The organism is Microbacterium sp. NRRL B-14842 (assembly GCF_050470785.1).
Genome location: NZ_JBFLUM010000001.1, coordinates 1 through 56,569, shown reverse-complemented (window position 1 = coordinate 56,569; position 56,569 = coordinate 1). Strand labels below are relative to the sequence as shown.

Here is a 56,569-nt window from a genome sequence, read left to right as displayed (position 1 = left end):
GTGACGACGGCGGCGGGGTGATCGACGAGGGCGTCCTCGAGCTGCTCCACGAGCTCGGGGTCGAGATGGTTCGTCGGCTCATCGAGCAGCAGCAGGTCGAACCGCGACGCCAGGGCGACCGCGAGATCCAGCCGGCGACGCTGCCCGACCGAGAGTGTCCGCACGTCGCGGTCCGCCTCCGGCCTGCGGAAGAGTCCATGAGCCAGGAGAGCGTCGTGCGCATCCGCCGGCGGCGTCCCCGTCCGCGCCGCGAAGACCTCGATGGCCGTGCCTCGCAAACGGGTATCGACCTCCTGCCGGAGGAACGCGATCCGCAGCCCGTCCGCGTGGCGGATCGTCCCGGACGCGGGGATCAGCTCGCCGACGAGGAGGCGGAGGAGCGTCGTCTTCCCGGCGCCGTTCGGCCCGGTCACGAGCCACCGCGAACCGGCCTCGATCGTCCACTGCGACACGTCGAGCCGTCGTCCCGGTTCACGGAGGGAGACGGCATCGAGGGTCAGGAGCGGGTCGTCGAGCGGTGCCCGATCCTCTGCTGCGACCACGAACCGCAGCCGCTCCGGTGGAGGTGGGCACGGGTCCGCCCGGAGCCGCGCCAGCCTCTCCTTCGCCATGCGGATGCGTCCGACGGCACCGTGGTCGCGGCTCCGCGCCCGGAACGCGCCATGACCGAAGCCGTCGAGCTCGAGCTTCCGCGGGATCGCCTGCAGCCGGAACGCGTTGGCGGCGAGCAGCGACTCGGCCCGGGCGACCTCGGCCTTCCACTCCTCGTGGCGCGCGACCGCCGCACGTCTCTCGGCCTCGCGCGCTCGCAGGAACCCGGCGTAACCATCGCCGTAGTGGCGGATCCGACCGTCCTCCACCTGCACGACAGCCGTCGCGAAACGGTCCAGGAAGTCGCGGTCGTGGGTCACGACCACCAGCGCTCCGCGGTGCGCCGCGAGACGGTCCTCGAGCCAGGTCAGCGCCCGATCGTCGAGGTCGTTCGTGGGCTCGTCGAGGAGCAGCAGCTCGGCTCCGGAAGAGAGGGCGACCGCGAGAGCGAGCCGCGCCCGCTCTCCGCCCGACAGCGCGGCCACCGGTCGCGCGCGGTCCACTCCGCCCAGCCCGAGCTGTTCCAGGGCGGTGTCGATGCGACGGTCGACGTCGTATCCCTCGCGGGACTCGAAACGGTCCTGCAACAGGGCCACAGCGGCCATCTGCTGCGCACGCTCGGCGGAGCCCCCGGCGGCGAGGAGCTCGTACGCGTGGCCGAGGTCGCGCTCCAGCACGCGGAGGTCGCCGAGGAGATCGTCGATGGCATCGGCCATCGACGCTCCATCCGCGAACACGGGGTTCTGCCGGGCATGAGCGATCCCGCCGGGGAGGTCGAGCCGCACCTCCCCGGATGTCGGCGCGAGAGCACCGGCGAGCAGATCGAGCAGCGTCGACTTCCCGGCGCCGTTGTCGCCGATGACGGCGAGGCGGTCGGCGGGTCCGACGGCGAGATCGATGCGGTTCAGCACGAGACGGTCGGCGAACCGGACGGAGGCGGCCTGCAGCGCGCACTCGCGATGAACGCGGGCCGGAGTGTCGGAAGGGGGCGAGGGTACAGGGAACATGAGGGGTCCTCTCCGGCGGCGCACGCGCACCGCCGGGATCTGCGTCGATGACGCGGGGAACAGGAACCTCGACCGCACCCTGCTCGGGTGCGGGTCGCTCAGGACCCACCGCGGAGAAGAGCTCTCGACGCGGCGTCCCGATCTAGCGAATCAGAGTACCCACGAGGAGCGACCATAGCAGGGTCACTCCGCGCCCGCCAGACCCCGCTTTCTCGGCGAGACCCCGACCTACCCCCACACGCGGCCCGGGGTCTCGGCGGGAACCCGGGGGCTCAGCGGGAGCGGAGGCGGGAGGAGAGGCGGGAGGAGAGGCGGGCGTGGGCGGCGGGGACGGCGAAGAGGAGGATGATCGCGAGGACGATGCCGCGGACGATCCAGAGGCCGGGCTCCCAGATCACCTCGTAGTTCCCGGGGAGACCGAGGAACGCGGCGATGATCGATCCCCACGACGCGCGGCCGCTGCTGTCCGTGTCGATCGAGAGTCCGCCCACGATGCTCAGCACGCCGAGACTCAGCAGCACGATCGGCATGATGAGGGCGCCGGCCTTCGCCTCCCCGCGCGCGATCAAGCGGATCACGGTCACGAGCGACACGAGGGGGAACACGAAGAAGAACCAGACGAGGGCGCCGAGCAGCAGCCCCACGACGATGAAGACCGGCACCCAGAGGAGCATCCAGGGGCCCTCGTCCGCGATGAAGTAGTCCGGGTCGCGGAGGATCGCCACGACGAAGCCCGCCAGGGTCCCGAGCGGCAGCACCGCGAGCACCCACCAGAACACGGCCTTCGGCACCCGCGTGCGCTCCCCCAGCCGCGCCATCACGATCTGGATGATGACCGCCGCCGCGAGCGCCGGGATGCCGAACATCGCGATGGTGGGCCCCGCGCCGTCGTTCTCGCGCAGGTCGAGCACCGTGAGGATCATCCACGACACGGCGAGCGCGCCGAGCACGATGGCCGCGACCGGACGCACGGGCGAGGACTCCCCCCGTGCGCCGGCTCCCCCCGGTGCCGTCACGTCACGCGCCGCGGAGGCGCTCCGCCAGGTAGGCGTGCAGCTCGTCGATCGGGACGCGCTCCTGCGCCATGGTGTCCCGGTCGCGCACGGTCACCGCGCGGTCGTCGAGCGAGTCGAAGTCGACCGTGACGCAGAACGGCGTGCCGATCTCGTCCTGGCGGCGGTAGCGGCGACCGATCGCACCGGCGTCGTCGAAGTCCACGGCCCACGAGCCGCGGAGCGTGTCGGCGACCTCGCGGGCGAGCGGCGACAGCTTCTCGTTGCGCGACAGCGGGAGCACCGCCGCCTTGACCGGAGCCAGGCGCGGGTCGAGCTTGAGGACGGTGCGGGTGTCGGTCCCGCCCTTGGCGTTGGGCACCTGCTCCTCGACGTACGCGTCGACGAGGAAGGCCATCATCGCGCGGGTGAGGCCGAAGGACGGCTCGATCACATACGGCGTGTAGCGCTCGCCCGTGGCCTGATCGAAGTACGTCAGGCTCTGGCCGGAGGCCTCGCTGTGGCTGGAGAGGTCGTAGTCGGTGCGGTTGGCGACGCCCATGAGCTCGCCCCACTCCTTGCCCGCGAAGCCGAAGCGGTACTCGACATCGATGGTGCCGGCCGAGTAGTGCGCGCGGTCGTCTTCCGGCACGTCGAACTGGCGCATGTTCTCGGGGTCGATCCCGAGGTCGATGAACCAGTTCCAGCACGCCTCCACCCAGTGGTCGAACCACTGCGGCGCCTCGGCGGGCGGCGTGAAGAACTCGATCTCCATCTGCTCGAACTCGCGGGTGCGGAAGATGAAGTTGCCGGGGGTGATCTCGTTGCGGAACGCCTTGCCGACCTGGCCGATGCCGAACGGCGGCTTCTTGCGGCTCGCGGTGAGCACGTTCGCGAAGTTCACGAAGATGCCCTGCGCGGTCTCCGGACGCAGGTAGTAGAGGCCGGACTCGTCGTCGACCACACCGAGGTACGTCTTCACCAGACCGGAGAAGGCCTTCGGCTCGGTGTACTGCCCCTTGGTGCCGCAGTTCGGGCAGGGGATGTCGGCGAGACCGTTCTCGGCCTTCCGCCCCTTGCGCGCCTCGAAGTCCTCGATGAGGTTGTCGGCACGGAAGCGCTTGTGGCACTGCAGGCACTCGACGAGCGGGTCGGTGAAGGTCGCGACGTGGCCGGAGGCCTCCCACACGCGCTTCGGCAGGATGATGCTGGAGTCGAGGCCGACCATGTCGCCGCGACCGCGCACGAAGGTCTGCCACCACTGCCGCCGGATGTTCTCCTTCAGCTCCGTGCCGAGGGGGCCGTAGTCCCAGGCCGACCGGGAACCGCCGTAGATCTCACCCGCCTGGAACACGAACCCGCGGTGGCGGGCGAGGGCGATGACCTTGTCAAGACGGGACTGTTCGGCCACGGTGGCTCCAATGGTCGGATGCGGAGAATGCCCGTGAGCACGGGCACCCCCAGTCTATCCGGGGCCGGAGCGCAACCCCTGGCCGCGGGACCCGCGGGAGGAGTACCGTCCCACGCATGAGCACCACCGCGCACCCGCCCGCCTCCCGCGACGAGGACACCCGCTTCTTCGGGCAGCCGTGGTCGCTCGTGCACATCTTCGGCGTGGAGATGTGGGAGCGGTTCAGCTTCTACGGCATGCAGGGCATCCTGCTCATCTACCTGTACTTCTCGGTGACCGACGGCGGCCTCGGGCTTCCGGAGGCGGTGGCGGGCGGGATCGTCGGCGCGTACGGCGGCTCCGTGTACCTGTCCACCATCCTCGGGGCCTGGCTCGCCGATCGGCTGTTCGGCTCCGAGCGGGTGCTGTTCGTCAGCGCCATCGTCATCGTCTCGGGCCACCTCGCCCTCGCGCTCCTGCCGGGGTTCGTCGGCGTCGGGGTCGGACTCGTGCTCGTGGCCCTGGGCTCGGGAGGCCTGAAGGCGAACGCCACGTCGGTCGTCGGGACGCTGTACCGTCCGGACGACGAACGACGCGACGCCGGGTTCTCGCTGTTCTACCTCGGCATCAACCTCGGCGCCTTCCTCGGACCGATCCTCACCGGGCTGCTCCAGTCGACCCTCGGCTTCCACTGGGGGTTCGGCCTCGCCGCCCTCGGCATGACGCTGGGTCTCGTGCAGTACTCGTTCGGCCGCCGCGGCCTGCCCGCCTCCTCGCGCGAGGTGCCGAACCCGCTCCCCCGCACGCGCTACCCGCTGGTCGCCGGCATCGCGGTCGGTGCGGTCGTCGTGATCGCGGTGCTCGTGCTGACCGGAGTCATCCAGGCCGACAACCTCGCCACGATCGTGATCGGGGTCACCGTGGTCGCCGCGGTCGCCTACTTCGCGGTGATCCTCGGCAGTCGCCGCATCGACGCCACCGAGCGCTCGCGGGTCTGGGGGTTCCTGCCGCTGTTCCTCACGAGCGTCGCGTTCTGGTCGCTGTACCAGCAGCAGTTCACGGTGCTGACGATCTACTCCGACAAGCGGCTCGACCGCGACCTGTTCGGGTGGGAGATGCCGGTGTCGTGGGTGCAGTCCATCAACCCGGTGTTCATCATCATCCTGTCCGGGGTCTTCGCGGCGATCTGGACGAAGCTGGGGAAGCGTCAGCCGTCGACCCCGGTCAAGTTCGGACTGGCCGCCATCATCATGGGCTCCGCGTTCCTGCTGTTCCTGCCGTTCTCCGGCGGCGGTGCGAACTCGACGCCGCTGCTCGCGATCGTCGGCATCCTGTTCGTGTTCACCGTCGCCGAGCTGCTGCTCTCGCCGGTCGGGCTGTCGGTGACGACGAAGCTCGCCCCGGCCGTCTTCCGCACGCAGATGGTCGCGCTGTTCTTCCTGTCCATCGCCCTCGGCACCGCCATCTCGGGCGAGCTCGTGAAGTTCTACGATCCGGGGAACGAGGTGCCGTACTTCTCGATCCTCGGCGGCATCGCGATCCTCGTCGGCATCGGACTGCTGCTGAGCGTGAAGCCGGTGCTGCGGCTCATGCGCGGCGTGCGGTGACGGCCGCGCCGCCGATCACGCGGTGAAGAGGTAGCCCCGACCGGCCTCGAAGCCGCCGATCGTGAGACCGCTGCCGAGCAGGCCCTCCATCTGCGCGCGCAGGCGCAGCCGCCACTCGTGCGCGGCCGCGGGGTCGGACTCCCGCATGCCCTCGATGTCGTCCGGGATCTCCAGCGTCTCGACGACCGCATCGTCCGCCGGGGGCTTGGCGATGTCCGCGAGGGCCCACTCGACGTCGAGGCGGTCGCTCTCGTCGCCCGCATCGCCGCCGCCGAAGATGCCGTAGCGGTTCACCGAGTAGCCCGTGGCGCGGGCGCCGAGGACGGTGAGGAAGAAGTGCGCGTTGCGGGCGACCAGCGGGTCGAAGGTCCACGTGATGCGGCCGACCTCGCGGGAGAAGGCCCACTGCCGCTGGTGCTCCTTGAGCTCCCGCCCCCATCCGCGCCCTCGGTACTCGGGCAGCAGGGCCGTGATGTGCGAGTGCATGGCACGGCGGGCCGGTTCGCCGAAGAAGGCGATCGAGGCGCCGACCATGCGCTCCTCGTCGCCCTCGCCGTCGAAGAAGCCGACGACGTAGTTGCCCGACTGCTGCAGGGCGCGCAGGGTCCCGGCGTCCACCACGCGCTGCGGACCCCGGATGGAGTCGAGCAGGCTCTGGGCGTCGAGGATGAGTTCAACGGTGTCGAGATCGCGGATGGTTCGCACGATCCCAGTCTGCCCCTCCTCCGCCCGTTCGCGGAAACCGACCCCGGGTCACCGGTGCGGAAAGGCCTGTCCCCCGCCCGCGGCGAGCGCCTCCGCGACGATGCGGAGGTGGTCCTCGGCCATCTCCGCCGGCAGCGGCGGCAGGATCCCGTCCCAGAACGCGAGCACCGCGCCGCGTCCCTGCATCATGCCGGCCGGACGGCCCAGCGCCCACATGTGCATGTGCGCGGAGCCGTCATTCCAGCGGCCGAAGTGACAGCGGGCGACGCCGGGGATGCTCTTGACCGCCTCCGACACGCGCTGCATCAGCGGTCCGAGAGCGGCGAGCACCTCCTGCGGGGCGTTCTCGAGGAGCCAGTGCTCACGCGGCGCGACCCCGCCGATGAACGGCAGGCCGCCGACATCCCACCCGGCACGCACCTGCCAGAGGTCGTCGTGCCAGATGGTGTGCACGCTCGGACCGCAGTGGCCGCACTCGGCCGGGTCCTGCTCGCCGGCTCGGGGTTCCTCCGGCACGAGCATCGGCTCCAGCGGTCGCATCGTGATGCTCTCGAACGCCCAGGGCAGGCCTTCCGCGAGCGCCGAGGCGTCGAGCACCTCCCCGATCGGGAGCCGGCGGTGGTACGCGGAGTCGGCGGGGCGCTGCACGGGCGCGGAGTCGTCGGTCATCCGGCCATGCAACCACATCGGCCCCTCCACTCCGGGAACGCCTATAGCCTGAGCCGGTGGGTGCGAACGACGACAGAGCCAGGAAACGCCTCTCCCGTACCCCTCCGCGGTGGGCGGTCATCGCCGTGCTCGCGTTCGCGGGCCTGTGCTCGTCGTTCATGTTCACCCTCGTCGTGCCGCTGCAGGCCGAGCTGCCGCAGCTGCTGAACTCCTCCCGCGAGGACACCACCTGGGTGGTCACGATCACCCTGCTCGTGGCCGCCGTCGCGACCCCCATCTCCGGCCGTCTCGGCGACATGTACGGCAAGCGCCGCGTCGTCATCGTGCTCCTCGCGATCCTCATCGTGGGCTCGGTCATCGCCGCGCTCTCCGGATCGATCGTCGGCGTGATCATCGGCCGCGCCCTCCAGGGGGCCGTGACCGGCGTCGTCCCCCTCGGCATCGCCATCATGCGCGACGTGCTGCCGCCTGAGCGCCTCGGCACCGCGGTGGCCCTGATGAGCGCGACCATGGGCGTCGGCGGGGCGATCGGCATGCCCGTCGCCGCACTGCTCGCCGAGAACGCCGACTGGCACATGCTGTTCTGGCTCGCCGCCGCCCTCGGAGTCCTCGGGCTGCTCCTCGTGCTCGCCGTGGTGCCGGAGGACGTGCTCCGCTCCCCCGGCCGCCTCGACGTGCTCGGGGCCATCGGACTCGCGATCGGCCTCACGGGCCTGCTGCTGTTCGTGTCGCGCGGCGCCGAGTGGGGCTGGACGGCACCGCTCACCCTCGTCTGCGTGATCGGCGGCGTCGCGGTCCTGCTGCTGTGGGGCTGGTATCAGCTCCGCGCGAAGGATCCGCTGCTCGACCTGCGGGTCGCCGCTCGGCCCGCCGTCCTCTTCACGAACATCGCCGCGATCGGCATGGGCTTCGCCCTGTTCGCCTCCAACGTCACCTTCCCGCAGATGCTGGAGATGCCGGCGGTGGGCGGCGCCGGGTTCGGGCTCGACATGGTGGCCGCCTCGCTCGTCATCATGCCGGCGGGTCTGGTCATGATGGTGATCTCGCCGCTGTCCGGATGGCTGGAGCGCACCGTGGGGCCGCGTCCGCTCTTCACCGTCGGCGCCATCGCGATCGTGCTCGCCTACGTCTTCGTGCTGCTGTGGTCGACCGAGGTGTGGCACATCTTCGTCGCCAACATCTTCATCGGCGTCGGCATCGGGTTCACCTTCGCCGCGATGCCCATGATCATCATGCGCTCCGTGCCCGCGAACGAGACCGGGGCGTCGAACGGGCTCAACGCGCTGTTCCGCTCCGTGGGCACCTCGACGGCCTCGGCCGTGATGGGCGGGGTGCTCGCGGCGATGAGCGTCGACGTCGGAGGCGTGGCCGTGCCGACGCGGACGGCGTTCGAGGTGTGCTTCTGGCTCGCGATCGCCGCCGGCATCGTGGCCGTGATCCTCTCGCTGTTCATTCCGCGGCGCCGTGCCACGGAGCAGCACCCCTCGCTCCCCGGCTGACTCGGCCCGTCGCAGATTCGCGTCGGGGTCGCAGGGATTGCCGCAGAACGTGCGACGTGCGGCGGATCTGCGACGCGGCGCCGGGTCTCAGCGGGAGATCGTTCGCGGATCCGGGTCGTCGGCACGCGGTGGCCGGAGGCGGGCGGGCAGCGGCCACGGCAGGGTGAACCGTGCGGTCGCGGGTCGGGTCATGTCTCCGAAGTCGTCGACCTTCACGACGATGCGCCCCGGAACCCCTTCTTCGTCTGGTGTCACTTCGAGGATGCGCACCCGGAGCGGGCGGTCCCCCTCGCCCTCGAGCATCCACGGATCGGCGAGCCACGCGATGCCGTGCTCCTCCAGCGCGGCCTCCGCGTCCAGCCACTCGCCGGGGGTGGAGACCCTGCGTCCGAGCACGTCGACGGCGACCCAGTCCGCGCCCTCCGGATGGATCCAGCCGAGCAGCTCCCCGTCGTCGCGGCGGTGCGGAGTCCAGGCGTGAGGCATCCCCCGATGCTAGCCGCCCCTGCCCTCGATCAGGCGCTCGCGCGAGACCAGGCTCATTGCTGTTCCAGAAGCCTGATTCTGCGCGGATGCCTGCGTTGACGCGCGGGGACAGGCGTGCGAAGTCAGTGCGTGTACTCCATGAGCTCGACCCCGAGCACGCGGAAGGCGTCGTGCGCACGGAGGCGGTGGCTGATCGAGAGGTCATCGAAGCACACGATCATCGAGTAGGCGACACCGGCCCGCGGCCCCGCGAGCACACCGGCCTCGGCGCGCACCCCCCGATCGCGGCCGGTCTTGTTCACGAACAGCAGGCCGTGGGCATCGTGCTCGTGCGCGAAGGGGTCGAGCCCCGTCGAGGCGGCCACGAGACTGAGGTCCTGGTTGAGGCTGAGCCACTCCGACACCTGGGCGCTGACCGCGGCATCCACCACCTGGGAGTTGACGAGCGCGGAGAACAAACCCGCGAGCTCGCGCGCCGACCCCACGGCGACCTGCGGGGCGTCGTCCGGACCGCGGCGGTCGCGGAACCGGTCGAGCAGGGCGGTGCGCCGCAGACCCAGTTCCTCGATGCGCTCCCGCACCCGGTCATGCCCCACCTTCTGCAGCAGGATGTTCACGGCGATCGGATCTCCGGCGGTGGCGGCCAGCACGGCGAGATCCTCCAGCGGCAGCGCCGGTGCCCGCAGATGCCGCCACAGGCCGGAGCTCTCCACGGCTTCGACGCTCGAGCGCTCGACGATCTCGAGAGGGTCGAGAGCGCCGGACTCGAACGCCGCCGCCACCTCGATGAGCAGGGGGACCACACCGAGCCCCGCGACGGGCATCGTGACGTGGTCGTCCCCCGCCAGCACGTGCACATGGGAGTCGAGGTCGACCACGTGCACCGACACCTGTGCCCCGGCGTTCGCCAGGCCTTCGAGAGCTTTCAGCGTCGAGGTGAACGACCGCCGACCGACGGCCACGCGGCGGGGCAGCCGGCGGGCTCCCGGCCGCTGCGAACGGCGACCGCTGGCCGACTCGGGCGCGCTCCCGGACGCTCCGGGAGCCGAGGCGTTCCGGAACGCGTCACCAGGGTCGGTCGCACCCACGCGTGGTCCTTCAGGAGGGGGAGGGATACTGCGCTTCCGGGAAGGGGCGCCCCGGCGGCAGGGCTATCGTAACCCCACCGCCGGGGCGCGTCTCACAGAGTGCGGAGGTTCGTCACCAGATGGTCACCCGGGAAGACTCCGGAAGCCACAGGGCGTCCTTCTCGGTGACCCCGAAGGCCTCGTAGAACGCGTCGATGTTGCGGACGATCTGGTTGCACCGGAACTCGTTGGGCGAGTGCGGGTCGATGGTCAGCAGACGCAGCGTCTCGGCGTCCCGGCTCTTCTGCTGCCAGACCTGTGCCCACGACAGGAGCAGCCGCTGCACACCGGTGTAGCCGTCGATGACCGGGCCTTCGACGGGCTCAGGGACCGCGGGATCGGCGCGCAGGGACAGCTCATACGCCTTCAGCGCGATGCCGAGCCCGCCCAGATCGCCGATGTTCTCGCCGATGGTGAGGGCGCCGTTCACGTGATGCTCGGCGTCCAGCCCCTCCGGCACGAGGGCGTCGTACTGGGCGATGAGCTCTTTCGTGCGCTCCTCGAAGGCGGCGCGGTCGGCATCGGTCCACCAGTCCTGCAGGCGCCCCTCGCCGTCGTACCGGCTGCCCTGGTCGTCGAAGCCATGGCCGATCTCATGCCCGATGACCGCGCCGATCCCGCCGTAGTTCGCCGCCGCGTCGCGCCCCGCGTCGAAGAAGGGGTACTGGAGGATGGCCGCGGGGAACACGATCTCGTTCATCGAGGGGTTGTAGTAGGCGTTCACCATCTGCGGCGGCATGTGCCACTCGGTGCGGTCGATCGGCTTCCCGACCTTGTCGATGTTGCGGTCGTGCTCGAAGATCGCCGCGCGGCGCACGTTGCCGAGGAGGTCGGCCGGGTCGATCACGAGGGCCGAGTAGTCCCGCCACACCTCCGGGTGCCCGATCTTCGGCGTGAAGGCGTCCAGCTTCGCGAGCGCACGCTGCCGGGTCTCGGCGGTCATCCACTCCAGCGTCTCGATGCTCTGCCGGTACGCCTCGACGAGGTTCGCGACGAGCTCGTCCATGGCTGCCTTCGCCGTCGGCGGGTAGTGCCGCTCGACGTAGACCTTGCCGATCGCCTCGCCGAGCGCCCCCTCGGTGACCGACACGCCCCGCTTCCAGCGCTCGCGGATCGTGGGGACGCCGGTGAGCTGGGTGCCGTAGAACGAGAAGTTCTCCTGCACGAGGTCGTCGGTGAGGTAGGGCGCCGCCGCGTGCACGACCTTCGCACGCAGCCAGGCCTTCCAGTCGTCCAGACGCTCGGGAGTGAGCAGGCCGCCCAGCCCTTCGAAGAAGCTCGGCTGCGCGACGACGACCTCGTCGAACGCCCGCGGGTTCGTCGGCGTCACGGCCTCGCGCCACGGGGTGAGGTCGACGCCGGCGAGGGCCTGGAGCTCGTCCCACGTCTTGAGGTTGTAGGTCGCCACCGCGTCACGGCTGCGCACGTTGTCCCAGTGGTGCCCGGCGAGCTCGGTCTCCAGGGCGATGGAGCGCTCGGCCTGCGCGGCGGCATCGGCGACACCGGCGAGAGCGAGCAGGCGCTCGAGGTGCTCCCGGTACGCCGCGCGGGTCTCTGCGAAGGTGTCGAGACGGAAGTAGCTCTCGTCCGGCAGCGAGAGTCCGGCCTGCACGAGCACCGGGAGGTAGCGCTCCGGGTTCCCGGGGTCGCCGTCGACGTAGAGGCCGATCACCGCCGCCCGGCCCTCCCGGTCGTAGGTCCCCACGGTGCGCAGGAAGGCCGGGATGCCGTCGATCGCGTCGATCTCGGCGAACGTCTCGGCCAGCGGGGTCACACCGGCGGCGGCGATGCGATCGGTGTCCATGAAGCTCGCGAAGAGGTCGCCGATCTTGCGGGCGAGAGTCCCCTCCTCCGCCTCCTGCGACTCCTCGACGATCGCGCGCACATCTGCCTCGGCCTGCTCGGCCAGCAGGTGGAAGGAGCCCCAGCGCGCCTTGTCTCCGGGGATCTCGGTGCGAGCGATCCAGGCGCCGTTCACGTGACGATAGAGATCGTCCTGCGGGCGGATGTCGGGGCTGAGGTCATCGAGCGCGAGGCCCGCGGGAAGCACATCGGTCATGCGCTCCAGCCTATGGCCGGGGTCCCCCACGGTGTCCAGACGGCGTCACGGATGCCCAGGGGCCCCCACGGGGAGCGAGACGTTCATGCGGAACCCGGCGGCGGTACGCTCGGCGAAGACGTCACCGCCGTGCGCACGCGCGAGGCCTCTGGCGATGGACAGCCCGAGCCCGGCACCCGACGCGACCCCGTCCTCGTCGCCGGCCGTCGCTCGCGCCGTGTCCTCGCGCCAGCCGACGTCGAACATCCGATCCAGGTCCTCCACCGCCACACCGGCCCCTTGATCCAGCACCCCCAGGACGAGTCGGTCCCGGTCGACCATCGTCGCGGACAGCACGATCTCCGTGCCCGGAGGGGCGTGCCGGACGGCGTTCGTGAGCAGGTTCACCACGATCCTGCCGAGCTGATGCGGATCGGCCCAGAGCACCGGACCGGCGATCCCGCGCTCGACGATGCGGAGGTCGCGCTTCGCCGCGGCGGCCGCGACGTCGGCCACCGCATCGGAGACGACATCCCACAGGACCACCTGCTCGGTCTGCAGTTGCACCGCGCCGGACGTGAGGCGGGACAGCTCGAAGAGGTCGTCGACCATCCGGCTCATCGTCTCCACCTGTCCCCGCACCTGACCGGCGAAACGCTCCGGAGCGACCGCAGCGCCGTCCTCCACCGCCTCGGCGAGCACACGGACCGCGGTGAGCGGGGTGCGCAGGTCGTGCGAGATCCAGGCGAAGAAGCGCCGACGGGCGGAGTCCAGCCGCACCAGCTCGGCCCTCGCCGCATCCACCTCGGCCGAGACCACCGCGAGCTGTGTCGAGAGGCCGGCGAGCTCCCGAGTGGCCGCCGCGTCCACCACCGCGTCGTCCGTCCGACCGATCCTGCCCAGCGATACCGAGAACCCCTCGACCCAGGCGCGCACCGTCCGCGCCATGCACCACGCCATGCCCAGACCGAGCACGAGCGAGACCGCGATCACGGTGAGGAGGATCGTCAGGTCGTGGGCGGAGAGGTACATCTCGAGTGCGATCGCCACCACGGCCCCCGCCATCGCGACCGTGCCCGCACTCGCCACGACCATCAGCTGTGCGCGGAGTCCGCGACGCCGAAGGGCTCGCAGGAGAAGTACGGCGGTGAGGGCGACGACGATCGCCACCAGCAGGCTCGTGACGACGATCTGCAGGACGACCGCACCGGAGGGCATCGTCATCAGCCGTCCCCTCTCGCCACGAAACGGTAGCCGACGCCCCATTCGGTGAGCAGATGGCGCGGGTCCTGCGGATCCTCCTCGACCTTCTCCCGCAGGCGCCTGACGTGGACCGTCACCGTCGACAGATCGCCGACGGTCCATCCCCAGACCTCGCGGAGGATCTCGTCGCGTCCCAGCGCACGGTCGTCGTTGCGCACGAGGAAGACCAGCAGTTCGTACTCCCTGCTCGTCAGGGCGATCTCGTCTCCGCGCACCCACGCGCGCCGCCGGAGCAGATCGATCGCGAAGGCGCCGGCCCTGAGCTCCCCGGACGCGGCCTGCGCGGCGTGCGCGGCGTGCGAGCGGCGGACGAGGGCCGCGATCCGCAGGGACAGCTCCCGCATCGAGAACGGCTTGGCCAGGTAGTCGTCGACACCGAACGCGAAGCCGTCGATACGGTCCTCCACCTCCCCGAGGGCGGTGAGCATCATGATCGGGACATCGGACGCGGCGCGCAGCTCACGACAGAGCTCATCGCCGCTGATGCCCGGCAGCATGCGGTCGACGATCACGACATCGGGCACGGTCTCCCGCAGCGCCGTTCGTGCCGAGACGCCGTCGCCGAAGCTCGAGACCGCATAGCCGTGCGTGCGCAGATACTCCCCCACGGCCTCGCGCACCGTGGGGTCGTCCTCCACGACCGCGACTGTGACGACGCCTTCCATGCGGTCGAGGGTAGCCGCCGCAGCCACGGCGGTCGGCGGATCCTTACAGTTCCGAAATGTCTTCCCCGTCCTGCTCCGGTGCTTCCTAGCGTGCTGTGCAGCACGCCCGTCCGGCACTCGCCGGGCGGGCTCTTCCCGCACCGGACAGGAGATCCTCATGCGCAAGACCCTTCTCGCCACGACCGCCGCCCTCGGGCTCGCCCTCGCCCTCGCCGCCTGCAGTCCCCAGGACTCCGGCGCTTCCTCCGCGCCGTCGTCCTCCTCCTCCCAGAGCACCACCAAGAGCTCGGCGAGCACGGACACCGCCGCCAGGTCCGGGGAGTTCGCCGGCCTGAACGGCAAGAAGGTGGCCGGCACCGTCTCGGTCTCCGACGGCGAAGTGATGCTGACGGAGTTCTCCTCGGACGAGGGACCCGATCTGCACGTGTACCTCGCGGACGGCACCGATGAAGCCGCGATCGCCGCCGGCATGCTCGTCGACGCGGTCTCGTACGACACCGCCACGCAGACCTTCGCTCTGGACGGGGTGAAGGCCGGGGAGTACTCGCACGTCGTCATCTACTGCGACAAGGCGAAGGCCGTCTTCGGGGCAGCCGAGCTGTCATGACCGCGCCACGATCCGCTCGCCTCGTGATCGGCTCGCTGCTGGGGGCGGCCGCCCGGGTCGCGGTCGGGGTCCTGTGGCTCATCGAGGGTGTCCTCAAGTACCGGGCGGGCTTCGGGGCCGCTGACATCGAGCTCGTGGCGCAGAGCGCGCAGGGGAACACGAGGGTGCCGGCGTTCTTCGATCCGCTCGGCGCGGCGATGGCCTCGGCGTCTCCGTTCTTCGGGGCGGTGATCCCGGCGCTGGAGGTCGGCCTCGGCATCCTCCTCGTCGCGGGTGCGCTTACCCGAACGGTCGCCTTCGTCTCGGCCGGGACCCTGGCGCTCTACTGGAGCGCGGATCAGTTGATCGCGCAGTACCCGGTGATGCTGGTGCTGTCCGCGGCCGTGCTGCTGATCGTCACCGCCGGACGATTCGGGGTGGACGGCTGGGTGCAGGCGCGGCGGGCGCGTCCGGTGGACGGACCGGAGGCCTGAGTCATCCCCGGCGTCGACGACCGAAACGTCGGCGCCGGGATGGCGTCTCGGGCGTGGCGGGCCGCGTCGCCCGGCGCTGCGCCCACGCGACGACCTCGGCGTCGACATCGCGCAGCGGCGTCACGACGGGAGGCCCACCCTGCAGCTGGCGTCGGGCCTCGCGCACACGCCGATTGAAGTCCTCGAGCACCTCGCGCACGTCGGACTCCCTGCCGAGGAGGTCGAGCTGGCTGTCGAGCTCCCGGTCCTCCGTGCGCAGCAGGATCGCGGGAGGGCCCAGCCCGGTCAGGCCCTCGGTCTCGATCTTGCGGCGGATCCACCAGTCCGGATCGTGGTGGTCACCGAGCCCCTCGAGCGGCTTCCCGGCGCCCGGCAGGTCGTCGAAGTCGCCGCGACGGATGGCGACCTGGATGGCGGACTCGACGAAGGCGGCTCGATCGACCGCCGCCGCGGACGGGGCACCGGTCTCACCGTCGTCCTCAGCACCACCACCCTGCTGCCGTCGGGCCCGATAACGCGCGGCCGCCTCCCGGGGATCCGTCATGATGCGCCTCCGTCCGCTCGGAGCTCCTCCTTCACCCTACGTCCGGTCGAGGCCGGAGGTCTCGGGGGTCGACGACAGGTCATAGGCTCGGAGGATGGCCGCCCGCACCTCCCTGAACCGCGAGATCCTGCGCCTGGCCGTCCCCGCGCTCGGCGCCCTCATCGCGGAGCCGGCCTTCCTCATCGTCGACGCCGCCCTCGTCGGCCACCTCGGCACCGTCCCCCTCGCCGGACTCGGCATCGCCGGAGCCGTGCTGCAGACGATCGTCGGCCTCATGGTGTTCCTCGCGTACTCCACCACCCCCGCGGTCGCGCGTCGGTTCGGGGCCGGGCGTCCGGGAGAGGCGGTCTCGGTCGGGATCAACGGCATGTGGCTCGCGCTCGGCCTGGGTGCCGTGCTCGCCGTCGTCGGCGCTGTCTCCTCCCCCTGGCTCGTCTCCCTGTTCGGGGCGAGCCCCGAGGTCGCGGCCCAGGCGAACGAGTACCTCGTGATCTCGATGTGGGGTCTCCCCGCGATGCTCATCGTGTTCGCGGCCACCGGTCTCCTGCGTGGGATGCAGGACACCATGACGCCGCTGTGGATCGCGGGACTCGGCTTCGCGGCGAACGCCCTGCTGAACTGGCTCTTCATCTACGGACTCGGCTGGGGCATCGCCGGCTCCGCGGCGGGCACCGTGACGGCGCAGTGGGGCATGGTCGCGGCGTACGCGCTCGTGGTCCGGCGTCTCGCGACCCGGCACAGCGCCTCGTTGCGTGCCCAGCGCGACGGTCTGCGCCACACCGCGACGTCGGGCGGCTGGCTGTTCCTCCGCACCGTGAGCCTGCGCGTCGCCCTGCTCGCGACCGTCGCCGTGGCGACGGGGATCGGCACCGAGGAGCTCGCCGGCTGGCAGATCGTGTTCACCATCTTCTCGGCGGCGGCGTTCGCGCTCGACGCGCTCGCGATCGCCGCGCAGGCGCTGATCGGCAAGGAGCTGGGCGCCGGGGACGAGGAGCAGGTGCGCCGCGTGCTGGCGCGGACGGTCGCATGGGGGGCCTGGTTCGGGGTCGTGGTCGGCGCCGTCATCGCCGCCCTCTCCGGGGTGCTCGGCATCGTCTTCACCGGCGACCGGGCCGTGGCGGAGGTGGTGCAGCCGGCCCTGCTCGTGCTCGCGGTGGCGCAGCCGATCGCGGGCGTGGTGTTCGTGCTCGACGGCGTGCTCATGGGGGCCGACGACGCCCGGTACCTGGCGATCGCGGGCGGTCTGAACCTCGTGCCGTTCCTGCCCGCTTTGGGCATCATCGCCGCGACGGGGATCGACGGCACCGCCGGCCTCGTGTGGCTGGCCGTCGCGTTCTTCGGGGTGTACCTGCTCGCACGGCTGGCGACGCTGGGGTGGCGAGTGCGCTCCGGGCGATGGCTCGCCGCGTCCGCATAAGTCCTCCACAACCGACGGAGAGGACGACTTATCCCCCGCCGCCGGGCAGAGCGGAATACAGCACCCCGCACCCCTCGCGCTTCCGACGAACATGGAGCGACACTGAAGGGATGCTGGGGATGAACGACGCACAGGTATGGACGACGATCGGAGTCCTTGCCACGGGCATGTACGCCACGATCACTCTCATGGCGACCATGTTCGTGAGGATCATCAAGACGGAGATCGGCACGGTTCGCACCGAGATCGGCGGGATCAAGGGCGAGATCGTCGGGATCAAGGGTGAGATCGGCGGGATCAAGGGCGAGATCGTCGGCGTGAAATCCGAGATCGGGGATCTCCGGAAGGAGGTGCACGGCCTGAGCCGGCGCATGGACGGCCTCGACCGCGACGTCAGCGCGATCTCGCGACACCTGTTCGGTATCGATCCGGCCTGACGGAGCCGACCGGCCGCGCTGGTCACTCCGCGTGGCGACGGCACCACTCGTACATGATGACAGCGGCGGCGGCACTCGCGTTGATCGAGCGGGTCGAGCCGTACTGCGTGATCTCGATGTGACCCGAGGCGGCCGCCAATGCCTCCGGGGACAACCCGGGCCCCTCCTGACCGAAGAGGAGGACACAGGAGCGCGGCAGGTCGGCACGATCGACCGGCACGGCCCCGTCGACGTTGTCGATCGCGATGACGGGCAGCCCTTCCGCCGCGGCCCAGGCGGCGAACGCGGCGATGTCCTCGTGGTGCACGACATGCTGATAGCGGTCGGTCACCATGGCGCCCCGCTTGTTCCAGCGACGGCGACCGATGATGTGCACCGTGTCGGCGAGGAACGCGTTGGCGCTGCGCACGATGGAACCGATGTTCATGTCGTGCTGCCAGTTCTCGATCGCGACGTGGAACGGATGACGCCGCGTGTCGAGGTCGGCGACGATCGCCTCCATGCGCCAGTAGCGGTAGCGGTCGATCACGTTTCGCGTGTCGCCCTCCGCGAGGAGTTCCGGATCGTACTGGTCTCCCCGCGGCCAGGCCGACGGTCCTCCCGACCAGGGTCCGACGCCGTATCCGGGCTGCGCCGGAGACCCACCGGGGGCGGTCGGGTCCGAGCTCTCGGGGCGCTGCGCATCCATCCCGCCAGGCTATCGCCGTGTCGGCCGTCTCCCCGTCGGCGAAGAGGTCGCCAGAATCATCTCGCAGATATTTAGGCATACCGAAAAATAGGCTACGGTTTCGGTGTGCCTAAAAGTTCCGACGCCTCGCTGACCCCCGCTCGCACCGCTTCGCCGCGCCTGCTGTGGCTGCTGGGACCGGCGCTCGTGGCGGGTGTCGCCTACCTCGACCCCGGCAACGTCGCCAGCAACATGACCGCGGGGGCGCAGTACGGCTACCTGCTCGTGTGGGTGGTCGTCGCCGGCAATGTGATGGCCTGGCTGATCCAGTACCTGTCCGCGAAGCTCGGCGTCGTCACCGGCCAGAGCCTTCCGGAGGTGCTGGGCCAGCGGCTGCGCCGCCCCTGGGCCCGCCGTGCCTACTGGCTGCAGGCCGAGCTGGTCGCGATGGCGACGGACCTCGCCGAGGTCATCGGCGGCGCCGTCGCCCTGAACCTGCTGTTCGGCGTCCCCCTGCTATGGGGCGGCCTCATCACCGGCGCGGTGTCGATGGTCCTGCTCGCCGTGCAGAGCCGTCGCGGCGCCCGGCCCTTCGAGTTCGTGATCATCGGCCTCATGTTCGTGATCACGATCGGCTTCATGGCCGGTCTCTTCCTCGCGCCGCCGGATCCGGCCGGCGTGGCGAGCGGCCTCGTGCCGCGCTTCGAGGACACGGGGTCCGTGCTCCTCGCCGCCTCGATCCTCGGCGCGACGATCATGCCGCACGCGATCTACGCGCACTCCTCCCTGGCCCGCGACCGGTTCGGTGCGACGAGCGCCGAGACGACCGAGGAGGTCGCCCGGGTCGAGACCTCGCGGATCCGCCGCCTCCTCACGGCGACGCGCTGGGATGTGACGATCGCCATGGTCATCGCGGGCTCCGTGAACCTCGGCATCCTCCTGCTCGCGGCGGCGAACCTCGCGGGGGTCGCGGGGACCGACTCGCTGGAGGGTGCGCACGCCGCCCTCGCCGCAGGCCTCGGCCCGGTCGTGGCGACCTTCTTCGCCGTGGGGCTGCTCGCCTCGGGTCTCGCCTCGACCTCCGTCGGCGCATACGCGGGCGCCGAGATCATGCACGGCCTGCTGCACGTGCGCATCCCCCTGCTGGCGCGCCGCCTGGTGACGCTCATCCCCGCGCTGGTGATCCTCGGCATCGGGGTGGATCCGACGCTCGCCCTCGTCCTCAGCCAGGTCGTGCTGTCGTTCGGCATCCCGTTCGCGCTCATCCCTCTCGTCACCCTCACCGCGCAGCGCCGGACACTGGGCGCGTGGGTCAACCGGGTGTGGACGACGGTCGCCGGCGTCGTGGCCTCGGTGCTCCTCATCGCCCTGAACGGCGCCCTGCTCTGGCTGGTGCTGACGGGGGCATGACGGCGGATAGGCTCGACACCATGTCTGCCGCCTCCGCCCGTCGCACCGTCCGCCTCCTCACCTGGAGCGGCTTCGCGACCGGCGTCATCGGCGGTCTGCTCATCGCGTTCCCGAAGGTCATCGGCCCCGCCAGCCCCTGGGTCCAGCTCGCCCTCGGGGTCGCGACCCTGGTCTTCGCCTTCCGTGCCCGCAAGGTGGGCATCGCCGAGGTGGAGGGCTTCGACGGGCGCCTGTCGCTCGCCGCCGCCCTCCTGGGGTTCCTCGTCCTGTTCTTCGCGGGGCAGGCGGCCGTGATCCTGCTCGGCTCCGCGAGCGCCTGACCCAGGCCGCGAGGCAGCCCGACCCGAACGCGTAAGGTTGACGGGTGGCATCCCCGGCAGCTGACGACTACCTGAAGACCGTCTACGCACACACCGAGTGGCAGGATGCGCCGATCACCCCCTCGGTCCTGGCCGCCAAGCTCGGCATCGCGCCGTCGTCGGTCACGGAGATGGTGAAGAAGCTCGCCGCGGCGGGGCTCGTGTCGCACGTGCCGTACGGAGCGGTCCGGCTGACGGAGGCCGGGACCACCCGCGCCCTCGCGATGGTCCGCCGCCACCGCCTCATCGAGACCTGGCTCGTGCAGGAGTTCGGGTACGGGTGGGACGAGGTGCACGACGAGGCCGAGGTGCTGGAGCACACCATCAGCGACCGGCTGCTCGAGGGCATCGACGAGCGCCTGGGGCGGCCGCGCTTCGACCCGCACGGAGACGCCATCCCGGACGCGGAGGGCCGCATCGAACGGGTGCCCTTCGTCCTGCTCGCCGATGCCCCGGAAGGACACACCGGCCGCGTGCTCCGCGTCGACGACCGCGACCCGGAGCTCCTGCGGACCCTGGAGGCCCAGGGCCTCACCGTCGGCACGACCGTGACGGTGACGCCGTTCGGCATCGCCCTCGACGGCACCGAGCCGCCGTTGCCCGCCGCCGCCCGCGACGTGGTGTGGTTGTCGGCCTGACCTCCGCTTCGAATCGCGCGCTTTGCGGCAAATCGGCCGGGGATGGGGCCAATCAGGCGATTCGAAAGGAAAGGTGGGGCCTCTAGGCTGAGCACATGGCACACCGTGACGACATCGAATGCTGGCTCACCGACATGGACGGCGTGCTCGTCCATGAGAACGACGCCATCCCCGGGGCCTCCGAACTCCTCGCCGGATGGGAGCGCAACGAGATCCCCTACCTCGTGCTCACGAACAACTCGATCTTCACCGCCCGCGACCTCTCCGCCCGCCTGCGCGCGAGCGGCCTGATCGTGCCGGAGGAGCGCATCTGGACCTCGGCGCTCGCGACCGCCGACTTCCTCGCGCAGCAGCTCCCCGGCGGCTCCGCGTTCGTCATCGGCGAGGCCGGCATCCTCACCGCGCTGCACGAGGCCGGCTTCATCATGACCGAGACGAACCCCGACTTCGTCGTCGTCGGCGAGACCCGCAACTACTCCTTCGAGGCCATCACGAAGGCCATCCGCCACATCATCAACGGCTCGCGCTTCATCGTGACCAACCCGGACGCCACCGGCCCGAGCGCCGACGGGGTGCTGCCGGCCACGGGAGCGATCGCCGCCCTCATCACCAAGGCCACCGGCAAGGAGCCCTACGTCGTCGGCAAGCCCAACCCGATGATGTTCCGCTCGGCCCTCAACAAGATCGGCGCGCACTCGAAGAAGACCGGCATGATCGGCGACCGGATGGACACGGACATCGTCGCCGGCATCGAGGCGGGTCTGCACACGGTGCTCGTGCTCACGGGCATCAGCGATCAGCGGATCATCGAGCAGTACCCCTTCCGGCCGGATGAGATCGTCGACTCGGTCGCCGACCTGCTGCCGACCATCACCGACTCGATCCCCACCCTCGACGAGGACTGACGTGGGCGCCCTCGGCGACGGCGAGCGGGTCACGGCGGCGGACGCCGCGGCCTGGCGCGCCTGGCTCGAGGCGAACCACGAACGCACGGCCGGGGTGTGGCTGCTGAGCGTCCGCGGGCGATCCGCCACCGGCGTCGGCTACGAGGACGCGGTCCGGCAGGCCCTCTGCTTCGGGTGGATCGACGGCCCGGTGCGCACGTTCGACGACGAGACCGGCGGCCAGTGGTTCTCCCCTCGACGGCCGGGGAGCGGCTGGGCGGCGACGAACAAGGCGCGCATCGCGGAGCTGGAGGCCGCGGGGCTGCTCGCCCCTGCCGGAATCCGCGCGCTGGAGACGGCGAAGGCGAACGGCTCGTGGACCGTGCTCGACGGCCCGGAGTCCGGCATCGAGCCCCCGGAGCTCACCGCCGCCCTCGACGCGGTGCCGGCGGCGAGGGCCACCTGGGATGCGTTCCCGAAGTCGGTGAAGAAGTTCGGCCTCACGCACATCGCGATGGCCAAGCGCGCGGAGACCAAGGCCGCCCGCATCGCGAAGATCGTGGCGGATGCCGCGGAGGGGAAGCGCCCATGAACCAGAGCGACCTGCTGTTCCTCGTCCTGATCCTCATCACGCTCACGTCGCTGGTCGTGTTCGTGGTGCAGTTCGTGCGCTCCCGCCGCCGCGGCGGCGAGGACGACGGCCGCGCCGGCTGGTGGGAAGGCCCCTGGGACGACGACGACCGCCGGCGCTGAGCCGACGGCCGCATCGAGGTCTCAGGAGGCGAGCGACGCCCCGGGGATCGCCGCGAGCAGCTCCCGGGTGTACGGATGCTGCGGCGTGTCGAAGATGCTCTCCGGGGTGCCGCTCTCGACCACGATGCCGCGCTGCATGACGTGCACCTCGTCGGAGATCATGCGCACGACGGCGAGGTCGTGGCTGATGAAGAGGTAGCTGAGCCCGAGGCGCTTCTGCAGGTCGGCGAGGAGGTCGAGGATCTGCGCCTGCACCAGCACGTCGAGCGCGGAGACCGCCTCGTCCAGCACGACGAGCTCGGGCTCCAGGGCCAGGGCGCGGGCGATCGCGACACGCTGCCGCTGTCCGCCGGAGAGCTCGTGCGGCAGCCGCTCGGCCATGGCCGCGGGCAGGGCGACCTGCTCCAGGAGCTCCAGGACGCGGGCGTGCCGGGAGGCCGCGGTGCCGATCCGGTGCACGCGCAGCGGCTCGGCGATCGACTGCTCCACGGTGTACCGCGGGTCGAGCGAGGCGTAGGGGTTCTGGAAGACGGGCTGGACGCGGCGGCGCAGCGCGAAGAGCGCCTTGCGGCGGAGGGTCGTCAGGTCGGTGCCGTCGAAGAGGATGGACCCGGAGGTCGCGTCCTCCAGCCCCAGCACCATGTTCGCCGTGGTGGACTTCCCGGAGCCCGACTCGCCCACGATGGAGACGGTCGTGCCGCGGCGGATCGAGAAGCTCACGCCGTCGACCGCCGTGAAGGTCTGCGGCTCCCCGGCCTTCGCGTTCCGGAGCGCGAACTCCTTGTGCAGGTCGCGGATCTCGACGAAGGGCACGGCGTCGGCGGCGATCTCGCGTGAGGGCAGGGCGTCGCGGCGGGACGCCAGGCTCGGCGCGGCCGCGAGCAGCTGCCGGGTGTACTCGTGCTGCGGGTTCCCCAGGACCTGCGCCGAGGTCCCCTCCTCGACGACACGGCCGCGGAACATCACGACGATCCGGTCGGCGCGCTCGGCGGCGAGAGCGAGGTCGTGGGTGATGAGGAACACCGCGGTGCCCAGCTCGTCGGTCAGCTGATCGAGCTGGTCGAGGATCCGCCGCTGCACGGTGACGTCGAGCGCCGAGGTGGGCTCGTCGGCGATGAGCAGCCGCGGTTTGCAGGCGAGTCCCATCGCGATGAGCACGCGCTGCCGCATGCCGCCGGAGAACTCGTGGGGATACTGGGCCGCCCGGCGGGCGGCATCGGGGATCCCGACCATCTCCAGAAGCTCGACCACGCGGGCCTTCGTCGCGTCGCCGCTGGTATGCCCGTGGACTTCGAGCGCCTCCCCGATCTGCTCGCCGACGCGCATGAGGGGATTGAGGTTCGACATCGGGTCCTGCGGCACGAGGCCGATGCCGGCCCCGCGGAGGGACACCATCGCGTTCTCGGGGAGGTCGGTGAGCTCGCGGCCGTCGAACCGGATGCTGCCCGCGGTGATGACGCCGTTCTCGGGCAGCAGACGGTTGACCGCAGCCGCCGTGGTGGATTTCCCGGAGCCGGACTCGCCGACCACGGCGACCGTCTCCCCGGCGGCGATGTCGATCGAGATGTCGCTGATGGCGGTGACCAGCTCGGAGCCGGTCCGGAAGGCGACCGCGAGGCCGTCGATGCTCAGCACGGGCGGAGTGGTGCTCATGGGGTACTCGTTCCTTCGGGGTCCAGGAGTGCGGGCAGCGCTGCGCGCCAGAGGGTCTCGGTGGGGGCGACCTCGCTCGCGAACAGCCGGTTCGCGAGCAGGACGACGGCGGTTCCGGTGGCGGGGACCACGCCCAGGGCGCAGCCGGTGTATCCGGGGTGCCAGAGCATCCGGAGCGGTCGTCCGCCCGCGGTGACGGTGTCACTGCGCCAGCCGAGCGCCTGACCGGGGTCGGGGCCGTCGCGGAACAGCTCGGCCACGAGTGCCGGGTCCCAGAGGTCCGGGTGCGCCTCGGCATCGGCGAGCGCGACGCCGAGAGTGAGCAGGTCGTCGACCGTGCCGAAGAGGCCGGCGTGCCCGGAGACGCCGCGCAGGGCGTGGAAGCAGTTGCCGTCGTTGACGACGCCGGTGATCTCCCCCTCACGCCAGGGGAAGTGCCGACGAGAGGTGAGGATCGGGTAGGGCGTGCCGGTGGCGACCATGCGTCGCTCGGCGGCATCCCCGTCGCCCGCGGATGACGCGACCGGACCGGAGACGGGCCCGTAGCCCGTGCGTGTGAGGCCGAGGGGCTCGGTCACGAGCTCGCGCACGGCGGCGTCGAGGGAGAGGCCGGTCGCGGCGGCGACGATGCGGCCGAGGATCAGGAAGCCCAGGTCGGAGTAGTGCCGTCCGTCGCCCACGCCGTAGCGGAGCGGGAGGGCATCTGCGGCGGCCGCGCCGTCGGCGTGCGTGCCGTCGAGGTACAGCGGCTGCCATTCCCACAGTCCCGCCCGGTGCAGCAGCAGATGGCGCACGGTGGTCCCTGGTGCGCAGGCGGTGCCGGGGATGAAGCGGTCGACCGGATCGTCGAGTCGGAGGTCGCCCCGGGAGGCCAGCCGGAGGATGGCGGTGGTGGTCCCGGCGACCTTGGTGACCGAGGCGAGGTCGAACGCGGTGTCCGTCGTGACCGGCGTCCCCGCGAGGTCGGCGAAACCGCCGGTGGCCGTGTCCCGGCTCGTGCGGGTGGCGACACCGGCGACGGCTCCCCGCGGCGCGGTCGGCCCGGCGAGGACGGCGGCGATCGCCTCGGCAGCGCTCATACGAGAACCCCTGTCCGGGAGCGGTCGAGCAGCACCTCGGCATCGGGGGCGATCCCGGTGATCCCCAGTCCTGCTGCCGGGGCGAGGGTGAGCCACTCCGCGTCGGCGGTGAGCCCTCCGGTCACCGGGGAGCGGCGCAGCCACGATGCCGCGTCGAGGTCGTGCACGACGTCCGGAGCGACGGCGGCGGCGAGATGCGCCGCGGCGGCCACACCCACGTGCGACTCCATCATGCAGCCCACGACGACGCCGAGGCCGGCGGAACGGGCGGCCTGCACGCAGGCGAGCGCCTCGCTGAGCCCGCCGGTCTTGGCGAGCTTGACGTTCACGAGCCCGGCAGCCCCGCGCGCGGCGATGTCGCGGACATCCTGCGCGGTGCGGACGGACTCGTCCGCCATGATCGGGGTGTCGACGGCGGCGGTCACCACCGCCAGCGCGTCGAGGTCGCGCGCGGCGACGGGCTGCTCGACGAGCTCGAGACCCACGCCGGCGTCCTCCGCCGCCCGGATGACGCGGATCGCCGTCCCGGCGTCCCACGCCTGGTTCGCGTCCACGCGCAGGGCGATGTCGCCGCCGACGGCGGCACGGACGGCCTGGAGCCCCGAGACCGTGTCGTGGTCCTGGGACGCCTTGACCTTGAGGCAGCGGAATCCCGCCGCCGCATGTTCGACGGCGGTCGCGGCCACCGCGGCCGGCTCCGCCACCGACAGCGTCATGTCGGTGCGGATGCGCGCGGACGCGTCTCCGTCCGGGGCGAGCGTCTGTGCGAGCGGCTCGTCTCGGTGCTGCGCGGTGAGGTCGGCGAGCGCGCACGCCACCGCGCTGCGTGCGGCGGCGTTGCCCCAGGCGGCCGCGGCGAGGGCGTCCGGCAGCCCGGGATCGTCGACCGAGCGCCCGAGCACGGCGTCGGCGAGGGGACCGGCGACCACAGCCGCCACGCTCTCGGGGCTCTCCCCGGTGACGCGCCAGCTCGTCGCGGCCTCCCCGTATCCGCGGCGGCCGTCGGCGTCGGTCACCTCCACGAGCACGACGTCGAGGTGGGCCGTGCGACGGACGGCCGTGACGAAGGGGCGGGCCAGCGGCGAAGGCACCCGCAGCACGCGTATCCGTTCGACGACGGTCACGATCCCGCCGCCTCCGTGAGGGTGAGGGAGTCGATGGCCGCCACCGGCTCGGGCATCTGCAGCGGGCCGGCGCCGGGCGTGATCGTGCCGAGGATGCGCGGCTCGCGCGCCCCCGTCCCGCCGGGGACGATCGCGGGGACGCCGTGCAGGGTCGACCAGCCGATGAGCGCGAGGAGGATGGCCTCCTTGCTGTCGGCGGGGGCGCCGAGCTCGTCGGCCAGCACGACCTCGGTCTGCGGCAGCGCGGTCCGCAGCCCCTCCAGGAGCAGCGGGTTGCGGCAGCCGCCGCCGGACACCGCGAGGAACCCGATCCCGGCGGCCTCGACGTCGCGGGCGACCGTGCGGACCGTGAGCTCGGTGAGCGTGCGCACGACGTCGGGGACCGCGATCTCGCGTCCCTGTGCCGCGAGGTGCTCCTGTACGTAGGTGAGGTGGAAGTGCTCCTTGCCGGTGCTCTTCGGCGGGGTGAGGGCGTAGTAGGGGTCCGCGAGCATGGCGTCCAGCAGCGCCTCGTCGACCCGTCCGGTCCGGGCGATCCCCGCATCGTCGTCATAGCCGAGCGGGTTGAGGTCGTGCGCGACGATGACCGCGTCGACCAGCGCGTTCGCGGGGCCGATGTCGTAGGCGACGAGGCCGTCCGGGCGGACGACGGTCATGTTCGAGATGCCGCCGAGGTTCAGCGCCGCCGAGACGCCGGCGCGGCCGCGGAGCAGCAGCTCGTCGAGGAACGACACGAGCGGCGCGCCGTGGCCGCCCGCGGTGATGTCGCGGATACGGATGTCGGAGACGACGGGCGCACCGGTCTTCTCGGCGATCCAGGCGGGCTGCCCGATCTGCAGGGTGCCGAGCGCGTGCGCGCCGTCGACCCAGTGGTACACGGTCTGGCCGTGCGAGCACACCGCGTCGACGCCGCCGACCTCCGCCGCGATGTCGGCCGCCACGTCGGCGAACGCCTGCCCGATGAGGGTGTCGAGTTCGGCCACCTCGGCCAGGGTGGTCTGCGCCGGGGGCAGCGCGGCGATGAGGCGTGCCCGCAGCTCGGGATCGTAGGGGATGCTCGTGGAGGCGAGCACCGTGCCCCGGAGGTCGACGCCGTGCGCCGTGAAGCCCCCGTTGGTGGCGAAGTCGACGACGGCGGCATCGATCCCGTCGTGCGAAGTGCCGGAGATCAGTCCCAGGACGCGCATCAGTTCTCCTCCAGTGCGGTGCGCAGACGGCCGCCTGCTGCCGCGAGTCGGTCGGTGGCCGCGGCGAGGTCCTCCCCGCGGCGGATCATGATCGAGGCGAGCTTCACATCCCACCCGGAGCTCTCCAGCGCGGCGGCCGCCGTGTCGCGATCGACAGCGGCGATCGTCCGCACCATGCGGATCGCCCGCTCGCGGAGCTTGTGGTTCGTGGCCTTCACGTCGACCATCAGGTTGCCGTAGGCCTTGCCGTTCCGGACCATCGCGATGGTCGAGAACATGTTCAGCACGAGCTTCTGCGCCGTGCCGGACTTCAGTCGCGTGGAGCCGGAGAGCACCTCGGGGCCGACCTCGACCTCGATGCCGTGCTCCGCGGTCGCGCTCAGCACGGTCCCGGTATTGCACGACAGGCCGATGCTGAGCGCCCCGCGCTCACGCGCCCGTCGGACGGCCGCGACGACATAGGGCGTGCGACCACTGGACGCGATGCCGATCACGGTGTCGAGCGGGCCGATGCCGGCCTCGTCGATCGCGGCGGCGCCGGCGTCGGCGTCGTCCTCCGCGCCCTCGACGGGGTTCACGATCGCGCCGGGACCGCCCGCCATGATCGCGAACACGAGCTCCGGCGGCGTGCTGAACGTGGGCGGACATTCGGAGGCGTCGAGCACCCCGATGCGTCCGGGGGTGCCGGCGCCCACGTACACCAGGCGCCCGCCCTGCGCCATGCGCGCGGCCGTCTGCTCGATCGCCGGGACGATCTGCGGGAGAGCGCGCTGCACGGCCGCGGGCACGGTGGCGTCGGCCTCGTTCATGGTCTGCGCGAGCTCGGCCACGCTCATCTGGTCGAGGCGGGCGTACCGGGGATCGCTCGCCTCGGTGGCGAGGGCGCCGAGGTCTTCCGCGATCATCGCTTGCCCCGGTTCCGCGGATCGAGGCTGTCGCGCAGCCCGTCGCCCAGCAGGTTCAGGCCGACGACGAGGAGCACGACGATCACGCCGGGGGCGATCATGGTCCACGGGGCGATGGTCACGAGGGTGCGCGCCTCGAAGATCATGGAGCCGAGCGACGGCGCGGGCGGCGGGGTGCCGAGTCCGAGGAAGCTCAGCGATGCCTCCGTCAGCACCGCCCACGAGAGCGACAGCGTGACCTGCACGATGATGATCGAGGTGATGTTCGGCAGCACGTGGCGGAACATGGTCGCCATCCGCGCCTGACCGGTGCTCTTGGCCGCCTTGACGTACTCCACCTCGCGCAGCGACAGCACGGGGCCGCGAGTGACGCGGATGAAGATCGGCACGTAGACGATGGCGATGGCCACGGCGATCGTGAACCAGTTGCGGTCGAACACCGACGCGAGCGACAGGGCGAGCAGCAGCGGCGGGAACGCGAACAGCACATTGGTGACCGCGGTGATCGCCCCGTCGGAGAAGCCGCGGTAGAAGCCGGCGATGAGTCCGCACACCGTGCCGACCACGGTCGCGAACGCCACGGCAACCACGGAGATGAGGGCCGAGTTGGCGACGCCGGCAGCCACCCGGGAGAACACGTCGCGGCCGAACTGGTCGGTCCCGAACCAGTGCACCGCGGACGGCGGCTGCAGCCGGGACGGCGGGTCCTGCGCGAGCGGGTCGAACGGCAGCAGGCCGAACGCCGAGACGAGGCTCAGCACCGCGAGCAGCACGACGATGATGAGGCCGGCGAGACCGCTGCGGCTGCGCAGCAGGAGACGCACGCGCTCCATCGTGCGCCCACCGCCGGGAGCGAGGGCCGGGGTCTGAGAGATGTCGGTCATGCGGCACGCACCCGGGGATCGATGACCCGGTAGAGCAGGTCGGTGAGCAGGTTGACGATGACGAAGGCGAGCGCGATCACCAGGACGGTGCTCTGCACGAGCGCGTACTCCTTCTGCTGGATGCCGAGCAGCACCTGGCGCCCGATGCCGGGGAGCGAGAAGATCTGCTCCACCACGACCGCCCCGCCCAGCAGGTAGCCGAACTGCAGACCGGTCATCGTGACGATCGGGACCAGGGCGTTGCCGAGCACGTGACGCACCTGCAGCCGACGCGGGGGCACGCCCTTCGCCCTGGCGGTGCGGATGAAGTCGTTGGCGCGGATCTCCAGGACCGCGGTGCGGGTGGTGCGCATGATGGGCGCGGCGATGCCGAAGCCGAGCACGATCGACGGCAGGAGCATCTGCTGGAGGTTCAGGGCCGGATCGTCGAAGAGCCGCGCGTAGCCCTGGCCGTTCGGGTTGAAGCCGAGCGACTGCGCGAGGATCGCGAGCAGCGCCGTGCCGAGCAGGAAGGCGGGGATGGAGAGGCCGGCGAGACCGACGACCTGGCCGACGCCGTCACGCAGCGAGTCGGGCTTCGAGGCGGACAGCATGCCGAGCGGGATGCCGATGGCGAGCGCGATGACGATCGAGAAGATCGCGAGCTCGAAGGTGACCGGCAGCGCGGCGGCGGTGAGCTCGAGCACGCTGGTCTGGGCCCGGGAGGAGAAGCCGAGGTTGCCGGTGAAGATGTTGCCGAGCCAGGAGAAGAACTGCACGATGAGCGGCTGGTCGAGCCCGTAGTACGCCTCGAGCGCGGCACGCTGCGCCGGGGTGAGGGCCGCCGCCTCGGTGCCGAGGCCGGAGCTGATCTGGTCGCCGGGGATGGCGCGCAGCATCAGGAAGACGAAGACGGCGACGCCGAAGAGGGTGCCGAGGGCTGCGAGGATGCGTCGCAGCACGCTGTTGCGGAGGAGCTGTCTGAACATGCGCGTGGGTGGGGTGCCTGTCGTCGGGGAGGCGAGGGGGCGCGGGTGTCCGCGCCCCCTCGTTCCACTACTGGATGGAGGTGGTCCGCAGGTACTGCAGCGAACCGTTCGCCATCGGGGTGAAGCCGTCGACGGTCGAGGCCGTCGCGGTGTAGGTGTAGCTGGTGAACAGCCAGATCCAGGCGGCGTTGTCCTCGAGGTTCTCGGAGACCTGCGCGTAGATGTCCTTGCGCTTCTCCGGGTCGGCCGTCTCGCGTCCCTCGGCGAACAGGGCGTCGAGCTCAGGCGAGGAGTACCCTGCGACCTGGTTCAGGTTGCCGGTGCTGGTGAAGTAACGGCCGTACATGCCGTCCGGGTCCGGGCGTCCGCCGTTGAGGGCGACCGCGGCGTCGAAGTCGGCCGCGATCCAGCGGTCCACGAACGCGCCGGACTCCAGCACCTCCAGGTCGAGCGTGATGTTCGCATCGGCGAGCTGGGCCTTGAGGTTCTGCGCCTCGTTGACGGAGGTGGCGTACTCGCCCTGCGACACGATCGTCTTGACGGTGACGCCGTCCTCCTTGCCGGCCTTCTTCAGGTACTCGGCCGCCTTGTCGAGGTCGCGCTCCGGGCACGGGCGCGCGTCGGGGTCGGACTTGAAGGCGGGAGAGGTGACCGGACCGGTGACCTCGCCCTCCCCGAGCGCGGCGGTGTCGAGCACCTCCTGGCGGTCGATCGCGCACTGCATCGCGAGGCGCACGTTCACGTCGGCGAGGTCGCCGCGCTGTGCGTTCAGCTGCAGGGCGTGGTAGCTGAGCTGCGGGGTGGTGGCGACCTCGACGTTCGCACCCTCGGCCGTCTGCGCGACGAGCGGGTCGTCGAACACGGCCAGCTGCACGTTGCCGGACTGCATCGCCGACACGATGGACGACTCGTCGGGGATCACGCGGAACTCGACGGTGTCGAGCAGCGCGGTGTCGCCCCAGTAGTCGTCGTTCTTGGCCAGGGTGAGCGACTGGCTCGCCTTCCTGTCCTCCAGCACGAACGGGCCGGTGCCGTTCGGAGTGGTGTTGAGCGCCTCCTCGGTGTCGTCCGACGAGAGCATCGCCATATTGATCACGGCGAGGTTCGCCGGCAGCGCGGCGTCGGGGGCGCTGAGGGTGAGGGTGACGGTGCTCTCGTCGGTGGCCTCGACCGCGGCCACCGAGGCGAGCGAGCTCGCGGCCACCGCGGCGGTCGCCTCGTCGGCGATGGCGTCGAGCGAGTACTTCACGTCAGCGGAGTCGAACGCGCTGCCGTCCGCGAACGTGACGCCCTCGCGGAGGTGGAGGGTGACCGTCAGGCCGTCCTCGGAGACGTCCCACGACTCGGCGAGACCGGGGACGACGTTGAGCTCCTCGTCGAACTCGGTCAGCGTGCCGTACAGGTTCTGCAGGACGTTGACCGCCTGGAACTGGGTGGCCTTCCACGGGAAGAGCGTGTCGGGATCGCTCGTGACGCCGATGACGAGGTCGCCGCCGGCGGCGCCCGATCCACCGTCGGACGGGTTGGATGCGGGCGCGGAACACCCGGTGATGACGAGCGCCGCGGCGAGGCCCGTGGCGGTGAGGGCGCCGAGGGACGCCCACCGTGCTGTGCTCATGCTGTTTCCTCCTGGCTGGGACCGCGTCGCCCTGGCTCGGATCAGGCGGTGCTGCCTGATACCCCGCGAACATCGTCGGTCTGGGTAAGTACCAAAAGTACACGAAAGTACCTACGCGTGTAACAGAAGTTCCTCTAGTGTTATGAACACCGATCGGAGACCCCATGCCCCACGATGCCGCCCGCGACGATGCCGGCACCCACCTCGTGCTCGTGCGGATGCGCGCCCTCCGCCCCGAACTCCGTCCGAGCGAACAGCGCATCGCCGACCTGTTCCTCGCCGACCCCGCCGGAACCGCCGGGCTCTCCGTCGCGGAGCTCGCGCACCGCTGCGACACCTCGACCACGTCCGTCGTGCGGTTCTGCAAACGACTCGGGTACGAGCATGTGCGCGAGTTGCGCAACCACGTGCTGCGGGAGGTCGAGCGCGAGACGTTCGACACCGCAGCACTCCCCGCCGTGTCCGGCGACATCGACCGCAACGACACCCTCGCCGATATCGTCGCGAAGGTGTCGCTCGCCGAGACGCTCTCGCTCGCCGACACCGCCAAGGTGCTCGACACCGACGCGCTCCGCGCCACGGTCGAGGCGATCACCTCCTCGACCCGGGTGGACATCTTCGGCGTGGGCGCGAGCTCCATCGTCGGGCTCGACCTCCAGCGCAAGCTCACCCGGATCGGGCGGACGGCGTTGGAGTGGTCTGACCCGCACGCCGCGTGGACCTCGGCCGCCACCCTCGGGCCGGGGAACGTCGCGATCGCCGTCTCGCACACGGGCGCCACGACCGACACCATCGAGTTCCTCCTGCTCGCCCGGCAGGCGGGCGCGACGACCATCGCCATCACCAACCACGCCGGCTCCCCGCTCGCCGGTCAGGCCGACATCGTGCTGACCACCGCGGCGCGCGAGACGGGCTTCCGCTCCGGGGCCCTGGGCAGCCGGATCGCCCAGCTCATGGTCGTCGACTGCATCTTCATCGGGGTCGCGCAGTCCAACTACGACCGCTCGATGGAGGCCCTCCGCGACACCTTCGCCGCCGTGCATCACGTGCGCGCGGGCGGTGCCTGAGATGAGCGCGAGCCGACTCCGCGTCGGGCTGTTCACGGCGTTCGGCGGCCTCGGCGTGACCGCGGCGTTCGTCCCTGCCGTCCTCCCCTCCGCGGAGCGCACGACGGACGCCGACCTGAGTGCCGCCGTGCCCGTCCTCTTCGCGGGACTCCTCGTGGGCGTGCTGCTGTCGGGTCCGCTCCTCGTGCGCCGCCCACCCCGGACGACGCTCGTGCTGGGCAGCCTCCTGCAGGCGGCCGCCATCGTCGGTGTCGCCCTCGCGACGGATCCGGGCGCCTTCATCGCGGCCGCCGCGCTCGCGGGGCTCGGGTTCGGTCTCGTCGAGGCAGCGGGCTCCGTGGCCGCCAAGGCCGCCAGCACCGAAAGCGCGACCGGGGTGCTGAGCGCCCTGATGGGCACGGTCGCCGTGTGCGCCGCCGTCACACCGCTCGTGGTGGCGCTCGGGGCCGGTTCCCGTCCGGCTCTGGCGCTGCTCGCGACCGTACCCCTGGCGACTGTGGCGGTGCTCGCCGGTGCCACCACTCTCGCCCGTTCGACCGAGCCCCCGGCGCGACGGGACGCCCGCTCCCTGCTCGTCCTCCTCCCCTTCGCGCTGGCTCTGCCGCTCTACGTCGGCGTGGAGACCGTCCTGTCCGGCTGGTCGGCCGTGATCCCGGAGCGGGCTCTCGCTATCGAGCCCGCCGCCGCCGCCCTCGGCACCTCCGCCTTCTGGGCGCTGATGGCCGTCGGCCGCTTCGGCGCCGCCGCGCTCCGGCGCGCGGCGGTTCCGCCGCTCGCGCTGCTGGCGACCGCGACGGGGGCTGCCGCCGTCCTCCTGGTGCTCGCCGGCGTGCTCCTCGGCGATGAGCCGGTCGCGGCGCTGATCATCCTCGCCGTCGTGGTGGTCCTGCTGGCCCCGAGCTACGGACTCATCCTCGGGCTCGCGCTCGACCGTCTCGATCCGGTCCGCAGCGCCGCGGTCACCGGGGCGCTCGTGGCCTGCGGCGCGGTCGGCGGCACGTTCGTGCCCACGCTCGTCCTGCTGATCGGGCGCGACCCGGCGTCGAGCGTCACCTTCCTCGTGTCCGCCGTGGTGTGCGCGGCCATCCCCGTGCTGATGCTCGTGACGTCGCGCTCCGGACGCCCCGTCCCGGCGCTGCGGTGACGCACTCTTCCTCCCCCATCGGGTCCGCACGCGACCTCTTCACAGATGCCGGAATTCCGACCGGCGCCCGCACGCCGACCACGTATCGTCGAAGCCACACCCGCACCGAGGAAGGGAGCACCGTGTCCGCGGACACCGTCACGATCATCGTCAGCGCGATCGGCATCGTGCTCACCCTCGGCGCGAGCCTGTTCGCGGCAGGGGCGTGGATGATCCGTCGCATCGACGAGCGTCTCGGCACCGTCGACCACCGGCTCTCCACACGCATCGGCTCCGTCGAAGGAAGGCTCGGCCCCCGCATCGACTCCGTCGAAGAGAAGCTCACCGCACGCATCGACACCGTCGAAGAGAAACTCACCGCACGCATCGACACCGTCGAAGAGAAACTCACCGCACGCATCGACACCGTCGAAGAGAAACTCACCGCACGCATCGACACCGTCGAGGAGAAGCTCGGCGCCCGCATCGATGCGGTGGCGGCGGACGTCACGGACCTGAAGATCGCCGTCGCCCGGCTCGAAGGGCCCCCGCGACGCCTGCTCGTGTCCGGAAGCTGAGCCTCCCGTCAGCGCAGGACGAGGGCGGCGGCGCCGATCAACGGCCCCTCGTCGCCCAGGCCCGAGCGGACGACGCGGGTGCGACGCGAGTATTCGTGCACGGCGCTGGCGGTGAGAGCCTGCTGGACGAGGTCGATGTAGTCCGCCGACACCTGCGAGAAGCCCCCGCCGATGGCGACGACATCGAGGTCGACGAGGGTGGCGGCATCGGCCAGCGCCTCCCCGACGGCGCGGGCCGAGCGCTCGATCGCCGCACGGGCGACGGCGACACCGGCCGCGGCATCCCGAGCCAGGTCCTCCCCGGTCGCGCCGGGCCAGCCCTGCTCCCGCGCCCAGGCGGCACTGGCAGGTCCGGAGGCGATCTCCTCGAGAGTGAGCCCGCCCTCGCGGCGCACCTGGCCGAGGTGCCCGGCGTTGCCGCTCGCCCCGGGCACATACGCACCGCCCACGACGAAACCGCCGCCGACGCCGGTGGACACGACGATCGACAACGAGGCTCCCGCCTGCTGCGTCGCCCCCAGCCACGACTCCGCGAGCGCGAGCGCGCCGCCGTCGTGGCCCAGGACCGCCGGGACCTCCCGGCCGAGTGCGGTCGAGGCCGCACGGGCGACCGCGTCGACGAGGCCGAAACCCCGCGCGAGGGGCATGTTCACCGGCAGGATCTCACCGCGGGTCCGATCCACGGGACCCGCGCTGCCGATCCCGGCGCCGACGAGCTCCGCGTCGGCGGGAAGGGCCGCGAGCGCATGCCGCACGATCGCGTCGACCGCCGCCGTCAACGACGCCGACGTCGCCTCACGGCCGGTGGGCTGCCGGCTGCGGCTGCCGGGGACGAGCGCGCCGTCGTCGGCGACGAGGGCGGCCTCCATCTTCGTGCCGCCCACATCGACGGCCAGCGCGTAGCGGGTCACTGCGGGTCGAGCCCGAGGTCGTCGAGGTCGAACGCCGCGCGCCACTCCAGACCCTGGGCCTCGATGGCGGCCTGCGCGCCGGTCTTGCGGTCGACGATCACCGCGACGGCGACGACCTCCGCGCCTTCCTTGCGGAGCGCCTCGACCGCCTTGAGCGCGGACTGCCCGGTGGTCGAGGTGTCCTCCAGCACGACCACGCGCTTGCCCTTCACGTCGGCGCCCTCGATCTGGCGACCGCGGCCGTGGTCCTTCGGCTCCTTCCGCACGACGAACGCGTCGAGCGGACGGTCGGTGCCGACCGAGGCATGCAGGACGGCGTTCGCGATCGGGTCGGCGCCGAGCGTCAGACCGCCGACGGCGACGACGTCGAGATCGGCGATCAGGTCGAGCATGATGCGGCCGATCGCCGGGGCGGCGCGGTGGTCGAGGGTGAGCTTGCGCATGTCGACGTAGTACGTCGCCTTCTTGCCGCTGGAGAGGGTGAAATCGCCGTGGAACACCGCCTCGTCCGTGATGAGGGCGAGGAGGGTCCGGCGGTCTGCGTCGAGTGCGGTCACGGCATCCAGTGTAGGAGGCACACCCTAGGCTGGACGCATGCGCTTGGCCACCTGGAACGTCAACTCCATCCGCACCCGCGTCACCCGCACCGTCGAGTTCGCCGTCCGTGAAGACATCGACGTGCTCGCGATGCAGGAGGTGAAGTGCAAGCCGGAGCAGTTCCCGTATGCACCGTTCGAGGAGGCCGGCTACCACGTCGAGGTGCACGGCCTGAATCAGTGGAACGGCGTCGCGATCGCGAGCCGGCTGCCCGTGACCGACGTGCGCACCGCCTTCGACGGCATGCCCGGGTTCGCGAAGGGCCACGAGGGCCCGGATGCCCCGCAGGAGGCGCGCGCTCTGGGCGTCATGGTCGACGGCGTGCGCGTCTGGAGCCTGTACGTGCCCAACGGCCGCTCGCTCGATGACCCGCACTATGTCTACAAACTGCATTGGCTCGAGCAGCTCAAGCGGTCCACGGCGGCCGAGCTGTCGGCGAACCCCGACCTCCCGCTCGCCCTCGTCGGCGACTTCAACATCATCCCGTTCGACCATGACAACGGCGATCCCGACATCGTGGTCGGCCGGTCCACCCACGTGTCCCCCGCCGAGCGCGACGCGTTCTTCGCCCTGACCGACGCGGGGGTGACCGATGTGGTGCGTCCGCTGCTCCCCGAGGGCTACACCTACTGGGACTACCAGCGGCTGAAGTTCCCGCGCAACGAGGGCATCCGCATCGACTTCATCCTCGGCTCGAAGACGTTCGCCGATGCCGTCACCGGCGCGTCGATCCACCGCAACGAGCGCAAGGGCGAGCAGCCCAGCGACCACGTGCCCGTGGTGGTCGATGTGGACTTCGGCGGCAACGACGCCGACGACGACCTGCCGATGATCTTCTCCTGACCCTTCGACAGGCTCAGGCCCTTCGACAGGCTCAGGGACCCATCGCATGGCAGACTCAGGGACCCATTCCGTGCGGCTGATCGCGACCGACCTCGACGGCACGCTGCTCGACAGCGCATCCGCGGTGTCGCCGCGCACCCGTGCGGCGATCGATGCCGCGCGGGACGCCGGTGTCGCGGTGGTGCCGGTCACCGCCCGCCAGCCCATCGGCCTTCGCGTGATCGCCGCCGACGCCGGATTCGACGGGTGGGCGCTGTGCGGCAACGGCGCGTACGCGACGCATCTCGCCGAGGGCCGCATGCTGTTCGCCGAGGAGCTGCCGCCCGCGACCCTTCGCACTCTCGCCGACGCGCTGCGCGCCAGCGTTCCCGGCCTGCTCTTCGCGAGCGTACGGGAGGGCGGCGAGACGTTCATCGCACAGCACGGCTACGCGGCGATCGCGCAGCTGTCCGACCACAAGCGCGACCCCGCGACGATGGGCGGCGTCCCGCTGGACGAGGTGCTGGCCGCGCCGACGCTCAAACTCGTGATCCGGCACCCCGAGCTCGCGCCCGCCGCACTCTTCGAGACCCTGCGGTCCCTCGGGCTCACCGGCTTCGAGGCTACGCTGTCCGGCGCCCCGTTCGTCGAGGTCATGGCGCAGGGCGTCACGAAGGCCACGGGACTCGCGCGCCTCTGCACCCACCTCGGCATCGATCGCTCCGACGTCGTGGCGTTCGGAGACGCCCTCAACGATGTCGAGATGCTCCGCTGGGCCGGTCACGGCGTGGCGATGGCGCACGCGGAACCCGTCGTGCAGGAGGCCGCGGACGAGACCACCGCGACCAACGACGAGGACGGCGTGGCCCGCGTGATCGAGCGCCTGCTCGGCTATCGGGCTATCGCCTCTAGGGCGAATACCTGACAAATCGATTCACCCGACATCACCATGTCAGCGTTGTGCCACCGCTACTGCAGAAGTGCGCCGACGAGAGTGAAGACGCCGAAGCCGATGAAGAATATCCCGACGATGAGCATCCTCATCGGCGTCCTCCCGGGCGGCATCGCATCATCAGCTAACGGCTCCCCGTACATCCTCTCCACGCCGTGATGGAAGATCTGGGAAACAGACCTGCGGAAGAGCATCAGGGCAAGCCCGATCACGATCAGTATCGGTCCAATCACTGACTCAGCAGACACGTGCAGTCCCGGGAGCGAAGCTCATAGGTGGTGCCATCGGAGAACTGCTACCCCGCACACGCCGTGCGGCAGCATCCTCCGCTTCATCCCGCGATGGACTGAAGTCAACGAAGGTCTCGTCACAGAACGGTTCGCGAAGCTCGGACCAGTCGGAGCCCGAGAACCGTCCTGCCCCAGGCAGGAAGACCGCTTCTCCGTCGACGCTACGAACGTGAAGTACACCGTCGTCGTCCACCTCCCAACGCGCATCGCCAGCATCTCCCTCGCTGGCGTCAGCGACACAAAGCCGGGCGTCAGCAGACGTCTCGATGTGCCCCAATGAGATTCCCGACAGCTGGGCAGTTCCGTCCTCGTAGAGCTCGATGGTTGTGTTGGCGGCATCCGGGACGTCTGGGTCCTTCGATCGCTGCCAGCTGATCGGGAACTCGAACTGATCGCCGGGCCCCGGTGTCTTCGTGAGAGCAGGAATGACCAAGACCGCGCATATCACCACGAGGAAGATGGCCACCCCCGCCCCCACTACTCCCCACAGCACGGTTTTATTCACTTGCACGCGATCTCTCCACAGTGCTTCAGAATGAAGTTGTAGTACTGAGTACTGGATCGTATTGCACTCGGCGCTCTTCATGTCGCTTCATACTTCCGACCTTCGCCGTCGTGTCCGTTCGCCCGGTTCTGGTCCGGCCGCGCGTCGACGCGCGGCAGTCGGAGACCGAGGAGCGCCACGGCCCCGGCTCCCGCCGTGAGCGCCGCGATGACGCCGATTCCGACCGCCGGCACCGTCGCCGTCGCCACGGCCCCGGCGACCAACGGGCCACCCGCGTCGCCCAGCTCCCGGCCCAGCTCCGCACTGCCCATCGTGCGTCCCATGCGTTCCGCGGGCGTCGATGCCGCCAAGTGCGAGAACGCCACCGGCGTCGCCAGGCCCACCCCGGCGCCGACCAGCACGCCCGTGACGCACAGCACGATCGGCGTCACCCACAGCGCGGTGAGCCCGATGCCGAGGCCGATCAGGAGCAGCCCGCCGACGGCCCCGAGACGGACGGAGAGCCGACCGCGGTCGTGCGCCGCGCCGACGAACGGCTGCACGATGCTCGACACGATCGCCAGCACCGTGACGATCGCCATGCTGCCCACCGTGCCGAGCCCGGCCTGTCGCCCGAGCAGCGGGAGGAATCCCACGGCCACGGCGAGCGCACCGGTCGTGGCCGCCAGCACGAGGGTCGGGACGAGGAACCCCGGGGCGAGGAGCTCCCGGCCGAGGTCGACGAGGGTCACCCGCTTCCGGGGCAGCACCGGCACGGCGGGGACGGCGAGGAGCACCCATCCGGCTGCCGCGAGTCCGAGCACGGCGAGGGCCCAGAACAGTGCAGGGATCCCTCCCACGACCACGAGCACCGCGCCGAGCAGCGGGCCGAGGGCGTAGCCGAGACTCTTCCAGGAGCCGTAGCGCCCGAAGTACCGGCCACGCGACGCCTCGTCCGTCAACCGCGCCACCGCAGCGGACGAGGCCGGCGAGAACGCGGAGGCCGCGGCTCCCTGGCCGAAGCGCGCGATCACGAGACCGACCATGCCGGGGGCCAGAGCTCCGACGACCGAGAACGCGGTGAAGGCCAGCAGCCCGCCGACGATCACCGGCCGCACGCCGACCCGGTCGCTGAGGGCACCGAAGAGCGGTTTCAGCAACACCTCGGCGAGGTCGTACAGCGCGAGCGTGAAACCGAACGCCAGCAGCGTCCAGCCGATGTCCTCGGTCTCGGCGCCGAGGGCCGCGGCGATGCCGTGCGCGCCGAACGCGGTGGTGAACCCGGCGAGGTAGAGCGGTGCCAGGCGCGGGCGCGGCGAGGAGGTCACACCTGATCCTGGCAGACGTACCGCCCGCGTCCGTCGCACGGGGGATGCCGCGCGACAGCCCCCGCCCTACGGTGGAGGGATGGCCTTCACCCGGACGCCGACCCTGCGCGACCAGCGCGGCGACCTCCTCCTCGCGCTCGTCCTCTTCGTCGGCGCGATCCTCAGCGCGGCGCTCTCCTCCATCGCCCAGGTCTACGGCGACGAGCAGGCTCCGCTGTGGACCGCGCTCGTCTACGCCGTCGTCGTGGCGGCGCCGCTCGGGTTCCGCCGACGCTGGCCCGGCACCGTGGCCGTCGTGGTGTCGCTGGCCTACTTCACGGCTGTGACGATCCGGGTGCCGGAGATCTACGTCGGCAACATCGCGATGTTCATCGCGCTCTACACGGTCGGCGCCTGGATGAACGATCGCCGGAAGGCCCTCGTCGTCCGCGTCGCCATCATCGTCGGCATGTTCGTGTGGCTCCTCATCACCATGTACCGCGACGCCATCAGCGAGGCCGACAAGGCGGACGTCGTCGCCGGGGCCATGTCGCCCTACGTGGCGTTCATGCTCATCCAGATCCTCCTCAACGCCCTGTACTTCGGCGGTGCCTATTACTTCGGCGAACGCTCCTGGGCGGCAGCCGAGCAGCGCACCGTGCTGGAAGAGCGCACCCGCGAACTGGAGCGCGAGCGCGAGGTCACGGCCGCGCAGGCAGTGGCCCTCGATCGGGTGCGGATCGCCAGGGAGCTGCACGACGTCGTCGCCCACCACGTGTCGGTGATGGGCGTGCAGGCGGGCGCCGCGCGCCTCGTGCTCGAGAGCGATCCCGCCCAGTCGGCGCGCATCCTCTCCGGGATCGAGTCCTCCGCGCGGGACGCGATCCAGGAACTGCGCCAGCTGCTGGAGACGCTGCGCACTCCCGGCGGCGATACGACCGAGTCGGCGTCGACCGTCTCCCTCGACGACATCGCGGCGCTCGCGCAGGCATCGACCGAGGCGGGTCTCCCCACCGCGTACACCGTGATCGGCGATCCGGTGCCCGTTCCCTCGCTCGTCGCCGTGAACCTGTACCGGATCGCACAGGAATCGCTGACCAACGCCCGTCGGCACGCCGGACCGGGGGCGACCGCGGACGTGCGCGTGCGCTACGACGACGACGGCGTGGAGGTCGAGGTCGTGAACACCGGCCGCGCCATCGCCCAGCTGCGACCCGGTCTCGGACAGCTCGGGATGCGCGAGCGCGCGGCGGCCTCCGGCGGCACCGTCGAGGTCACTCCGCGCGTCGCCGGGGGTCTGCGGGTCCGGGCGCGGGTGCCGCTCGGCACGGCCGTGCCGGAGGGCGCACGATGACCGCGCCGATCCGGGTGCTCCTCGTCGACGACCACGCCCTCCTCCGCGCGGGATTCCGCACGATCCTCGACACCCAGCCCGACATCGCCGTCGTGGGCGAGGCCTCGACGGGAGCCGAGGCGGTCGCGCAGGCCGCCGCGCTGCGCCCTGACGTCATCACGATGGACGTGCAGATGCCCGATATGGACGGGATCGAGGCGACGCGCCGCCTCGTCGCCGACCCGTCGGTGGGCGCCGCGATCGCGATCGTGACGACGTTCGACCGCGACGACTATCTCTATCAGGCGCTCGAAGCCGGCGCGAGCGGATTCCTCCTCAAGAACGCGGGCGCCGAGGATCTCATCTCCGCGGTGCGCGCTCTCGCGGCCGGGGACGGCATGCTGGCACCCGAGGTGACCCGCCGCGTCCTCACCCGCTTCGCCGGAGCGACCCCGGAAGCCGGCGCCGCTCCCGCCCGCGCGGTGGCGAAAGCGCCCGCGACGGCCGTACTCGCGGAGCCGCTGACCGAGCGGGAGGCCGAGGTGCTGACCCTGCTCGCCGACGCCCGCAGCAACGCCGAGATCGCTCGGGCTCTGTTCATCGGCGAGGCCACCGTGAAGACCCATGTCTCGCGCATCCTCCAGAAGCTCGGCGCCAGGGACCGCGTGCAGGCCGTCGTGCTCGCGCATCGGATGGGGCTGGCCTGACCGGAGGCGGACCGCTCCCCCGCGATACTCTCGGAGCCATGCCCGCCGCCGTCCCCGTAACCCGTCCGATCGTCGCCGGGATCGTCACGGCGCTGGTCGGGTTCACGAGCTCCTTCGCGGTGGTGCTCACGGGGCTCGACGCCGTGGGCGCGTCGGCGGCGCAGGCGGCCAGCGGACTCCTCGCCGTGAGCCTCGCGATGGGGCTCGCCTGCATCGTGCTGGCCTGGCGCTACCGGATGCCGATCACGGCCGCGTGGTCCACCCCCGGTGCTGCCCTGCTCGTGGCGACCGGCAGCGTCGAGGGCGGCTGGCCCGCCGCCGTCGGAGCCTTCCTCGTGACGGCGTCCCTCATCCTCCTCACGGCGCTCTGGCCCGCACTCGGTGCTCTGATTGCCCGGATCCCGCCGTCGATCGCCCAGGCCATGCTGGCAGGGGTGCTGCTGCCGCTCTGCCTCGCGCCGATCACCGGGATCGTCGCGAACCCGTGGGGTGTGCTCCCGGTCGTGCTGACCTGGCTGGTCTTCGCCCGTCTGGCTCACCGGTGGGCTGTGCCGCTCGCATTCGTCGCCGCGGCTGCGGTGGTCGCCGTCACGCTGGTCACTGCGGGCACACCGGTCGACCCGGCTGTCCTCCTGCCGCGGTTCGAGCTGACGATGCCGGCCTTCACGGTCGGGGCCCTGGTCGGCATCGCGCTGCCGCTGTTCATCGTGACCATGGCGTCGCAGAACGTGCCGGGTATCGCGATCATGCGCAGCTTCGGCTACGAGGTCCCGTGGCGTCCGGCGATGCTCGTGACCGGTCTCGGCACGGCGCTCGGCGCTCCGGCGGGCGGTCATGCGATCAACCTCGCCGCCATCAGCGCGGCCCTCGCCGCGTCCCCCGACGCCGACCCCGACCCCAGCCGGCGCTGGCTCGCCGGTGTCTCGACCGGAGCGTCCTACCTCGTGCTGGGCGCGTTCTCCGCCGCCTTCGCCACGCTCGTCGTGCTCGCCCCGACGGCGGTGATCCCGGCGGTCGCGGGGCTGGCGCTGTTCGGCGCCTTCGGCGCGGCCGTCCAGCAGGCGATCGACGACCCCGGTGAGCGGCTCCCCGCGGTCGTCACGTTTCTCGTCGCCGCCTCCGGCATCGCGGTGCTCGGGGTGAGTGCGGCGTTCTGGGCGTTGGTCGCCGGCCTGCTCGTGCGCACGGTGCTGCACGCCGGCCGTCCGCCCCGCGGCTGATCCGTCGCAGTCCCCCCTGCGGGGGATGCCCCGCCCCGCCCGCGCTCAATAGCGTGAAGATCATGCGGATCACCTTCGGACGGAGCACCACGACATGACAACCGGACTGCTGGAACTCTCCGGCATCACCAAGAGCTACGGCAGCCGCCGGGTGCTGGACGACGTGTCGTTCACGGTCGCGCCGGGCCGCCTCACCGGCTTCGTCGGCGGCAACGGCGCCGGCAAGACCACGACCATGCGCATCATCCTCGGCCTGCTGTCGTCGGACGGCGGACGGGTCGACCTCGACGGGGCGCCCCTCACCACCAGCGACCGCCGCCGCTTCGGCTACATGCCCGAGGAGCGCGGCCTGTATCCGAAGATGAAGGTCCTGGAGCAGATCGTCTACCTCGCGCGCCTGCACGGATTCAGCAAGCCGGAGGCGACGGAGCGGGCGACCGCGCTGCTCACGGAGCTCGGGCTCGGCGAGCGCCTCGACGACACGATCGAGTCGCTGTCGCTCGGCAACCAGCAGCGCGCGCAGATCGCCGCGTCGCTCGTGCACGACCCCGAGGTGCTGATCCTCGACGAGCCCTTCTCCGGCCTGGACCCCCTCGCGGTTGACGTCGTCGCCGGGGTCCTGCAGGCCAGCGCGGCCCGCGGCGCCTCGATCCTCTTCTCCTCGCACCAGCTCGACGTGGTCGAGCGTCTCTGCGACGATCTCGTCATCCTCGCCGGAGGCACCATCCGGGCGGCCGGATCCCGGGACGGCCTCCGCGCCGAGCACGCCCGCGATCGGTACGAGCTGGTCTCCGCGGGGGACGCCGGGTGGCTGCGCACCGAGCCCGGGGTCACGGTCGTCGACTTCGAGGGCGGCTACGCGCTCTTCGACGCGGACGGCCCCGACACCGCGCAGCGTGTGCTGCAGTCGGCGGTCGCGCGCGGCGACGTCGCGAGCTTCGCACCCAAGCACCCCTCCCTCGCCCAGATCTTCAAGGAGGTCATCCAGTGAACGCCTCGACCCCCGCACGGAACGGGATCTGGCTGGTCGCCGAGCGGGAGATCGGCTCCAAGCTCCGCAGCAAGGCGTTCCTGATCTCGACCGGCATCCTGCTGCTCATCGCCCTCGCCGGCGTGCTGTTCGGCGGCTTCGCGAGCCAGAACAACGACGCCATGCCGGTGGCCGTGACCTCGAAGACCGCGGGCGCCGTGTCCGCCCTGCCCGACGTCGAGGTGACCGAGGTCGCCTCCCGCGCCGAGGCCGAGGAGCTGGTCCGCGAGGGCGACGTCGATGCGGCGGTGCTCGCGGGCGACAACGCCGCGGGCTACACGATCGTCGCCCTGGAGGATGCCCCCGGGTCGCTCGTGTCCGGGCTGTCGCTCTCGCCCGAGGTCGTCATCCTCGAGCCGGTGACCACCAACCCGCTGCTGCGCTACTTCATCGCGATCGCGTTCGGGCTCGTCTTCATGATGGCCGCGGCCACGTTCGGCGGCACTATCGCCCAGAGCGTGGTCGAGGAGAAGCAGACCAGGGTGGTCGAGGTGCTGCTGTCGGCGATCCCCGCGCGCACCCTGCTCGCCGGCAAGGTCATCGGCAACACGGTGCTCGCGATGGGGCAGATCCTCGCCCTCGCGGCCGTCGCCACCATCGGCCTCATTGTGACGGGTCAACGCGAGGTTCTGACCACCCTCGGCGCCCCCATCATCTGGTTCGCGGTGTTCTTCCTCTTCGGGTTCATCCTGCTCGCGGCGATGTTCGCGGCGGCCGCCTCCATGGTCTCCCGTCAGGAGGACATCGGCTCGACGACGACCCCCATCACGATGCTCATCATGGCGCCGTACGTGCTGGTGATCGTGTTCAACGACAACCCGTTGGTGCTGACGATCATGTCGTACGTGCCGTTCTCGGCTCCGGTCGGAATGCCGATGCGTCTCTTCGTCGGTGAGGCGCAGTGGTGGGAGCCGCTGCTGAGCCTCGCGATCCTCCTGGCGAGCTGCGTCGCGGCGATCGTCGTCGGCGCGAAGATCTACGAGAACTCCCTGCTCCGGATGGGCTCGCGGGTGAAGCTCTCCGAGGCTCTGCGCGGCTGATCCCGAGACCCCGCTTTCGCGCCGAGACCCCCTGCTGCACGCGCGTGCAGCAGGGGGTCTCGACGTGTAGCCGGGGTCTCGGCGTCAGAGGATGCCCTCCGAGAGCGTGGTGGGGTTGCCGAAGCGGTGGTTGGTGATCGACACGGCCTGCTCGTGCAGGAACGGGAGCATCTCCACCCGGCCCGCTCCGGTCACGGCGTGCGACCAGACCGCGACGTCGGGGCTGCCGTCGAGGGCCGTGTGCAGCGCGCCGGCGTCGCCGCCCACGAGCCGCACCCGCTGCCACGACCGGGCCCCCTTTGCGTAGCGCTTGGTCCACGCGGCATCGGACTCGGTCTTCACGGTCACGCCCTGGGTCTTGAGCGCCTTCTCCACGCGGGACGGCAGCGACGCGGCCGACACGGTGAACGGGCTGCCGCTGCGCAGGGCAGCGGCGAGCACCCGGACCCCCTCGGCGAGCGGCGCGTCCTCGGCGATGCGGACGTCGACGGCCACGGGACGGTACCGGAACACGTTGCGCTCGACGCCGAGTCCGGACTTGTCGCTCACGGCGCCGAACTCGTCGGTCCACGCGCGCTCGTCGGCGGCCGCGGCACGGCGCAGCCACTCGATGCCCAGCGGGTCGAGCTCGGGTGCGGCGGCCTCCAGCAGCCCGGTCACCGCGGGGGTCACCGCCGCCCCCGGAGCCGCGGCGGGCAGCTCGCCCGCACGCCACTCGCCCAGACCGAAGAGGTAGTTCGGACCGCCGGCCTTGGCCCCGGCGCCCACGGCCGAGCGCTTCCAGCCGCCGAAGGGCTGGCGCTGCACGATGGCGCCGGTGATGCCTCGGTTCACGTACAGGTTGCCCGCTTCGACGCGGTCCAGCCAGGTCGCGACCTCGGCGGAGTCCAGCGAGTGCAGCCCCGCGGTGAGGCCGTAGTCGACCGCGTTCTGCAGCCGGATGGCCTCGTCGAGGTCCTTCGCGTGCATGATGCCGAGCACGGGTCCGAAGAACTCGGTGAGGTGGAAGTACGAGCCCTCGCGCACGCCGGTCTTCACCCCCGGTGTCCACTGCTTCCCCTCGTCATCGAGCTTCCGGGGCTCGACCAGCCAGCGCTCGCCCTTGTCGAGAGTGGTGAGCGCGGTGAGGAGCTTGCCGTTCGCGGGCTCGATGATCGGCCCCATCTGCGTGGCGGGGTCGTCGGGAAGCCCGACGCGCATCGAGGTGACCGCGTCCACGAGCTGCCGCTCGAAGCGCTTCGAGTCCGCCACCGACCCGACGAGGATCGCCAGGGACGCGGCCGAGCACTTCTGACCGGCGTGGCCGAACGCGCTGCGGGCGACGTCGGCGGCGGCGAGGTCGAGGTCGGCCGACGGCGTCACGATGATCGCGTTCTTGCCGCTGGTCTCGGCGAGCAGCGGCAGGTCGGCCCGGAAGGAGCGGAACAGCTGTGCGGTCTCGTAGGCCCCGGTGAGGATGACCCGGTCGACCTGGGGGCTCGCCACCAGGCGGGTGCCCAGGTCGCGGGAGGCGAGGTCGACGAGGGCGAGCAGATCGCGCGGGACGCCCGCGGCCCACAGCGCCTCGACCATCACGGCGCCGCACCGCTGGGTGAGCTTGGCGGGCTTGATGATCACGCCGGATCCGGAGGCGAGGCCGGCCAGCACACCGCCGGCGGGGATCGCCACGGGGAAGTTCCACGGCGGCGTGACCACGGTCACCTTCGACGGCACGAACTCGGCGCCGGGGATGGCCTTGAGATCCTTCGCGCGCTCGGCGTAGTAGTGCGCGAAGTCGATCGCCTCGCTGACCTCGGGGTCGGCCTCGGCGATGGTCTTGCCTGCTTCGTGCGCCATGATCTCCAGCAGCTCGCCGCGGCGGGCGGCGAGCTCGTCGCCCGCGCGGTGCAGGACGGCGGCGCGCTCGGCGGCGGGAAGCGCTGCCCATTTCTCTGCGGCGGACGTGGCGGCCGCGAACACGGCGTCCAGCTCGGCGTCGGTCTCGATGCGGGCCGCGGCGATCGCGTCCCGGCCGAGCGTCGAGGAGACCGAGCGCTGCAGGATCTCCCGGCCCCACGCGCGGTTCGCGGCGAGCGCGGGATCGGTGTCGGGCTCGTTCGCGAAGCCGTCCGTCGTGGCGGCGGGGCGCGGAGCCGTGCGGTCCTGCGTGCGGTTCGGGCCCGGCACCGACGGGTCGGCGACGAGCGCGGCGAGCGAGCGCTCGAAGCGCTCCCGCTCGCGGTGTGAGCAGGGTCGGGTTCGAGGCCAGCTCGAACACGGCCGACATGAAGTTCTCGGGGCTCGCGTTCTCCTCGAGGCGCCGCACGAGGTAGGCGATGGCGACGTCGAACTCCGCCGGGTTCACGACCGGCGTGTAGAGCAGGAGACGGCCGACGTCCTTGCGGACGGCCTCGGCCTGCCCGGTCGCCATGCCGAGCAGCATCTCGTACTCCACGAGGGCGCCCTTCTGCCCCTGGGTCCCTGAGGCCGCGCTCCCCTGGGTCCCTGAGCCTGTCGAAGGGCCGGTCACACCACGGGCCTTCGCCAGCAACCACGTGTACGCGATGTCGAAGAGGTTGTGACCGGCGACGCCGATACGCACGGCGTCGAGCCGCTCGGGGGTCATCGCCCAGTCGAGCACGCGCTTATAGTTCGTGTCGGAGTCCTGCTTGGCGCCGTAGGTCGCGAGCGGCCAGCCGTGCACCTTCGCGTCGACCTCCTCCATCGCGAGGTTCGCGCCCTTGACGACGCGCACCTTGATCGGCGCTCCGCCCTTGGCGCGGCGCGCGGCCGCCCACTCCTGGAGCCGCTGCATGGCGCCGAGCGCGTCGGGGAGATACGCCTGCAGCACGATGCCCGCCTCGAGGTCCTCCAGGCCCGGCTGGTCGAGGATGCTCGTGAAGGCCGCGATCGTCAGGTCGAGGTCGCGGTACTCCTCCATGTCGAGGTTGATGAACTTCTGCGTCCCGGTGCGGGCCCCCTTCGCCTCGGCCTTCGCCGCGAGCCGGTACAGCGGGTGAGCTTCTCCACGACATCGGCGACGGCCTCGTCGAACGACCACATGGAGAGCTGACTGACGACGCTCGAGACCTTGATCGAGACGTAGTCGACGTCCGGGCGGGCGAGGAAGTCGTACGTGCCCTGCAGTCGGCGGCCCGCCTCGCGCTCGCCGAGCACGGCCTCGCCGAGGAGGTTGAGGTTCAGACGGTTGCCGGTCTTGCGGAGCTTGGCGATGGCCGGGCCGAGCTTGGACGGCGTCGCGTCGAGCACGAGGTGGCCGACCATGGCCCGCAGCACGCGCCGCGAGATCGGGACGACGACGTTCGGGAGCTTCGGCGCCCAGAACCCGCCGGCCTTGATGGCGGCCCGGAGGTAGCCGGGCAGCAGCGTGGGCGTGATGTCCGACAGCTCGGCGAGCTTGCGGCCGGCGACCCGCAGGTCCTCCGGACGCATGACGCCGTCGACGAAGCCGACGGTGAAGTCCAGTCCGTTCGGGTCCTTGAGCACCTCGGAGAGGCGCTGGGCGGCCGGCTCGACCGGGTGGGTCTCGCTCTCGGCGAGCCAGCGCTGCACGAGCGCGGCGACCTCTTCGGTGCGGGGGGTGGTGTCGTCGATGACGGTCATGGGGCGGGGGTACCTTCCTCGGCCTCGCACACCCGGGTGTCGTGTGCGGCTGGATCATTGTCCAGCCGCTCGGTAGGCTCCGTCTATCAACCGATTCGAGTGGATTCTGTTCACTCATCCCGAACGATTGGGAGCCGTCGTGCTGGACGCCCACCGCCTGCGTCTGCTCGTGGAACTGTCGCGCCGCGGCACGCTCTCCGCGGTGGCCGACGCGCTGTCCTACAGCAAGGCCTCCGTGTCCCAGCAGCTCGCCGCGTTGGAGCGCGATGTCGGAGTGCCACTGCTGCGTCGGGTCGGTCGCGGGGTGCAGTTCACGCCGCAGGGGAACGTGCTGGTCGCCGAGGCCATCGGCATCCTCGATCAGCTCGAGCACGCCCAGGTCGCCGTCGCCGAGTCGCTCACCGAGGTGACCGGCACCGTGCGCCTCGCGGTGTTCCAGTCCACCGCGCACTCCTTGCTGCCCCGCGCCCTCGCGGCCCTCGGCGAGCGCCACCCCGCCCTGCGCGTCGAGGTGACCGAGCGCGACCCGGAATCCGGCCTCGTGGGCGTCTCCAGCCGCGACTACGACCTCATCCTCGCCGAGCAGTATCCGGGGCGCACACGCCCCATCCACGCCGACCTCGACCGTGTCGTGCTCGCCCACGACGCCATCGCCCTCGCCCGGCGCCCCGGAGCTGCGGGAGCTGCCGACCCCGTCGCCGCCCTGTGGGCCACCCGCGCGGAGCCGTGGGTGCTCGAGCCTGCCGGCACGGCGTCCCGCGCGTGGGCCGAGCAGCTCTGTCGCACCGCCGGGTTCGAGCCGGACGTGCGTTTCGAGCTCGCCGACCTCACCGCGCACGTCCGGCTCATCCACGCCGGGCTCGCGGTGGGGCTCCTCCCCGAGCTCGTGTGGGCGGGCGACACCCCGACGGTCGACCTCGCCCCGCTCCCGCAGGAACCGCGCCGGGAGATCTTCTCCTCCGCGCGGCGGGTGTCCGCGGACGCCCCCTCGATCCGCGCCGTCCGCGCCGCGCTCGCCGACGCCGCCTCCCGCAACCTCCTGGATTGACGCGAACCGACCTCCGGGAATATGCATGCACATGCATCGGTTCATCCCCCGTGTACGCGGACGACGGTGTCCGATCCCCTCCGTCCGAAAGGCACTTCCGTGAGCACTCCCGTCATCGACCGCACCGCCCCGACCGAGCACCCCGTCCTCGACGTCCTCGCCGGCCGCTGGAGCCCCCGCGCGTACGACGCGCAGCATCCGATCGACGAGGCCAAGCTCGCCACCGCGCTCGAGGCCGCCCGCTGGAGCCCCTCCGCCAACAACATCCAGCCGTGGCGCTTCATCGTCGCCCGCCGCGGCACCGCCCTGCACGCCCAGATCGTCGACGCGCTCATGGGCTTCAACCAGGCCTGGGCCGGCAACGCGGCCGTGCTCGTCGTCGCGATCGCCGAGACCGCGACCGCCGACGGCACGCCGATCAGCCACGCGTTCTACGACCTCGGCCAGGCCGTGGCGCACTTCTCCGTGCAGGCCCACCACGACGGCCTCGTCGTGCACCAGATGAGCGGCTTCGACCCCGAGGTCGTCCGCGAGTTCGCCGACCTGGAGGCGCGCTTCACCCCCGCCACCGTCATCGCCGTCGGCGAGTTCGGCGACATCGAGGCCCTGCCGGAGGTGCTGCAGGAGCGCGAGGTCGCCCCGCGCGTGCGTCGTCCGATCGCGGAGACGGTCGTCCTCAGCGCCTGAGCATCGACACACGAAAGGCCCGGTATGCGTCGCGCATACCGGGCCTTCTCGCTATGTGCCGGTCGGGATCAGTCGTCGAGCAGCTCCGCCTCGATCACGTCGTCGTCCTCGACCTCCGGCTCGGGGGTCGTCGCCGTGAGCACGAGGCCCGTACCGTCGGCCGCCACGTCCACGCGGACGGTGTCGCCGTCGTGCACGCCACCCGAGAGGAGGGCGGTCGCGAGCTTGTTCTGCACCTCGGTCTGGATGAGGCGACGCAGCGGGCGGGCGCCGAACACCGGGTCGTAACCGCGCTCGGCCAGCCACGACCGCGCCCCAGGAGTGACCGCCAGCGTGAGGCGACGGTCGCGCAGCCGGTCGTGAAGCTGGTCGACCGACAGCTCCACGATCTGCGCGAGGTCGTCCTCGGTGAGCGCCTGGAACATCACGATGTCATCGAGACGGTTCAGGAACTCGGGCCGGAACGCCTGGCGCACGAGCGCCATCACCTGCTCCCGCTTCTCCTCCACGGAGAGCACGGGGTCGATGAGGATCGGCGAGCCCAGGTTGGAGGTCAGGATGAGGATCACGTTCGAGAAGTCGACCGTGCGCCCCTGCCCGTCGGTCAGCCGCCCGTCGTCGAGCACCTGCAGCAGCACGTCGAACACCTCGGGGTGCGCCTTCTCGACCTCGTCGAGCAGGATCACGCTGTAGGGACGACGCCGCACGGCCTCGGTGAGCTGACCGCCCTGCTCGTAGCCGACATACCCGGGAGGGGCGCCGACGAGCCGGGAGACCGAGTGCTTCTCGCCGTATTCCGACATGTCGATGCGCACCATGGCGTGCTCGTCGTCGAAGAGGAACTGCGCGAGCGCCTTGGCCAGCTCGGTCTTGCCGACACCGGTCGGTCCGAGGAAGAGGAACGAGCCCGTGGGACGACCGGGATCGCTGATGCCCGCGCGCGAGCGGCGCACGGCGTCGGACACCGCCTTGACGGCATCCTTCTGGCCGATGAGGCGCTTGCCGAGCTCGTTCTCCAGGTGCAGCAGCTTCTCGCTCTCCCCCTGCAGCAGCCGCCCGACCGGGATGCCCGTCCAGGCCGCGATTACGGCCGCGATGTCCTCCTCGGTGACCTTCTCGTTCACCATGCGCGGCTCGCTCGAGGCGGTGGCCTCGGCCTGCTCCGCCTCCGCGATGTCGCGCTCCAGGCGCTTGATCGTCTCGTACTCGAGCTTCGACGCCTTCGTGTAGTCGGCGTTGCGCATGGCGAGGTCGCGCTGGGTGATCGCGTCGTCGAGCTGCTTCTTCAGCTCACCGACGCGGTTGAGACCCTGCCGTTCCCGCGCCCACCGGGCTTCGAGTCCGGCGAGCTCCTTCTCGAGTTCGACGAGGTTCTCGCGCAGGGTGGCCGAGACGCTCCTTGGACGCGGCGTCCTTCTCCCGCTTGAGCGCGAGCTCCTCCAGCTTCAGCCGGTCGACCTGGCGCTTGAGCTGGTCGATCTCGACCGGAGAGGAGTCGATCTCCATCTTCAGGCGCGACATCGACTCGTCGATCAGGTCGATGGCCTTGTCCGGAAGCTGCCGCGCGGGCAGGTAGCGGTTGGACAGCGACGCCGCGGCCACGAGGGCGCTGTCGGAGATGGTCACCCCGTGGTGCGCCTCGTAGCGGCCCTTGAGCCCGCGGAGGATCGCGATCGTGTCCTCGACGGTCGGTTCGCCGACGTACACCTGCTGGAAGCGGCGCTCGAGGGCGGCGTCCTTCTCGATGAACTCGCGGTACTCGTTGAGCGTGGTGGCGCCGATGAGCCGCAGCTCGCCGCGGGCCAGCATCGGCTTGAGCATGTTCGACGCCGCGACCGAGCCCTCGCCGCCGCCCGCACCCATGAGCACGTGCAGCTCGTCGATGAACGTGATGACCTGGCCGTCCGACTCGGTGATCTCCTTGAGGACCTGCTTCAGGCGCTCCTCGAACTGGCCGCGGTACATGGCGCCCGCGACGAGGGCGGAGATGTCGAGCGAGACGAGCTCCTTGTCCTTGAGGGACTCCGCGACGTCGCCCGCGACGATGCGCTGCGCGAGCCCTTCGACCACCGCCGTCTTGCCGACGCCGGGCTCGCCGATCAGCACCGGGTTGTTCTTGGTGCGACGAGTGAGCACCTGGCTGACACGCCGGATCTCACTGTCCCGTCCGATGACGGGGTCGAGCTTGCCCTCGCGGGCGCGGTCGGTCAGGTTGATGCCGAACTGCTCGAGGGCGGACTGCTGTTCCTGGTTCGGGGATCCGGTCTGCGGGGTGGTCATGCGCTCCTCCTGGAGATGCTCCTTCTGAAAGTTGAGTTTGGTTGACTCAAGTTTAGCATTCGGCGGTGCGCGACTCCACCGCCCCTCACCTCTCGCGGGCGACCTCGTCCCAGACGGCCGCCGCCACCTCGCGCTTGCTCCCCGCCGCGGTCCGCGCCACGACCCCGCCGGGCCCGAGTATGTGCACGGCGTTCTCGCCGCGCTCGAACCCCTGCTCCCAGCCGACCTCGTTCACCACCAGCAGGTCGACCCCCTTGCGCTCCTGCTTGCCGCGGGCGCGGGCGAGCATCTCCGCCTCATCCTCGGGCGTCTCCGCCGCGAACGCGACGATGAGCTGTCCCGCGCCTCGCTTCTCGGACTGAGCGCGGCGAACGATGTCCTCGTTCTCGACGAGCTCGATGGTGCCGACCCCGCCGCGGTCCTTGGTGAGCTTGCGCGCGGAGACCTCGACCGGTCGATAGTCGGCCACGGCCGCCGCCATCAGCACGACGTCGGCCGCCGCGGATTCCTCCTTCATCGCCGCGGACAGCTCCGCGGCCGTGCCGACCCGGACGATCCGGACGTGCGGGTGGCGGGCCTCCGCGAGCACGTCCCCGGAGACGTTCGCCGCGACGAGCGCCACCTCCGCGCCGCGCGCCGCCGCCTCCGCCGCGAGCGCGACCCCCTGGCGCCCGCTGCTCCGGTTGCGAGGGAAGCGCACCGGATCGATGGGCTCCCGCGTCCCGCCTGCCGAGACGACGACCCGCACGCCTGCCAGGTCGCCGGTTGTCAGCAGCGCCTGGGCCGCCGCCAGGATCTCCTCCGGCTCGACCATGCGACCGGGTCCGCTGTCACCGCCGGCCAGCTCGCCGTCGGCCGGTCCGACCACGTGCACGCCGCGTTCCCGGAGCGTCGCCATGTTCGCCTGCGTGGCCGCGTTCCGCCACATCTCCGCGTGCATCGCGGGCGCGACGAGCACGGGCGCCTCGGTCGCGAGCAGCGTCGTGCCGAGGAGGTCGTCGGCCAGCCCCGCGGCCATCTTCGCGAGCGAGTTCGCCGTCGCCGGGGCGATCACGATGAGTCCGCTCCCTGGCCCAGGGCGACGTGCCGCACACGGGCGACGTCCTCATGCACGCTCGTCGTCACCGGGTGCCGACTCAGGGCCTCCCAGGTCGGCAGGCCCACGAAGCGCAGCGCGTCCTCGGTGGGCACCACGGTCACATCATGACCGGCCTTCGTGAGCAGGCGCACGAGGTGCACCGTCTTGTACGCGGCGATGCCCGCCCGTGACTCCGACGACGATGTTCACGCCTCGATTCTGCCCCAGGGTCCGGACGCTAGGGTCATCGCGCACGGATTCGTCGCGGGTCCCGCCCGCCTCGACCGACCCTAGACTCGGAAGCGTGTGCACGGTGGTGATCGATGTCGAGGTCGCGGGATCCGCGCGGCTGCTGGCCGTCCGCGACGAGGACCCGGCTCGGGAGTGGGACGCCCTGGGCGAGTGGTGGCCCGAGGAGTATCCGGGGGTGATCGGCATCCGTGACCGGCGGGCCGGTGGGGCCTGGCTCGCCGTGAACCCCGTGGAACGACGCCTCGCCGTGCTCCTCAACCGTGCCGATGTGCAGGACCTCTCCGCGACCGCGGCGGTCTCCCGCGGCACCCTTCCGCTCGCCGCGGTCACCGGTCGCTCCCCGCAGGTGCGCCGCCGATGCACGGCTTCAACCTGCTCGAAGTGGGGCCGGACGGCGCCCGGGTGCTCTCCTGGGACGGTGCCGAGCTGCGGGAGACACCCATCGAGCCCGGGACGCACATGATCGCCCACGACGACCTCGACGACGAGGAGACCCCGCGCATCGCCGCCTGGCTCCCGGAGTTCGCGCGCTGGGTCCCGCCGCGGCGAGCGCCGACTGGGCGACCGAGTGGACCGCGCTCCTCGGAGCTTCGGCCGCCCTGCCCCCGGAAGACGACCGCGCCATCATTCGCGACAACCGCCCGCACGGCTACCCGACGCAGTCCCTCCTCTACGCGGTCGCCACGGTCACGCCCACCGGGGTCGACGTCCGCGACGTCACCCTCCCCTCCCCCGCCCACTGGGCACTGACCCCTCCTCGCTTCCCGATCCCGTCCCACCCCGCCCCGCGATCCCGCGCGGGATCAAAAACGCACCTCCCAGCCCCTTCTGCGGAGCCATTCTGATCCCGCCCGCCCGTCACTTCTCGCGCGGGATCAAAAAACGCACCCGGTCTGCCATTCCGCGGAGCCATTCTGATCCCGCGTCGATGCAGCTAGCCTGCCGGCCGCACCGACGAGATCCACTGCGGAGTGCACGACGCCCGCCCCGGGGCGGCTCGGGCCGGAGTGGGGCGCAACGGAGCGGACGGAAAGAGCTCCCGAATGCCACCCCCGCGCGCGCAGTCTTGATCCCGCTCGACAGACGCGGAAGCGGAACGGAAGCCGCTCCGGACGCGGCTCACTCCAGCGCGTTCTTGATCCCGAACGGCAGCGGAGAACGGACGCGGCTGGTGGCGGGACGGAAACGGCCCCGGGGACGGTCCACGCCCGCGCGTTCTTGATCCCGAACGGCAGCGGAGAACGGACGCGGGACGGACGCGGCTGGTTAGCGCTACGGAAAAGGCCCCGGGGACGGTCCCCGCCCCGCGCGTTCTTGATCCCGCAAGGCACCGGGGACGGACGCGGGGACGGACGTGGGGGACGGAAAACGCCCCGGACACGGTCCGCTAGCGGGCGCTATCAATCCCGCACGTTGGCGGGGGCCGTTGCGGGCCCGCGGGACGGGTCCGGCGCGGGCGCAGCGCGAGGGGACGAGGGTCAGGCAGCGGGGGCGGTGGCGCAGGAGAAGCGGGCGCGGTAGGCGGTGGGGGTCACGCCCAGCACGCGGGCGAAGTTCTGCCGCAGGACGGCCGCGGAACCGAAGCCGCAGTCGGTCGCGATGTGCTCGAGCGGAAGGTCGGTGCGCTCGAGGAGACGCTGGGCCTGGATGATCCGCTGCCGCCCGAGCCACGCGGCGGGGGTCGCCCCGTACTCGGCTTTGAAGCGGCGCGCGAAGGTCCGCGGCGACATGAGCGCCCGCGCCGCGAGCTGGTCGACCGTCAACTCGTCACGGAGGTTCTCCACCGCCCAGTCGGCCACCGCGGCGAGCGAGTCCGTGGGTGCGACCGGGATGGGCCGATCGATGAACTGCGCCTGACCCCCGTCGCGCTGCGGCGGCACGACCATCCGACGCGCGATCCGGTTGGTGATCTCCGCCCCGAGCTCCTGTCGCAGCAGGTGCAGGCAGGCGTCGATGCCCGCGGCAGTGCCCGCGCTGGTGATGATGCGGCCGTCCTGGACGAAGAGCACGTCAGGATCGATGTCGATGTCGGGGTACATGTCCGCCATCGTGTGCGCGTACATCCAGTGCGTCGTGGCGCGCCGCCCGTCCAGCACTCCGGCCGCCGCGAGGATGAACGAGCCGCTGCACACGCTCATCACCCAGGCTCCGCGCGCCACCGCTTCGCGGGCGACCTCGACGAGGAGCGGATCGATGTCGCCCCAAGTCTCCCGGGGCACCGGGCAGAACACGACGAGGTCGGCCTCCGCGGCGAAGGACAGATCATGCTCCACGTTGATGGAGAAGCCGATCTTGGAGCGCACGACCCCGGGCCGTGGGGCGACGATGCGGAAGTCGAAGTTCGGCACCCCGTCGGACGACCGGTCCAGACCGAACGCCTCGCAGGCGACCCCGAACTCGAACGGTGCGAAGCCGTCCTGCACCACGCACGCGACGGTCTTCATCACATCTCCCGGAATGGCAGTTTTCCTACGAACAGTGCCCGATCCGCCACTCGTGGCAGCATAACACCGA

General features: G+C 71.2%; 51 protein-coding genes and 3 pseudogenes (1 of these 54 cut by a window edge). 25 read left to right on the top strand and 29 right to left on the bottom strand.

Annotation, left to right across the window (positions count from 1 at the left end; translation table 11 throughout):
• The 3 genes from AB1285_RS00270 to AB1285_RS00260 form a co-directional block, all read right to left on the bottom strand.
• Positions 1-1,598, bottom strand: partial view of an ABC-F family ATP-binding cassette domain-containing protein gene (locus AB1285_RS00270; RefSeq protein WP_370428998.1) — the 5' portion only. It extends 82 nt beyond the left edge of the window; 1,598 of the gene's 1,680 nt are visible here — the first part of the coding sequence; it begins with the start codon at positions 1,596-1,598; its stop codon lies beyond the left edge, outside the window.
• Between the two features lie 272 nt (positions 1,599-1,870).
• Positions 1,871-2,614 carry a hypothetical protein gene (locus tag AB1285_RS00265; RefSeq protein WP_370428997.1) on the bottom strand — a complete coding sequence of 248 codons (744 nt, stop codon included), beginning with the start codon at positions 2,612-2,614 and terminating at the stop codon, positions 1,871-1,873.
• A gap of 1 nt (position 2,615) precedes the next feature.
• Complete coding sequence (locus tag AB1285_RS00260; protein WP_312674775.1) at positions 2,616-4,001, bottom strand: glycine--tRNA ligase; 1,386 nt, start codon at positions 3,999-4,001, stop codon at positions 2,616-2,618.
• 116 nt (positions 4,002-4,117) lie between these two features.
• On the opposite strand from AB1285_RS00260, the gene AB1285_RS00255 reads away from it, so the two are divergent.
• Positions 4,118-5,587: a peptide MFS transporter gene (locus AB1285_RS00255; protein WP_370428996.1), complete on the top strand. Its 1,470-nt coding sequence runs from the start codon at positions 4,118-4,120 to the stop codon at positions 5,585-5,587.
• A 15-nt stretch (positions 5,588-5,602) separates the two neighbouring features.
• Here AB1285_RS00255 and AB1285_RS00250 read toward each other — a convergent pair whose 3' ends face one another.
• Together AB1285_RS00250 and AB1285_RS00245 are read right to left on the bottom strand one after the other, a co-directional pair.
• Positions 5,603-6,292 carry a GNAT family N-acetyltransferase gene (locus tag AB1285_RS00250; RefSeq protein ID WP_259953894.1) on the bottom strand — a complete coding sequence of 230 codons (690 nt, stop codon included), beginning with the start codon at positions 6,290-6,292 and terminating at the stop codon, positions 5,603-5,605.
• A gap of 48 nt (positions 6,293-6,340) precedes the next feature.
• The gene (locus AB1285_RS00245; RefSeq protein ID WP_363446322.1) at positions 6,341-6,961 is read right to left on the bottom strand and encodes a hypothetical protein; all 621 of its coding nucleotides are present in this window, start codon (positions 6,959-6,961) and stop codon (positions 6,341-6,343) included.
• Between the two features lie 56 nt (positions 6,962-7,017).
• On the opposite strand from AB1285_RS00245, the gene AB1285_RS00240 reads away from it, so the two are divergent.
• The gene (locus tag AB1285_RS00240; protein WP_366237026.1) at positions 7,018-8,460 is read left to right on the top strand and encodes an MFS transporter; all 1,443 of its coding nucleotides are present in this window, start codon (positions 7,018-7,020) and stop codon (positions 8,458-8,460) included.
• A gap of 87 nt (positions 8,461-8,547) precedes the next feature.
• Here the strand turns inward: AB1285_RS00240 and AB1285_RS00235 are convergent, their stop codons facing one another.
• From AB1285_RS00235 to AB1285_RS00215, 5 genes are all read right to left on the bottom strand, one after another.
• Complete coding sequence (locus tag AB1285_RS00235) at positions 8,548-8,946, bottom strand: hypothetical protein (RefSeq protein ID WP_187662576.1); 399 nt, start codon at positions 8,944-8,946, stop codon at positions 8,548-8,550.
• 122 nt (positions 8,947-9,068) lie between these two features.
• Positions 9,069-10,034, bottom strand: a complete 966-nt coding sequence (locus AB1285_RS00230) for a serine hydrolase (protein ID WP_187662577.1) — start codon at positions 10,032-10,034, stop codon at positions 9,069-9,071.
• A 112-nt stretch (positions 10,035-10,146) separates the two neighbouring features.
• Entirely contained in the window at positions 10,147-12,132 is a 1,986-nt protein-coding gene (locus tag AB1285_RS00225) for a M13 family metallopeptidase (protein ID WP_370428995.1), read from the bottom strand.
• A 45-nt stretch (positions 12,133-12,177) separates the two neighbouring features.
• Entirely contained in the window at positions 12,178-13,335 is a 1,158-nt protein-coding gene (locus AB1285_RS00220; RefSeq protein WP_370428994.1) for a sensor histidine kinase, read from the bottom strand.
• Positions 13,335-14,066, bottom strand: a complete 732-nt coding sequence (locus tag AB1285_RS00215) for a response regulator transcription factor (RefSeq protein WP_429977408.1) — start codon at positions 14,064-14,066, stop codon at positions 13,335-13,337. Before AB1285_RS00215 ends, AB1285_RS00220 begins: the two co-directional genes overlap by 1 nt.
• A gap of 130 nt (positions 14,067-14,196) precedes the next feature.
• On the opposite strand from AB1285_RS00215, the gene AB1285_RS00210 reads away from it, so the two are divergent.
• Positions 14,197-14,646 carry a DM13 domain-containing protein gene (locus AB1285_RS00210; RefSeq protein ID WP_370428992.1) on the top strand — a complete coding sequence of 150 codons (450 nt, stop codon included), beginning with the start codon at positions 14,197-14,199 and terminating at the stop codon, positions 14,644-14,646.
• The gene (locus AB1285_RS00205) at positions 14,643-15,119 is read left to right on the top strand and encodes a DoxX family protein (RefSeq protein ID WP_370428991.1); all 477 of its coding nucleotides are present in this window, start codon (positions 14,643-14,645) and stop codon (positions 15,117-15,119) included. The genes AB1285_RS00210 and AB1285_RS00205 overlap by 4 nt, the downstream gene beginning before the upstream one ends.
• Position 15,120: 1 nt before the next feature.
• Here the strand turns inward: AB1285_RS00205 and AB1285_RS00200 are convergent, their stop codons facing one another.
• The gene (locus AB1285_RS00200; RefSeq protein ID WP_370428990.1) at positions 15,121-15,663 is read right to left on the bottom strand and encodes a DUF1992 domain-containing protein; all 543 of its coding nucleotides are present in this window, start codon (positions 15,661-15,663) and stop codon (positions 15,121-15,123) included.
• Between the two features lie 94 nt (positions 15,664-15,757).
• Here AB1285_RS00200 and AB1285_RS00195 point away from each other — a divergent pair, with 94 nt between their 5' ends.
• Positions 15,758-17,080, top strand: coding sequence for an MATE family efflux transporter (locus tag AB1285_RS00195; RefSeq protein ID WP_259953875.1), 1,323 nt, complete (start codon positions 15,758-15,760; stop codon positions 17,078-17,080).
• 119 nt (positions 17,081-17,199) lie between these two features.
• Complete coding sequence (locus tag AB1285_RS00190) at positions 17,200-17,517, top strand: hypothetical protein (protein WP_187662584.1); 318 nt, start codon at positions 17,200-17,202, stop codon at positions 17,515-17,517.
• A 22-nt stretch (positions 17,518-17,539) separates the two neighbouring features.
• Here the strand turns inward: AB1285_RS00190 and AB1285_RS00185 are convergent, their stop codons facing one another.
• On the bottom strand, positions 17,540-18,205 hold the full coding sequence (locus tag AB1285_RS00185) for a TrmH family RNA methyltransferase (RefSeq protein WP_187662585.1): 666 nt from the start codon (positions 18,203-18,205) through the stop codon (positions 17,540-17,542).
• 105 nt (positions 18,206-18,310) lie between these two features.
• Here AB1285_RS00185 and AB1285_RS00180 point away from each other — a divergent pair, with 105 nt between their 5' ends.
• The 6 genes from AB1285_RS00180 (at position 18,311) to AB1285_RS00155 (ending at position 22,228) form a co-directional block, all read left to right on the top strand.
• A complete protein-coding gene (locus AB1285_RS00180; RefSeq protein ID WP_232089115.1) occupies positions 18,311-19,594 on the top strand; it encodes an Nramp family divalent metal transporter in 1,284 nt (427 codons plus the stop codon).
• 20 nt (positions 19,595-19,614) lie between these two features.
• Positions 19,615-19,914 (top strand): hypothetical protein, encoded by a 300-nt coding sequence (locus AB1285_RS00175; RefSeq protein ID WP_136052938.1) that lies wholly within the window; start codon positions 19,615-19,617, stop codon positions 19,912-19,914.
• 44 nt (positions 19,915-19,958) lie between these two features.
• Positions 19,959-20,591, top strand: coding sequence for a metal-dependent transcriptional regulator (locus AB1285_RS00170; protein ID WP_259953869.1), 633 nt, complete (start codon positions 19,959-19,961; stop codon positions 20,589-20,591).
• Positions 20,592-20,686: 95 nt separating this feature from the next.
• Positions 20,687-21,496, top strand: coding sequence for an HAD-IIA family hydrolase (locus AB1285_RS00165; protein ID WP_025104898.1), 810 nt, complete (start codon positions 20,687-20,689; stop codon positions 21,494-21,496).
• A gap of 1 nt (position 21,497) precedes the next feature.
• Positions 21,498-22,067 carry a YdeI/OmpD-associated family protein gene (locus tag AB1285_RS00160; RefSeq protein ID WP_370428989.1) on the top strand — a complete coding sequence of 190 codons (570 nt, stop codon included), beginning with the start codon at positions 21,498-21,500 and terminating at the stop codon, positions 22,065-22,067.
• Positions 22,064-22,228, top strand: coding sequence for a hypothetical protein (locus tag AB1285_RS00155; RefSeq protein WP_259953864.1), 165 nt, complete (start codon positions 22,064-22,066; stop codon positions 22,226-22,228). Before AB1285_RS00160 ends, AB1285_RS00155 begins: the two co-directional genes overlap by 4 nt.
• A gap of 21 nt (positions 22,229-22,249) precedes the next feature.
• Here AB1285_RS00155 and AB1285_RS00150 read toward each other — a convergent pair whose 3' ends face one another.
• The 8 genes from AB1285_RS00150 to AB1285_RS00115 form a co-directional block, all read right to left on the bottom strand.
• A complete protein-coding gene (locus AB1285_RS00150; RefSeq protein WP_370428988.1) occupies positions 22,250-23,881 on the bottom strand; it encodes an ABC transporter ATP-binding protein in 1,632 nt (543 codons plus the stop codon).
• On the bottom strand, positions 23,878-24,960 hold the full coding sequence (locus AB1285_RS00145) for a serine hydrolase domain-containing protein (RefSeq protein WP_370428987.1): 1,083 nt from the start codon (positions 24,958-24,960) through the stop codon (positions 23,878-23,880). The genes AB1285_RS00150 and AB1285_RS00145 overlap by 4 nt, the downstream gene beginning before the upstream one ends.
• Complete coding sequence (locus tag AB1285_RS00140) at positions 24,957-26,084, bottom strand: enolase C-terminal domain-like protein (RefSeq protein WP_366237039.1); 1,128 nt, start codon at positions 26,082-26,084, stop codon at positions 24,957-24,959. Before AB1285_RS00140 ends, AB1285_RS00145 begins: the two co-directional genes overlap by 4 nt.
• Positions 26,081-27,271 (bottom strand): anhydro-N-acetylmuramic acid kinase, encoded by a 1,191-nt coding sequence (locus AB1285_RS00135; RefSeq protein WP_370428986.1) that lies wholly within the window; start codon positions 27,269-27,271, stop codon positions 26,081-26,083. The genes AB1285_RS00140 and AB1285_RS00135 overlap by 4 nt, the downstream gene beginning before the upstream one ends.
• Positions 27,271-28,176 (bottom strand): N-acetylmuramic acid 6-phosphate etherase, encoded by a 906-nt coding sequence (gene murQ, locus AB1285_RS00130; RefSeq protein ID WP_315636488.1) that lies wholly within the window; start codon positions 28,174-28,176, stop codon positions 27,271-27,273. The genes AB1285_RS00135 and murQ overlap by 1 nt, the downstream gene beginning before the upstream one ends.
• Positions 28,173-29,060 carry an ABC transporter permease gene (locus tag AB1285_RS00125; protein ID WP_187662593.1) on the bottom strand — a complete coding sequence of 296 codons (888 nt, stop codon included), beginning with the start codon at positions 29,058-29,060 and terminating at the stop codon, positions 28,173-28,175. Before AB1285_RS00125 ends, murQ begins: the two co-directional genes overlap by 4 nt.
• Positions 29,057-30,028 (bottom strand): ABC transporter permease, encoded by a 972-nt coding sequence (locus AB1285_RS00120; RefSeq protein ID WP_187662594.1) that lies wholly within the window; start codon positions 30,026-30,028, stop codon positions 29,057-29,059. Before AB1285_RS00120 ends, AB1285_RS00125 begins: the two co-directional genes overlap by 4 nt.
• Positions 30,029-30,095: 67 nt before the next feature.
• A complete protein-coding gene (locus tag AB1285_RS00115; protein WP_370428985.1) occupies positions 30,096-31,646 on the bottom strand; it encodes an ABC transporter substrate-binding protein in 1,551 nt (516 codons plus the stop codon).
• A 164-nt stretch (positions 31,647-31,810) separates the two neighbouring features.
• Between AB1285_RS00115 and AB1285_RS00110 the strand changes: the two genes are divergently transcribed.
• The 3 genes from AB1285_RS00110 to AB1285_RS00100 all read left to right on the top strand — a co-directional run bounded on the left by AB1285_RS00110 (position 31,811) and on the right by AB1285_RS00100 (position 34,414).
• Positions 31,811-32,713, top strand: a complete 903-nt coding sequence (locus AB1285_RS00110) for a MurR/RpiR family transcriptional regulator (protein WP_085605640.1) — start codon at positions 31,811-31,813, stop codon at positions 32,711-32,713.
• A gap of 1 nt (position 32,714) precedes the next feature.
• Positions 32,715-33,857, top strand: a complete 1,143-nt coding sequence (locus tag AB1285_RS00105) for an MFS transporter (protein ID WP_370428984.1) — start codon at positions 32,715-32,717, stop codon at positions 33,855-33,857.
• 122 nt (positions 33,858-33,979) lie between these two features.
• Positions 33,980-34,414, top strand: a complete 435-nt coding sequence (locus AB1285_RS00100) for a hypothetical protein (RefSeq protein WP_370428983.1) — start codon at positions 33,980-33,982, stop codon at positions 34,412-34,414.
• A gap of 8 nt (positions 34,415-34,422) precedes the next feature.
• Here AB1285_RS00100 and AB1285_RS00095 read toward each other — a convergent pair whose 3' ends face one another.
• Positions 34,423-35,325 (bottom strand): ROK family protein, encoded by a 903-nt coding sequence (locus AB1285_RS00095; protein WP_370428982.1) that lies wholly within the window; start codon positions 35,323-35,325, stop codon positions 34,423-34,425.
• Positions 35,322-35,882, bottom strand: a complete 561-nt coding sequence (pyrE, locus tag AB1285_RS00090) for an orotate phosphoribosyltransferase (RefSeq protein WP_370428981.1) — start codon at positions 35,880-35,882, stop codon at positions 35,322-35,324. The genes AB1285_RS00095 and pyrE overlap by 4 nt, the downstream gene beginning before the upstream one ends.
• Positions 35,883-35,919: 37 nt before the next feature.
• Between pyrE and AB1285_RS00085 the strand changes: the two genes are divergently transcribed.
• Both AB1285_RS00085 and AB1285_RS00080 read left to right on the top strand, forming a co-directional pair.
• Positions 35,920-36,765 carry an exodeoxyribonuclease III gene (locus AB1285_RS00085; protein WP_363446294.1) on the top strand — a complete coding sequence of 282 codons (846 nt, stop codon included), beginning with the start codon at positions 35,920-35,922 and terminating at the stop codon, positions 36,763-36,765.
• Between the two features lie 46 nt (positions 36,766-36,811).
• On the top strand, positions 36,812-37,669 hold the full coding sequence (locus AB1285_RS00080) for a Cof-type HAD-IIB family hydrolase (RefSeq protein WP_370428980.1): 858 nt from the start codon (positions 36,812-36,814) through the stop codon (positions 37,667-37,669).
• A 44-nt stretch (positions 37,670-37,713) separates the two neighbouring features.
• Here AB1285_RS00080 and AB1285_RS00075 read toward each other — a convergent pair whose 3' ends face one another.
• Genes AB1285_RS00075 through AB1285_RS00065 form a run of 3 tightly spaced genes read right to left on the bottom strand, consistent with a single transcriptional unit; the run spans position 37,714 to position 39,798 of the window.
• Positions 37,714-37,908 carry a hypothetical protein gene (locus AB1285_RS00075; RefSeq protein WP_429977407.1) on the bottom strand — a complete coding sequence of 65 codons (195 nt, stop codon included), beginning with the start codon at positions 37,906-37,908 and terminating at the stop codon, positions 37,714-37,716.
• A gap of 25 nt (positions 37,909-37,933) precedes the next feature.
• Positions 37,934-38,572, bottom strand: coding sequence for a hypothetical protein (locus AB1285_RS00070; protein WP_370428978.1), 639 nt, complete (start codon positions 38,570-38,572; stop codon positions 37,934-37,936).
• Entirely contained in the window at positions 38,569-39,798 is a 1,230-nt protein-coding gene (locus AB1285_RS00065; RefSeq protein WP_370428977.1) for an MFS transporter, read from the bottom strand. The genes AB1285_RS00070 and AB1285_RS00065 overlap by 4 nt, the downstream gene beginning before the upstream one ends.
• A 79-nt stretch (positions 39,799-39,877) precedes the next feature.
• Between AB1285_RS00065 and AB1285_RS00060 the strand changes: the two genes are divergently transcribed.
• The 5 genes from AB1285_RS00060 to AB1285_RS00040 all read left to right on the top strand — a co-directional run bounded on the left by AB1285_RS00060 (position 39,878) and on the right by AB1285_RS00040 (position 45,107).
• Positions 39,878-41,131, top strand: a complete 1,254-nt coding sequence (locus AB1285_RS00060; RefSeq protein ID WP_259953838.1) for a sensor histidine kinase — start codon at positions 39,878-39,880, stop codon at positions 41,129-41,131.
• Positions 41,128-41,817: a response regulator gene (locus tag AB1285_RS00055; protein ID WP_259953832.1), complete on the top strand. Its 690-nt coding sequence runs from the start codon at positions 41,128-41,130 to the stop codon at positions 41,815-41,817. The genes AB1285_RS00060 and AB1285_RS00055 overlap by 4 nt, the downstream gene beginning before the upstream one ends.
• Before the next feature lie 38 nt (positions 41,818-41,855).
• Positions 41,856-43,037, top strand: coding sequence for a benzoate/H(+) symporter BenE family transporter (locus AB1285_RS00050; RefSeq protein ID WP_370428976.1), 1,182 nt, complete (start codon positions 41,856-41,858; stop codon positions 43,035-43,037).
• Between the two features lie 106 nt (positions 43,038-43,143).
• The gene (locus AB1285_RS00045; RefSeq protein WP_187664243.1) at positions 43,144-44,028 is read left to right on the top strand and encodes an ABC transporter ATP-binding protein; all 885 of its coding nucleotides are present in this window, start codon (positions 43,144-43,146) and stop codon (positions 44,026-44,028) included.
• Positions 44,025-45,107, top strand: coding sequence for an ABC transporter permease (locus AB1285_RS00040; RefSeq protein ID WP_370428975.1), 1,083 nt, complete (start codon positions 44,025-44,027; stop codon positions 45,105-45,107). Before AB1285_RS00045 ends, AB1285_RS00040 begins: the two co-directional genes overlap by 4 nt.
• Positions 45,108-45,191: 84 nt before the next feature.
• Here AB1285_RS00040 and AB1285_RS00035 read toward each other — a convergent pair.
• A pseudogene (locus tag AB1285_RS00035) lies at positions 45,192-48,710 on the bottom strand (bifunctional proline dehydrogenase/L-glutamate gamma-semialdehyde dehydrogenase).
• A gap of 139 nt (positions 48,711-48,849) precedes the next feature.
• Between AB1285_RS00035 and AB1285_RS00030 the strand changes: the two are divergent.
• A complete protein-coding gene (locus AB1285_RS00030) occupies positions 48,850-49,758 on the top strand; it encodes a LysR family transcriptional regulator (RefSeq protein ID WP_259953824.1) in 909 nt (302 codons plus the stop codon).
• 99 nt (positions 49,759-49,857) lie between these two features.
• On the top strand, positions 49,858-50,445 hold the full coding sequence (locus AB1285_RS00025; protein ID WP_187662611.1) for a nitroreductase family protein: 588 nt from the start codon (positions 49,858-49,860) through the stop codon (positions 50,443-50,445).
• Between the two features lie 68 nt (positions 50,446-50,513).
• Here AB1285_RS00025 and AB1285_RS00020 read toward each other — a convergent pair.
• Positions 50,514-52,725 (bottom strand): annotated as a pseudogene (locus AB1285_RS00020) (ATP-dependent Clp protease ATP-binding subunit).
• Between the two features lie 85 nt (positions 52,726-52,810).
• A pseudogene (gene coaBC, locus AB1285_RS00015) lies at positions 52,811-54,013 on the bottom strand (bifunctional phosphopantothenoylcysteine decarboxylase/phosphopantothenate--cysteine ligase CoaBC).
• A 94-nt stretch (positions 54,014-54,107) separates the two neighbouring features.
• Here coaBC and AB1285_RS00010 point away from each other — a divergent pair.
• Complete coding sequence (locus AB1285_RS00010) at positions 54,108-54,518, top strand: NRDE family protein (protein WP_429977406.1); 411 nt, start codon at positions 54,108-54,110, stop codon at positions 54,516-54,518.
• 1,015 nt (positions 54,519-55,533) lie between these two features.
• Here AB1285_RS00010 and AB1285_RS00005 read toward each other — a convergent pair.
• Positions 55,534-56,499 (bottom strand): GlxA family transcriptional regulator, encoded by a 966-nt coding sequence (locus AB1285_RS00005; RefSeq protein WP_315636526.1) that lies wholly within the window; start codon positions 56,497-56,499, stop codon positions 55,534-55,536.
• Between the last annotated feature and the right edge of the window lie 70 nt (positions 56,500-56,569).

Coding starts and splice junctions, on each gene's coding strand:
- AB1285_RS00085 (WP_363446294.1), top strand. CDS start 35,920: ATGCGCTTGGCCACCTGGAACGTCAACTCCATCCGCACCCGCGTCACC.
- AB1285_RS00205 (WP_370428991.1), top strand. CDS start 14,643: ATGACCGCGCCACGATCCGCTCGCCTCGTGATCGGCTCGCTGCTGGGG.
- AB1285_RS00105 (WP_370428984.1), top strand. CDS start 32,715: ATGAGCGCGAGCCGACTCCGCGTCGGGCTGTTCACGGCGTTCGGCGGC.
- AB1285_RS00225 (WP_370428995.1), bottom strand. CDS start 12,132: ATGACCGATGTGCTTCCCGCGGGCCTCGCGCTCGATGACCTCAGCCCC.
- AB1285_RS00060 (WP_259953838.1), top strand. CDS start 39,878: ATGGCCTTCACCCGGACGCCGACCCTGCGCGACCAGCGCGGCGACCTC.
- AB1285_RS00125 (WP_187662593.1), bottom strand. CDS start 29,060: ATGACCGACATCTCTCAGACCCCGGCCCTCGCTCCCGGCGGTGGGCGC.
- AB1285_RS00050 (WP_370428976.1), top strand. CDS start 41,856: ATGCCCGCCGCCGTCCCCGTAACCCGTCCGATCGTCGCCGGGATCGTC.
- AB1285_RS00135 (WP_370428986.1), bottom strand. CDS start 27,271: ATGCGCGTCCTGGGACTGATCTCCGGCACTTCGCACGACGGGATCGAT.
- AB1285_RS00185 (WP_187662585.1), bottom strand. CDS start 18,205: ATGGATGCGCAGCGCCCCGAGAGCTCGGACCCGACCGCCCCCGGTGGG.
- AB1285_RS00255 (WP_370428996.1), top strand. CDS start 4,118: ATGAGCACCACCGCGCACCCGCCCGCCTCCCGCGACGAGGACACCCGC.
- AB1285_RS00150 (WP_370428988.1), bottom strand. CDS start 23,881: ATGAGCACCACTCCGCCCGTGCTGAGCATCGACGGCCTCGCGGTCGCC.
- AB1285_RS00200 (WP_370428990.1), bottom strand. CDS start 15,663: ATGACGGATCCCCGGGAGGCGGCCGCGCGTTATCGGGCCCGACGGCAG.
- AB1285_RS00190 (WP_187662584.1), top strand. CDS start 17,200: ATGAACGACGCACAGGTATGGACGACGATCGGAGTCCTTGCCACGGGC.
- AB1285_RS00165 (WP_025104898.1), top strand. CDS start 20,687: ATGGCACACCGTGACGACATCGAATGCTGGCTCACCGACATGGACGGC.
- murQ (WP_315636488.1), bottom strand. CDS start 28,176: ATGATCGCGGAAGACCTCGGCGCCCTCGCCACCGAGGCGAGCGATCCC.
- AB1285_RS00145 (WP_370428987.1), bottom strand. CDS start 24,960: ATGAGCGCTGCCGAGGCGATCGCCGCCGTCCTCGCCGGGCCGACCGCG.
- AB1285_RS00155 (WP_259953864.1), top strand. CDS start 22,064: ATGAACCAGAGCGACCTGCTGTTCCTCGTCCTGATCCTCATCACGCTC.
- AB1285_RS00080 (WP_370428980.1), top strand. CDS start 36,812: ATGGCAGACTCAGGGACCCATTCCGTGCGGCTGATCGCGACCGACCTC.
- AB1285_RS00110 (WP_085605640.1), top strand. CDS start 31,811: ATGCCCCACGATGCCGCCCGCGACGATGCCGGCACCCACCTCGTGCTC.
- AB1285_RS00120 (WP_187662594.1), bottom strand. CDS start 30,028: ATGTTCAGACAGCTCCTCCGCAACAGCGTGCTGCGACGCATCCTCGCA.
- AB1285_RS00175 (WP_136052938.1), top strand. CDS start 19,615: ATGTCTGCCGCCTCCGCCCGTCGCACCGTCCGCCTCCTCACCTGGAGC.
- AB1285_RS00220 (WP_370428994.1), bottom strand. CDS start 13,335: ATGACGATGCCCTCCGGTGCGGTCGTCCTGCAGATCGTCGTCACGAGC.
- AB1285_RS00210 (WP_370428992.1), top strand. CDS start 14,197: ATGCGCAAGACCCTTCTCGCCACGACCGCCGCCCTCGGGCTCGCCCTC.
- AB1285_RS00195 (WP_259953875.1), top strand. CDS start 15,758: ATGGCCGCCCGCACCTCCCTGAACCGCGAGATCCTGCGCCTGGCCGTC.
- AB1285_RS00235 (WP_187662576.1), bottom strand. CDS start 8,946: ATGCCTCACGCCTGGACTCCGCACCGCCGCGACGACGGGGAGCTGCTC.
- AB1285_RS00245 (WP_363446322.1), bottom strand. CDS start 6,961: ATGACCGACGACTCCGCGCCCGTGCAGCGCCCCGCCGACTCCGCGTAC.
- AB1285_RS00055 (WP_259953832.1), top strand. CDS start 41,128: ATGACCGCGCCGATCCGGGTGCTCCTCGTCGACGACCACGCCCTCCTC.
- AB1285_RS00005 (WP_315636526.1), bottom strand. CDS start 56,499: ATGAAGACCGTCGCGTGCGTGGTGCAGGACGGCTTCGCACCGTTCGAG.
- AB1285_RS00070 (WP_370428978.1), bottom strand. CDS start 38,572: ATGAAGAGCGCCGAGTGCAATACGATCCAGTACTCAGTACTACAACTT.
- AB1285_RS00115 (WP_370428985.1), bottom strand. CDS start 31,646: ATGAGCACAGCACGGTGGGCGTCCCTCGGCGCCCTCACCGCCACGGGC.